General features: G+C 63.7%; 55 protein-coding genes and 5 tRNA genes (1 of these 60 cut by a window edge). 34 read left to right on the top strand and 26 right to left on the bottom strand.

Annotated elements, in window-relative coordinates; genetic code table 11:
• Together OKC41_RS17780 and OKC41_RS17775 are read right to left on the bottom strand one after the other, a co-directional pair.
• Positions 1-8, bottom strand: the 5' portion of a protein-coding gene (locus OKC41_RS17780; protein WP_042878927.1) for a lytic transglycosylase domain-containing protein. Its footprint begins 955 nt before the window's first position; only the first 8 of its 963 coding nucleotides appear in the window; the start codon lies at positions 6-8; its stop codon lies beyond the left edge, outside the window.
• A complete protein-coding gene (locus OKC41_RS17775) occupies positions 5-283 on the bottom strand; it encodes a YcgL domain-containing protein (RefSeq protein ID WP_039039102.1) in 279 nt (92 codons plus the stop codon). The genes OKC41_RS17780 and OKC41_RS17775 overlap by 4 nt, the downstream gene beginning before the upstream one ends.
• Positions 284-389: 106 nt before the next feature.
• Between OKC41_RS17775 and minC the strand changes: the two genes are divergently transcribed.
• The 6 genes from minC (at position 390) to OKC41_RS17745 (ending at position 4,094) form a co-directional block, all read left to right on the top strand.
• Positions 390-1,115, top strand: coding sequence for a septum site-determining protein MinC (minC, locus tag OKC41_RS17770; protein ID WP_039039101.1), 726 nt, complete (start codon positions 390-392; stop codon positions 1,113-1,115).
• An 18-nt stretch (positions 1,116-1,133) separates the two neighbouring features.
• Positions 1,134-1,946, top strand: a complete 813-nt coding sequence (gene minD, locus OKC41_RS17765) for a septum site-determining protein MinD (RefSeq protein WP_010674647.1) — start codon at positions 1,134-1,136, stop codon at positions 1,944-1,946.
• Between the two features lie 2 nt (positions 1,947-1,948).
• Positions 1,949-2,218, top strand: a complete 270-nt coding sequence (gene minE / locus OKC41_RS17760; protein WP_010674646.1) for a cell division topological specificity factor MinE — start codon at positions 1,949-1,951, stop codon at positions 2,216-2,218.
• Positions 2,219-2,398: 180 nt separating this feature from the next.
• Complete coding sequence (locus tag OKC41_RS17755; protein ID WP_029314491.1) at positions 2,399-2,725, top strand: HI1450 family dsDNA-mimic protein; 327 nt, start codon at positions 2,399-2,401, stop codon at positions 2,723-2,725.
• A 53-nt stretch (positions 2,726-2,778) separates the two neighbouring features.
• Entirely contained in the window at positions 2,779-3,486 is a 708-nt protein-coding gene (gene mtgA / locus OKC41_RS17750; protein WP_080767838.1) for a monofunctional biosynthetic peptidoglycan transglycosylase, read from the top strand.
• Positions 3,487-3,770: 284 nt separating this feature from the next.
• Entirely contained in the window at positions 3,771-4,094 is a 324-nt protein-coding gene (locus tag OKC41_RS17745; RefSeq protein WP_010674643.1) for an HI1450 family dsDNA-mimic protein, read from the top strand.
• Between the two features lie 45 nt (positions 4,095-4,139).
• Here the strand turns inward: OKC41_RS17745 and OKC41_RS17740 are convergent, their stop codons facing one another.
• Both OKC41_RS17740 and OKC41_RS17735 read right to left on the bottom strand, forming a co-directional pair.
• On the bottom strand, positions 4,140-4,451 hold the full coding sequence (locus tag OKC41_RS17740; protein WP_039039099.1) for a DUF1289 domain-containing protein: 312 nt from the start codon (positions 4,449-4,451) through the stop codon (positions 4,140-4,142).
• 1 nt (position 4,452) lies between these two features.
• The gene (locus OKC41_RS17735) at positions 4,453-5,322 is read right to left on the bottom strand and encodes a S1 RNA-binding domain-containing protein (RefSeq protein WP_042014378.1); all 870 of its coding nucleotides are present in this window, start codon (positions 5,320-5,322) and stop codon (positions 4,453-4,455) included.
• Between the two features lie 271 nt (positions 5,323-5,593).
• On the opposite strand from OKC41_RS17735, the gene OKC41_RS17730 reads away from it, so the two are divergent.
• The 4 genes from OKC41_RS17730 (at position 5,594) to OKC41_RS17715 (ending at position 7,973) form a co-directional block, all read left to right on the top strand.
• Positions 5,594-6,826, top strand: a complete 1,233-nt coding sequence (locus tag OKC41_RS17730; protein ID WP_201894045.1) for a UPF0149 family protein — start codon at positions 5,594-5,596, stop codon at positions 6,824-6,826.
• Positions 6,827-6,976: 150 nt separating this feature from the next.
• On the top strand, positions 6,977-7,447 hold the full coding sequence (locus OKC41_RS17725; protein ID WP_010674639.1) for a MarR family winged helix-turn-helix transcriptional regulator: 471 nt from the start codon (positions 6,977-6,979) through the stop codon (positions 7,445-7,447).
• A complete protein-coding gene (locus tag OKC41_RS17720) occupies positions 7,444-7,632 on the top strand; it encodes a DUF4250 domain-containing protein (protein ID WP_043155974.1) in 189 nt (62 codons plus the stop codon). Before OKC41_RS17725 ends, OKC41_RS17720 begins: the two co-directional genes overlap by 4 nt.
• Before the next feature lie 161 nt (positions 7,633-7,793).
• Positions 7,794-7,973: a hypothetical protein gene (locus OKC41_RS17715; RefSeq protein ID WP_010674636.1), complete on the top strand. Its 180-nt coding sequence runs from the start codon at positions 7,794-7,796 to the stop codon at positions 7,971-7,973.
• Between the two features lie 91 nt (positions 7,974-8,064).
• On the opposite strand, the gene OKC41_RS17710 is transcribed toward OKC41_RS17715, so the two are convergent.
• Positions 8,065-8,652, bottom strand: a complete 588-nt coding sequence (locus tag OKC41_RS17710; RefSeq protein WP_010674635.1) for an FMN-dependent NADH-azoreductase — start codon at positions 8,650-8,652, stop codon at positions 8,065-8,067.
• A 226-nt stretch (positions 8,653-8,878) separates the two neighbouring features.
• Here OKC41_RS17710 and OKC41_RS17705 point away from each other — a divergent pair, with 226 nt between their 5' ends.
• The 4 genes from OKC41_RS17705 (at position 8,879) to OKC41_RS17690 (ending at position 12,149) form a co-directional block, all read left to right on the top strand.
• Positions 8,879-9,769, top strand: coding sequence for a DMT family transporter (locus OKC41_RS17705; protein ID WP_041211382.1), 891 nt, complete (start codon positions 8,879-8,881; stop codon positions 9,767-9,769).
• 73 nt (positions 9,770-9,842) lie between these two features.
• Positions 9,843-11,021 carry a formate-dependent phosphoribosylglycinamide formyltransferase gene (gene purT / locus OKC41_RS17700; RefSeq protein ID WP_270672232.1) on the top strand — a complete coding sequence of 393 codons (1,179 nt, stop codon included), beginning with the start codon at positions 9,843-9,845 and terminating at the stop codon, positions 11,019-11,021.
• Positions 11,022-11,149: 128 nt separating this feature from the next.
• Positions 11,150-11,809 (top strand): hexitol phosphatase HxpB, encoded by a 660-nt coding sequence (hxpB, locus tag OKC41_RS17695; protein WP_201894055.1) that lies wholly within the window; start codon positions 11,150-11,152, stop codon positions 11,807-11,809.
• A 136-nt stretch (positions 11,810-11,945) separates the two neighbouring features.
• The gene (locus OKC41_RS17690) at positions 11,946-12,149 is read left to right on the top strand and encodes a CPXCG motif-containing cysteine-rich protein (protein WP_005336871.1); all 204 of its coding nucleotides are present in this window, start codon (positions 11,946-11,948) and stop codon (positions 12,147-12,149) included.
• A 78-nt stretch (positions 12,150-12,227) separates the two neighbouring features.
• Here OKC41_RS17690 and OKC41_RS17685 read toward each other — a convergent pair whose 3' ends face one another.
• Positions 12,228-12,518 (bottom strand): YciI family protein, encoded by a 291-nt coding sequence (locus tag OKC41_RS17685; protein WP_234922222.1) that lies wholly within the window; start codon positions 12,516-12,518, stop codon positions 12,228-12,230.
• A gap of 102 nt (positions 12,519-12,620) precedes the next feature.
• A complete protein-coding gene (locus tag OKC41_RS17680) occupies positions 12,621-13,232 on the bottom strand; it encodes a riboflavin synthase subunit alpha (protein ID WP_183148461.1) in 612 nt (203 codons plus the stop codon).
• Between the two features lie 133 nt (positions 13,233-13,365).
• Between OKC41_RS17680 and OKC41_RS17675 the strand changes: the two genes are divergently transcribed.
• From OKC41_RS17675 to OKC41_RS17645, 7 genes are all read left to right on the top strand, one after another.
• Positions 13,366-13,572 carry a YaeP family protein gene (locus OKC41_RS17675; protein ID WP_201894057.1) on the top strand — a complete coding sequence of 69 codons (207 nt, stop codon included), beginning with the start codon at positions 13,366-13,368 and terminating at the stop codon, positions 13,570-13,572.
• 151 nt (positions 13,573-13,723) lie between these two features.
• Positions 13,724-15,103 carry an MATE family efflux transporter gene (locus tag OKC41_RS17670; RefSeq protein WP_201894058.1) on the top strand — a complete coding sequence of 460 codons (1,380 nt, stop codon included), beginning with the start codon at positions 13,724-13,726 and terminating at the stop codon, positions 15,101-15,103.
• A gap of 194 nt (positions 15,104-15,297) precedes the next feature.
• Positions 15,298-15,374, top strand: a tRNA-Val gene (locus OKC41_RS17665).
• An 11-nt stretch (positions 15,375-15,385) separates the two neighbouring features.
• Positions 15,386-15,462 (top strand) — tRNA-Val (locus OKC41_RS17660).
• A gap of 17 nt (positions 15,463-15,479) precedes the next feature.
• Positions 15,480-15,556, top strand: a tRNA-Val gene (locus tag OKC41_RS17655).
• A 121-nt stretch (positions 15,557-15,677) separates the two neighbouring features.
• Positions 15,678-15,754 (top strand) — tRNA-Val (locus OKC41_RS17650).
• Between the two features lie 39 nt (positions 15,755-15,793).
• Positions 15,794-15,870 (top strand) — tRNA-Val (locus OKC41_RS17645).
• 133 nt (positions 15,871-16,003) lie between these two features.
• Here OKC41_RS17645 and OKC41_RS17640 read toward each other — a convergent pair.
• Complete coding sequence (locus tag OKC41_RS17640) at positions 16,004-18,406, bottom strand: DNA polymerase II (protein WP_124244738.1); 2,403 nt, start codon at positions 18,404-18,406, stop codon at positions 16,004-16,006.
• Positions 18,407-18,649: 243 nt separating this feature from the next.
• Between OKC41_RS17640 and OKC41_RS17635 the strand changes: the two genes are divergently transcribed.
• A complete protein-coding gene (locus OKC41_RS17635) occupies positions 18,650-19,528 on the top strand; it encodes a pirin family protein (protein WP_201894059.1) in 879 nt (292 codons plus the stop codon).
• 59 nt (positions 19,529-19,587) lie between these two features.
• On the opposite strand, the gene OKC41_RS17630 is transcribed toward OKC41_RS17635, so the two are convergent.
• The 4 genes from OKC41_RS17630 to OKC41_RS17615 form a co-directional block, all read right to left on the bottom strand.
• Positions 19,588-20,448 carry a PA4780 family RIO1-like protein kinase gene (locus OKC41_RS17630; RefSeq protein ID WP_029314478.1) on the bottom strand — a complete coding sequence of 287 codons (861 nt, stop codon included), beginning with the start codon at positions 20,446-20,448 and terminating at the stop codon, positions 19,588-19,590.
• Between the two features lie 94 nt (positions 20,449-20,542).
• A complete protein-coding gene (locus OKC41_RS17625) occupies positions 20,543-21,538 on the bottom strand; it encodes a lipid A biosynthesis acyltransferase (RefSeq protein WP_041215911.1) in 996 nt (331 codons plus the stop codon).
• Positions 21,539-21,692: 154 nt separating this feature from the next.
• Positions 21,693-22,682 carry a lipid A biosynthesis (KDO)2-(lauroyl)-lipid IVA acyltransferase gene (locus OKC41_RS17620; protein ID WP_045524804.1) on the bottom strand — a complete coding sequence of 330 codons (990 nt, stop codon included), beginning with the start codon at positions 22,680-22,682 and terminating at the stop codon, positions 21,693-21,695.
• A gap of 220 nt (positions 22,683-22,902) precedes the next feature.
• Positions 22,903-23,883: a TDT family transporter gene (locus OKC41_RS17615; RefSeq protein ID WP_042017687.1), complete on the bottom strand. Its 981-nt coding sequence runs from the start codon at positions 23,881-23,883 to the stop codon at positions 22,903-22,905.
• Positions 23,884-23,986: 103 nt separating this feature from the next.
• On the opposite strand from OKC41_RS17615, the gene OKC41_RS17610 reads away from it, so the two are divergent.
• Positions 23,987-24,871 (top strand): LysR substrate-binding domain-containing protein, encoded by an 885-nt coding sequence (locus OKC41_RS17610; RefSeq protein ID WP_039039086.1) that lies wholly within the window; start codon positions 23,987-23,989, stop codon positions 24,869-24,871.
• 78 nt (positions 24,872-24,949) lie between these two features.
• Here OKC41_RS17610 and OKC41_RS17605 read toward each other — a convergent pair whose 3' ends face one another.
• The 4 genes from OKC41_RS17605 to OKC41_RS17590 all read right to left on the bottom strand — a co-directional run bounded on the left by OKC41_RS17605 (position 24,950) and on the right by OKC41_RS17590 (position 30,341).
• Entirely contained in the window at positions 24,950-25,927 is a 978-nt protein-coding gene (locus OKC41_RS17605) for a Gfo/Idh/MocA family oxidoreductase (RefSeq protein ID WP_270672231.1), read from the bottom strand.
• Positions 25,928-25,962: 35 nt separating this feature from the next.
• Positions 25,963-26,820, bottom strand: coding sequence for a deoxyribonuclease IV (gene nfo, locus OKC41_RS17600; protein WP_201894061.1), 858 nt, complete (start codon positions 26,818-26,820; stop codon positions 25,963-25,965).
• Between the two features lie 180 nt (positions 26,821-27,000).
• Positions 27,001-28,050 (bottom strand): sensor domain-containing diguanylate cyclase, encoded by a 1,050-nt coding sequence (locus tag OKC41_RS17595; protein ID WP_081999408.1) that lies wholly within the window; start codon positions 28,048-28,050, stop codon positions 27,001-27,003.
• 254 nt (positions 28,051-28,304) lie between these two features.
• A complete protein-coding gene (locus OKC41_RS17590; protein ID WP_201894063.1) occupies positions 28,305-30,341 on the bottom strand; it encodes a glycoside hydrolase family 3 protein in 2,037 nt (678 codons plus the stop codon).
• A 231-nt stretch (positions 30,342-30,572) separates the two neighbouring features.
• Between OKC41_RS17590 and OKC41_RS17585 the strand changes: the two genes are divergently transcribed.
• Positions 30,573-31,583, top strand: coding sequence for an AraC family transcriptional regulator (locus OKC41_RS17585; RefSeq protein ID WP_201894064.1), 1,011 nt, complete (start codon positions 30,573-30,575; stop codon positions 31,581-31,583).
• On the opposite strand, the gene OKC41_RS17580 is transcribed toward OKC41_RS17585, so the two are convergent.
• On the bottom strand, positions 31,563-32,498 hold the full coding sequence (locus OKC41_RS17580; RefSeq protein ID WP_201894065.1) for a LysR family transcriptional regulator: 936 nt from the start codon (positions 32,496-32,498) through the stop codon (positions 31,563-31,565). The genes OKC41_RS17585 and OKC41_RS17580 overlap by 21 nt on opposite strands.
• A 130-nt stretch (positions 32,499-32,628) precedes the next feature.
• On the opposite strand from OKC41_RS17580, the gene OKC41_RS17575 reads away from it, so the two are divergent.
• Entirely contained in the window at positions 32,629-33,387 is a 759-nt protein-coding gene (locus tag OKC41_RS17575) for an SDR family NAD(P)-dependent oxidoreductase (protein WP_010674615.1), read from the top strand.
• 95 nt (positions 33,388-33,482) lie between these two features.
• Here the strand turns inward: OKC41_RS17575 and OKC41_RS17570 are convergent, their stop codons facing one another.
• On the bottom strand, positions 33,483-34,916 hold the full coding sequence (locus OKC41_RS17570) for a glycoside hydrolase family 1 protein (protein ID WP_039039079.1): 1,434 nt from the start codon (positions 34,914-34,916) through the stop codon (positions 33,483-33,485).
• Positions 34,917-35,079: 163 nt separating this feature from the next.
• Here OKC41_RS17570 and OKC41_RS17565 point away from each other — a divergent pair, with 163 nt between their 5' ends.
• Positions 35,080-35,997 carry a LysR family transcriptional regulator gene (locus OKC41_RS17565; RefSeq protein WP_010674613.1) on the top strand — a complete coding sequence of 306 codons (918 nt, stop codon included), beginning with the start codon at positions 35,080-35,082 and terminating at the stop codon, positions 35,995-35,997.
• A gap of 101 nt (positions 35,998-36,098) precedes the next feature.
• Positions 36,099-37,673, top strand: coding sequence for a sensor domain-containing diguanylate cyclase (locus tag OKC41_RS17560; RefSeq protein ID WP_270672230.1), 1,575 nt, complete (start codon positions 36,099-36,101; stop codon positions 37,671-37,673).
• A gap of 82 nt (positions 37,674-37,755) precedes the next feature.
• Here OKC41_RS17560 and OKC41_RS17555 read toward each other — a convergent pair whose 3' ends face one another.
• Together OKC41_RS17555 and fdhD are read right to left on the bottom strand one after the other, a co-directional pair.
• The gene (locus tag OKC41_RS17555; RefSeq protein WP_270672229.1) at positions 37,756-40,053 is read right to left on the bottom strand and encodes an FdhF/YdeP family oxidoreductase; all 2,298 of its coding nucleotides are present in this window, start codon (positions 40,051-40,053) and stop codon (positions 37,756-37,758) included.
• Positions 40,037-40,822, bottom strand: coding sequence for a formate dehydrogenase accessory sulfurtransferase FdhD (gene fdhD / locus OKC41_RS17550; RefSeq protein ID WP_201894073.1), 786 nt, complete (start codon positions 40,820-40,822; stop codon positions 40,037-40,039). The genes OKC41_RS17555 and fdhD overlap by 17 nt, the downstream gene beginning before the upstream one ends.
• Positions 40,823-40,983: 161 nt before the next feature.
• Here fdhD and OKC41_RS17545 point away from each other — a divergent pair, with 161 nt between their 5' ends.
• Entirely contained in the window at positions 40,984-41,862 is an 879-nt protein-coding gene (locus OKC41_RS17545; protein ID WP_048208684.1) for a LysR family transcriptional regulator, read from the top strand.
• Positions 41,863-41,925: 63 nt separating this feature from the next.
• Here the strand turns inward: OKC41_RS17545 and OKC41_RS17540 are convergent, their stop codons facing one another.
• On the bottom strand, positions 41,926-42,777 hold the full coding sequence (locus OKC41_RS17540) for a type 1 glutamine amidotransferase domain-containing protein (RefSeq protein WP_214004853.1): 852 nt from the start codon (positions 42,775-42,777) through the stop codon (positions 41,926-41,928).
• Positions 42,778-42,894: 117 nt separating this feature from the next.
• On the opposite strand from OKC41_RS17540, the gene OKC41_RS17535 reads away from it, so the two are divergent.
• The 5 genes from OKC41_RS17535 (at position 42,895) to yjfF (ending at position 48,722) form a co-directional block, all read left to right on the top strand.
• Positions 42,895-43,860 carry a LysR family transcriptional regulator gene (locus OKC41_RS17535; protein ID WP_234916744.1) on the top strand — a complete coding sequence of 322 codons (966 nt, stop codon included), beginning with the start codon at positions 42,895-42,897 and terminating at the stop codon, positions 43,858-43,860.
• 283 nt (positions 43,861-44,143) lie between these two features.
• Positions 44,144-45,103 (top strand): galactofuranose ABC transporter, galactofuranose-binding protein YtfQ, encoded by a 960-nt coding sequence (ytfQ, locus tag OKC41_RS17530; RefSeq protein WP_270672228.1) that lies wholly within the window; start codon positions 44,144-44,146, stop codon positions 45,101-45,103.
• Between the two features lie 89 nt (positions 45,104-45,192).
• Positions 45,193-46,701, top strand: coding sequence for a galactofuranose ABC transporter, ATP-binding protein YtfR (gene ytfR, locus OKC41_RS17525; RefSeq protein WP_270672227.1), 1,509 nt, complete (start codon positions 45,193-45,195; stop codon positions 46,699-46,701).
• A 1-nt stretch (position 46,702) separates the two neighbouring features.
• Positions 46,703-47,722, top strand: a complete 1,020-nt coding sequence (gene ytfT, locus OKC41_RS17520; protein ID WP_039039072.1) for a galactofuranose ABC transporter, ATP-binding protein YtfT — start codon at positions 46,703-46,705, stop codon at positions 47,720-47,722.
• On the top strand, positions 47,715-48,722 hold the full coding sequence (yjfF, locus tag OKC41_RS17515) for a galactofuranose ABC transporter, permease protein YjfF (protein ID WP_010674604.1): 1,008 nt from the start codon (positions 47,715-47,717) through the stop codon (positions 48,720-48,722). The genes ytfT and yjfF overlap by 8 nt, the downstream gene beginning before the upstream one ends.
• Positions 48,723-48,905: 183 nt before the next feature.
• Here the strand turns inward: yjfF and OKC41_RS17510 are convergent, their stop codons facing one another.
• The 5 genes from OKC41_RS17510 to OKC41_RS17490 all read right to left on the bottom strand — a co-directional run bounded on the left by OKC41_RS17510 (position 48,906) and on the right by OKC41_RS17490 (position 53,515).
• Positions 48,906-49,934: an MBL fold metallo-hydrolase gene (locus tag OKC41_RS17510; protein ID WP_270672226.1), complete on the bottom strand. Its 1,029-nt coding sequence runs from the start codon at positions 49,932-49,934 to the stop codon at positions 48,906-48,908.
• A gap of 348 nt (positions 49,935-50,282) precedes the next feature.
• Positions 50,283-50,918 carry a flavodoxin gene (locus OKC41_RS17505; RefSeq protein WP_201894079.1) on the bottom strand — a complete coding sequence of 212 codons (636 nt, stop codon included), beginning with the start codon at positions 50,916-50,918 and terminating at the stop codon, positions 50,283-50,285.
• A 13-nt stretch (positions 50,919-50,931) separates the two neighbouring features.
• The gene (locus tag OKC41_RS17500; RefSeq protein WP_201894081.1) at positions 50,932-51,570 is read right to left on the bottom strand and encodes an SDR family oxidoreductase; all 639 of its coding nucleotides are present in this window, start codon (positions 51,568-51,570) and stop codon (positions 50,932-50,934) included.
• A 48-nt stretch (positions 51,571-51,618) separates the two neighbouring features.
• Positions 51,619-52,548: an alpha/beta hydrolase gene (locus OKC41_RS17495; RefSeq protein ID WP_201894083.1), complete on the bottom strand. Its 930-nt coding sequence runs from the start codon at positions 52,546-52,548 to the stop codon at positions 51,619-51,621.
• A gap of 49 nt (positions 52,549-52,597) precedes the next feature.
• Positions 52,598-53,515 (bottom strand): alpha/beta hydrolase, encoded by a 918-nt coding sequence (locus OKC41_RS17490; RefSeq protein ID WP_201894085.1) that lies wholly within the window; start codon positions 53,513-53,515, stop codon positions 52,598-52,600.
• A gap of 123 nt (positions 53,516-53,638) precedes the next feature.
• Between OKC41_RS17490 and OKC41_RS17485 the strand changes: the two genes are divergently transcribed.
• The gene (locus tag OKC41_RS17485; protein WP_201894087.1) at positions 53,639-54,559 is read left to right on the top strand and encodes a LysR family transcriptional regulator; all 921 of its coding nucleotides are present in this window, start codon (positions 53,639-53,641) and stop codon (positions 54,557-54,559) included.
• The last annotated feature ends 306 nt before the right edge of the window (positions 54,560-54,865 follow it).

The raw sequence follows: 54,865 nt of genomic DNA, 5'->3' as shown, positions 1-54,865 counted from the left end.
GCCCTCATCGTGCGTCCTTTAATTGCGCCTTGTGCTGCTCCAGCAGGTTTTCCGGTGGCGGTGGCACCTGCAGATAAAAGCCCTGGCTCTTCAGGGCGGCCATCACCCGCTCCGTGGAGGCCAGCCCCAGGGGCTTGGCCGGGTCCAGTTTGGTCATCAGGACCAGTTCGGGACGCCCGAAGGTACTCATCAGCACCTCGGGAACGCGGGAAAAGTCCTCTCTTCGTTCAATAAAGAGATAGGTCTCGGCTTTTTTGCGACTTTTATAGACTGCACACAACATGGAAATTGATATAATCCGACGGGTTTATTGCCTCTGGTGGTGGCAAACTATAACATCAGGAATTGAATAACAATAACGTATTACCGTCTCGGTTCGGGGAAGATTCATGGTTGAACGCGATAACGAATTGAAAGGGACCACCTTCACTATTTCTGTGTTGCATCTCAGCGATGGCAATCCGGCCCGGATCCGACAACTGCTGGAGGCCAAGGTCGCGCAGGCCCCCCAGTTTTTTAATTGTGCCCCCCTCGTCCTCAATGTGGAACGCCTCGAGGCGATCCCCGATTTCGAACAGCTCAGGGAGCTGGTCGAGTCGGAAGACTTCGTGCTGGTCGGGATCACGGGGGCGCGGGACGAGGCGATGAAGACGGCCGCCAAGGCGGCAGGCCTCGCCGTCATGGTGTCAGGCAAGAGCCGCAAGGCAGAGCCTGAACCGACGCCGCCAGTGCCTGAGCCCAAGCCAGTGGAGGCCGCACCGGTTCCTCCGGTGCCAGCGCCCGTGGAGGCAAGCAAGGTCCACGTGGGCCCGGTGCGCTCCGGTCAGCAGATCTATGCAGCCGGCACCTCGCTGGTGGTGCTGGGCTCGGTGAGCCCTGGCGCCGAAGTCATCGCCGATGACAGCATCCATGTTTATGGTGCCCTGCGTGGCCGAGCCATCGCAGGGGCCAAGGGCAATCCCAAGGCCCGCATTTATTGCCAGCAATTGCAGGCCGAGCTGCTCTCCATCGCGGGCACCTTCCAGCTCAGCGATGCATTGCCTGCAGGCGTGATACAAGAGCCGGTCCATATCCGGCTCGACAATGAACAACTTCGTATAGACCGAATCAAATAGAGTTACAAGGAAGCGAGAATGGCGCGAATCATAGTCGTTACATCGGGCAAGGGTGGCGTTGGCAAGACGACAACCAGCGCGGCACTGAGCACCGGTCTGGCCCAGCGTGGCCACAAGACCGTGGTCATCGATTTTGACATTGGTCTGAGAAACCTGGACCTCATCATGGGTTGCGAGCGGCGCGTGGTCTATGACTTCGTCAACGTCATCAACGGGGAAGCCAACCTCAACCAGGCCCTCATCAAGGACAAGCGTTGCGAAAACCTGTTCATCCTGCCCGCCTCCCAGACCCGGGACAAGGATGCCCTGACCCGTGAAGGGGTGGAGAAGATCCTGGATCAGCTGGCAGAGATGCAGTTTGACTACATCGTCTGCGACTCCCCCGCCGGTATCGAATCCGGCGCCCTGATGGCGCTCTATTTCGCCGACGAGGCCATCGTCACCACCAACCCGGAAGTCTCTTCCGTGCGTGACTCGGATCGCATCCTCGGTATCTTGGCCTCCAAGTCCCGCCGTGCCGAGCGCGGTGAGGATCCCATCAAGGAGCACCTGCTGCTGACCCGCTACTGCCCGACCCGCGTCAACCGCGGCGACATGCTGAGCGTGCAGGACGTACAGGAGATCCTGGCCATCAAACTGCTCGGGGTGATCCCGGAGTCCCAGGCGGTGCTGCGCGCCTCCAACTCCGGCGAGCCGGTCATTCTGGACAAGGAGTCCGATGCCGGTCAGGCCTACGAGGACGCCGTCGCCCGTCTGCTGGGTGACACCAAGGATTTCCGTTTTCTGGAAGAAGAGAAGAAGGGCTTCTTTAGCCGACTGTTCGGGAGTTAAGCATGTCATTATTGGATTATTTTCGTTCCAACAAGAAACAGAACACCGCACAACTGGCCAAAGAGCGGTTGCAGATCATCGTGGCTCACGAGCGTTCATCCAGAGGGGGGCCGGATTACCTGCCCCAGCTCAAGCAGGACATCCTCGACGTGATCCGCAAATACGTGCAGATCGACCCGGACAAGATCACCGTCCAGCTTGATCAGAAGAGTGACGAGTTGTCGGTGCTGGAGCTCAACATCACCTTCGCCGACGACCAGAAGAAGGGATGAGCTGACGCACCATGCGCGACCCCTTCCCCCAATGAAGACCGGATCCTTTCCCAGGATCCGGTTTTTTAATGCCTGGCGTCCCGGCATCTCGCCAAGGGCATCAGGGCCAGCTAGAATACCGCGCACCCCGAGGCGCTGCCGACGGACTTTCCCTCTCCCCTTATCTGGAACACGGCTTTTATGTCTTTGAATGACGAAATGCACAGCGTCGAGGAACTGCTCGACACCGCCCTCGAACTCTTCATGGAGCTGGCCTCCGACAACCTGCCCGAGCAGGAGATCGTCCGCTTCAATCAGGAGTTCAACGACCGCGGCCTGCTGGCGGAGACCGATCCCGCCGACGACTGGGCGGCTGACGTGGGGTTTGAGGTGAGCGACGCCGACTATGCCGAGATCTGGGTCGGTCTTGGCAACGAACAAGAAGAGTACGAGCACCTGTTTGCCCGCATGCTGCTCTCCCGCCGCGTTGACGAGAAGTTCTGCCACATCGAATGGCTGCCCCAATAATTCCGGATCCCGATGATCCTGGCCACTATGACTGGGACGGCGGGCCCGCGCCCGTGAGGCCTTCACGCAGACGGCGACTGCTGGGCTGGCTCGGCAAGCTGCTGCTGGCCGCCTTTGCGAGCACCATCGTCTCGGTCGCGCTGCTGCGCTTCATCGACCCCCCCATGTGGACCTGGCGCCTCGAACGCGCCCTGTTTCCCCCTGCCAAGGTGGCCGAGGTGAAGCACGACTGGGTGCCGCTTGAGCAGATTTCCCGGGAGCTGCAACTGGCGGTGATCGCCGCCGAGGATCAGCGCTTTGCCGAACATCACGGTTTTGACATGGATGCCATCAGCTCGGCCCTCAGGCACAACCAGCAAAGCGGGCGGGTGCGCGGTGCCAGCACCCTCAGCCAGCAGACCGCCAAGAACCTCTTCATGTGGAGCGATCGCAGCTTCCTGCGCAAGGGGATAGAGGCCTGGTTCACCCTGTTGATGGAGCTGGGCTGGGACAAGTCCCGCATTCTCGAGGTGTATCTCAACATCGTGGAGTTCGGACCCGGCATCTATGGCGCCGAGGCGGCCGCCAGGCACTACTTCGGCAAACCGGCGATACGCCTCACCCGCTACGAGGCCTCCCTGCTCGCCGCCGCCCTGCCCAATCCCTGGCGTTATCGGGTCAAGCCCCCCTCACCCTATGTGCAGCAGCGCTCGGCCTGGATCCGTCGTCAGATGGGTCAACTCGGGCAAGTCACCCTGAACCGGGTCCACGGCACAGAGTAGCGCCATCCTGCGGATCAGAGGCGGGCCCCAGATGGCCGCCGACGGTTTCCCGATGAAGGGGCAGATAGTGCCACCACCAGGTTTCGCGCCGCCGCTTGATCTGCCTTCTGTACTGTCGTCGCTTCATCTTGCCAGGCCGCCCCGTCACGCCGCCCCTGCTGGCGGCTCTGTTAACCTTATCCCCTGATCCCGCCATTTGACAGCACGGCGTCACCGCCCCCGGGCTGGCTGCCCATCCCAATACTTGTTAAAGTGGCGAACCTGGACGTATCTGGAGTGATTTCATGGAACAACGTAGCCCGGATCAGCTGGTCGAGTGGGCCTATGATCAGTTTCTGGAGCAGGCCGCCGACATGCTGGCCCCCGAACAAATCGTCGACATCACCCTCGAGTTCGAGCAACGTGGCGCGGTGGAGGCAACCCTGCCCAATGCCGACTGGTCAACCGAACTCGGCGAGCCGGTTGACATGGCACGTTGGGCCGAGGTCTGGGTCGGCTTGCTGGATCATCAGGACGAGTTCGAGGTGATCTACGCCACCTTCCTGCTCCCCCGGGATCAGAGCGAGCACGACGTGCATATCCGCTGGCACCGCCAGCAACAGGCATAAGAAAAGGCGCCCCAGGCGCCTTTTTCGTTTTTTGCGCTGCCCGAGTCAGGGGCGTGCCGCGATGGCCTTGGCCAGACAGCGGCGACACCAGCAGGCGCTGGCATCGCTCATGGGCAAGGCGGGAAGCTGGTTGCACCAACAGCGCTCGATGGGTTCCCCCGCCGACACGGCGCAGAACGCCGGCTCGCCGCAGCCCGGGCAGGCATGGGTGCTCTTAGAGCCATCGAGCTCGGCCATGCGGGCCAGTTGGGCCTCGCTGTCCATGGTGGACCACTGGCCTATCTCGGTCAGGGTGCGGCCACAACCGAGGCAGAGCCCCTCTTTGGCCCGGCAGTCACCGATGCAGGGACTCGGCAACTTATTCGTCCCCTGCTGGCGTGTCGGAGCCCACGAGGCGGATGCTGTGCTCCTCGATGACGATCTTGCCCTGCTTGTAGAGGCCGCCGATCGCTTTCTTGAAGGTGCCCTTGCTCATGCTGAACATCTTGTAGATGACGTCAGGATCGCTTTTGTCTCCCACAGCAAGGCTGCCCCCCTGCTTTTGCAGGCGCAGCAGGATGCGCGCACCGGCGTCATCCATCCGGGCCAGTCCCGGCTTTTGCAGGGTCAGGTCCAGCTTGCCATCTTCGCGCACCTGCTTGACCCAGGCGGTCAGCGGTCGGCCCGTCATCACGCGGCCGAACACCTCGTTCTTGAACAGCATGCCGGCGTACTGGCCATTGACCACGGCCTTGATGCCAAGGGGGGTGTGTTCCCCCGGCAGCACCGTCACCTCGTCACCGCTCTTGAAAGGAGGGTCGATGCGCAGGAAGCGCTCCAGACGGCTGGTGCCGACCATGCGCCCTTCGTTGTCCAGCATCAGATGCACCAGATAGACATGGCCCACCTGCATCGGCTTGTTCTGCTCGCGGCTTGGTACGAAGAGATCTTTCTTCATGCCCCAGTCGAGGAAGGCACCAATCTTGTTGGCGTTGACCACCTTGAGACCGACGATGTCCCCCACCATGGCGAAGGGCTTGTCGGTGGTGATCACCGGCTCGCAATCCGCATCCAGATAGAGGAAGACGGACACCTCGCTCTCCTCGGCGACGCCTTCCGGCAACTGGCGCCTGGGCAGCAGCAGCTCGCCGTATTCCCCCGCCGCCAGCCAGGCGCCGCGCTCCTCGATCTCGACGACGGTCAGGGTGTTCATCTTGCCAATCTGTAACATGGTGATCTCTTCTTTCAATATCCGGATGGGCCCATCTCATGGAAGACCCGTCATATAGAGGTGCATCGCCGCCGTCGGATGAGAGAGGACGGGGCCGATTTATGTCATGCAGGCGCGCATGTTACCCCAGAGCGGCAGCAGGACCTAGCCCCTCCCCCCTGTGTCTGACCTCTTTTCCCGCTCCCGGGTGGCCAGATTGACGATATTAGCAGCATTCAGTTCCCCCTTTGCTGCAAATAACCCCACTTTTAGGTAGACTTCGCGGCCGTCAAATCCAGAGGAAGCGTCGATGAACCCAGCCACTCGTACCCGTCATCTCAATCAATGGATCCAGACCCACAGCCAGCAGGAGATGAGTTACCCCGCCCTGCACGGCTTCCTGTGCGCCCGTCTGACGGGGCCCGTTGCCCCCGACTGGCAAGATCCGCTGGCCGGCCTGCTGCCTCATGATGCCGCGCTGGACGAGAAGAGTGCCGAGGCGCTGCATCACCTGATCGCCGAGCTGGAAGCTCAGGCCGACGACGCGCAGCTGGCCCTGCCGAGCCAGTGTCGCCTCTCTACCGACAACCCGGAGCAGGTGTTTGACAAGCGCCATCCTCTGGGCCAATGGAGCTATGGCTTCAGTCAGGGGGTGGCCTGCTGGCCGGCGCCGACCGACCTGAACGATCCGGCGACCCGCCATCGCTTCAGCCTGGTGGCCGAGCTCTGCCTGTTTCGCGACAAGCCCATGGCCATGATGCTGCACCAGGCTGCGGCCAGCGAGCTCCCCTTCCTCGATTTTTGCAAGCGTCAACGCCAGCAGATGAAGACGGCCCTCAACCTACTGCTCGGCCAGGATCACTACGAGGCCGAGCCTGAAGAGAGCCCGTCCCTGGACAACGAGCAGACTCGCCAGTGGCAGCAGTGGTTCGAGCTGGCGGCAGAGAGCCGCGATCCCCTCCCTCGCCTTGGCTGGTTCGAGCGCATCATTGCCGATGCCAACCTCCTGTTCGATGAGGCATTCTGGCAAGCCCACGCGGGCCATGGCTGGCAGGTCCCCGAGGCACGCCCTCTGATCGCGGCCAGGGCCGGTCGAGCCGATTGCCTGCTGCGACTTGGGCAGCTTGGGCAGGCTCGGGATGAGTACCTGGCCCTGCTCGCACTCTGCCGCGCCGACGAGCCCGCTTGCCGCCACCCCCTCTCCACCCTCTATGCCTGGCAAGGAGAGTGGGATGCCCTGCAACAACTGCTGGTGCGCTTTGATGAAGCCTCCTGCTGGCTGCTCTACAACAAGGCCTTGATGAGCTTTGTCTGCGAAGGGGAAACGGCGGCGCGCCCTCATCTGGCGGCGGCAATGAGGGTCAATCCCCATGTGCCCGCCACTTTGCTGGGCCAGCGCCGCTTGCCCAAGCAGGAGCCTCGCCGCTGGCAGGGAGGCAGCCGTGACGAGGCGGCGCTCTACGCCTTGCAGAGTCGCGAGGCCTGGCTGACCCACAACGCCTTGATATGGCTGCGAAAGAGTGTGGGCAAGCAGGCCAGTTGAGACCCCAATTGCCGATTCGATGACAGAACACGTGCGCAAACGCACATTTTTCTGGTGACTGGTCAGACAAATGCCCCTGTGTTACGTATCATCAAGGCCAAAGTATCAAGAGAAACTGCACCCGATGCAGCCGCCACAGCAGGATGTCATATGTCGAAGATCATTGAGCTGCTCGCGCACTACCCTCCTTATCAGCTGGTTCACGCCGCTGAGATGGTGCGCGATACCTTTGAACAGTTTTATCAGCAGCGGTACCAACTCACCGTGCCCCAGTGGCGCCTGATGATGGTGCTCGGCCCCCACTACCCCATCAGCCAGAAGGAGCTGGTGGAGGCGAGCGGCATGGACAAGGTACGGATCTCCCGCGAGATCCATCGTCTGGTGGAGAAAGGCATCCTGTTCACCGAGAACAGCGTGCAGGACAAGCGCATCAGCCTGGTCTCCTTCACCCCGGCGGGGCTCACCCTGTTCCAGCAGCTCAAGACGGAGGCGGGAAGCTGGCAGCACACCCTCACCGACTATCTGCCGGCCGAGGCGCGTCAGAGCATTCGCCTGCACCTGCAGAGCGTCAGCGATGCCATCGAACAACTTCACCTGCTGGACAACGAGCAACCCTCATGAAGCTGAACAACTTTGCCACCATGGATGTCAACATGCTGCTGAGCCTGGTCAACATGCAGCTGCGTGATCACTACGAGGATCTCGATGATCTTTGCCGGGCGCAGGATCTCGACAAGGAGGCCCTGGTCGCCAGGCTGGCCAGCGGCGATTTCCACTATCAGGAAGATCAGAAGCAGTTCAGATAGGGATCCGGATCACAACCCGACCCATGCCGCTGGCTCCGTCGGCAAAAGCTGCTAAGGTGGTGGCTACCCGGTCCGTTGATGTTCGCAAGAGGTATGGATACATCTTGTTGTCACAGACCGCGGTTAGCCTCTCGTTCACCACCCGCAGCCAAGGATGACCCATGATGCGCCTCATTCGACCAACCAGCCTGATCACCCTCTGCACATTGCTGGTGATCAGCCTCTTCCTCCCCCAGGTCCCCAACAGCGCCGAGCAGTGGCTCACCACCCTGCTGCTGGCCTCCCTGGTGGCGGTCTTTCTGATGGTCGGCAGCGGCTGCCGCCACTTCCTGCGCGAATAACGACGCCAGAGCGCGATGACTGCCCAAAAACAACAACGCAGCCCGAGGGCTGCGTTGTTGTTTCAGGATACTGGGGAGGCCCCGAGTCGCATCAGTAAGCCAGAGTTTCCAGCTGCTCCTTGGCCTGCTCGATCCCCTTGGCTTGCGCCTCCGGACCCATGCCCATGCCTTCGGCATAGATGAAGTCCACTTCGGTGATGCCGATGAAGCCCAGCACGGTACGCATGTAGGGGGTCACCAGGTCGGTGGCATTGCCCACGTGCATGCCGCCACGGGGGCTGACCACCAGGGCGCGGGTGTTCTCCACCAGGCCGACCGGACCGGTCTCGGTGTAACGGAAGGTCACGCCGGCACGGGCCACCAGATCGATCCAGTTTTTCAGCTGGGTCGGGATGTTGAAGTTGTACATGGGGGCCGCGATGATCACCAGATCGCTCGCCTTGAGCTCGGCGACCAGCTCGTCGGACTGGGCCAGCACCGCTTGCTGACGCTCGTTCAGGTTCTCGCCACCACGCAGGCCCATGGCCAGCTCGCCGTCCAGCACCGGCAGGTTCAGGGTCGCCAGATCGCGTACCTGGATGGTGTCACCCTGGCGCTCGGCCAGGTAGCCGTCGATCAGGGCGTTGGATTGGGAATACTGGCCCAGGATGCTGGACTTCAGAACGAGGATATTGGCCATGGTGAAACTCCATTTGATTGTCAATTGAACAGCCAGGCTGTCGATGGAGGTCACTATAAAGACTGGCATTAAAGCCTGATAGCGAAAATAGATGCTCAAGTCATTCAAAAAATTTGATGCCTGTGCGTTTCCTCGGCAGAGAGGGGCTCATCGAACTCCACACCCTTGGCATGACAAACGATTGCCGTTATGATCCGCCGCACTTTTTGTACGTGATCCGGATCTCATGACCTCCTCCCGCAGGCACTCCCCCTTTGCCGGCGCCGTCTGGATGATGGTGGCAGGCCTCTGCTTCGCCGCCGTCAACAGCCTGAGCCAGTATGTCAGCTTCACGCTCGGCCTCCCCTCGACCCAGGTCGCCTTTCACCAATATCTGATCGCCCTGGTCTGCCTGCTGCCCTGGCTGGTGCGCCACGGTCTGCGCCAGTCCCTGATGACGAACCAGCTGCGCCTGCACCTGCTGCGGGTCGCCCTGGCGGTGACCGGCATCCAGTTCTGGCTCTGGGCCCTGGCGGTCCCCGTCCCCATCTGGCAGGGGATCGCGCTCTTGATGACCTCCCCCCTGTTTGCCACCCTGGGATCAGCCCTCTTTCTCAAAGAGCAGGTGAGCCGGGCCCGCATCCTGGCCACCCTGGCGGGGTTTGTGGGCGCCATGCTGATCCTGGCACCCTGGACAGACGACTTCACCCTGGCCTCCCTGCTGCCGGTGGCGGCCGCCCTCTTCTGGGCAGGCTACTCCTTGCTGGTGCGCTATCAGGCGGCCAGCGAGTCGTCCCACACTATCGTCGTCTACCTGCTCGTCTTCAGCACCCCGTTCAACGCCATGCTGGCAATCCCTGAATGGCAGTGGCCGAGCGAAACCCAGTGGCTGCTGGTGGCCGCCTCGGGCGTACTGTCGGCACTGGCCCAGATGTCCATCGCCCGCGCCTACAGCGTGGCGGAGGCCTCCTTCGTGCAACCTTTTGATTTTGCCAAGCTGCCCATGAACGTGCTGGCCGGCTGGCTGGTATTTGGCTGGGCCCCCCCCGGTCGCTTGTGGCTGGGGGCGGCCATCATCATCGGCGCCATCACCCTGCTCACCCATCTGGAGCAGCGCGCCCACCCACCCACTTCCTGAGGTACGCCATGCGTGCCTCTTTTTTTGCTCACCCGGATCAGCCCTGCTGACCACCGACCTCAGGAGAGATCAGATGTTTGGAACCGCCACCCGCCCCACTGCGACCCGCGCCCTGCTGCTGGGATCAGGCGAACTCGGCAAGGAGGTCGCCATCGAGCTGCAGCGGCTCGGTATCGAGGTGATCGCCGCCGACCGCTATGCCAACGCCCCCGCCATGCAGGTGGCCCACCAGGCCCGCGTGCTGGACATGCTGGATGGCGCCGCCCTGCGCGCCCTGGTGGCCGAGGTCAAGCCCGACCTCATCATCCCCGAGATTGAAGCCATCGCCACCGACACCCTGGCCGCCCTCGAGCAGGAAGGGGTCAAGGTGGTGCCCAATGCCCGCGCCACCCAGCTCACCATGAACCGGGAGGGGATCCGTCGCCTCGCCGCCGAAACCCTGGGGCTGCCCACCTCTGCCTACCGCTTTGCCCAGAGCAAGGAGGAGTTTGTGGCAGCCGTCGAGGCCATCGGCCTCCCCTGCGTGGTCAAACCGGTGATGAGCTCCTCCGGCAAGGGGCAGAGCCTGCTGCGCGATCTCGCCAGGCTGGATGAAAGCTGGACCTATGCCCAGGAGGGGGGCCGTGCCGGTCGTGGCAAGGTGATTGTCGAAGGCTTCGTTCCTTTCGAGTACGAGATCACCCTGCTCACGGTGCGCGCCGTCGATGGCATCCACTTCTGCGAGCCTATCGGCCATCGTCAGGAGGATGGCGACTACCGCGAATCCTGGCAGCCCCAGGCCATGAGCGAGCTGGCCCTGGCCCGCGCCAAGGAGGTGGCGGCCAAGGTGGTCGAAGCCCTTGGCGGCTACGGTCTGTTCGGGGTCGAGCTCTTCATCAGGGGTGACGAGGTGTGGTTCAGCGAAGTCTCCCCCCGCCCCCACGACACCGGCATGGTGACCCTGATCTCCCAGGATCTCTCCGAGTTCGCCCTGCACGTGCGCGCCATCCTGGGGCTGCCCGTCGGCACCATCACCCAGTACGGCCCGAGCGCCTCTGCCGTGCTGCTGCGGGAAGGCCACAGCCAGGATATCCGCTATCAAGGGATTGGCGAGGCACTGGCCCTGGTGCCCGGTGCCCAGCTGCGTCTCTTTGGCAAGCCGGAGATCGCAGGTCGTCGTCGCCTCGGGGTGGCGCTCGCCCGTGGGCAGGATTGCCAGGAAGCCGTGGAGCAGGCCAAAACGGTGGCAGCCCGGGTCGAGGTACTCTTCTAGGCAATCCGCTTTACCACGTAAAAACAAACGTTTATCTGCGTGATCCGGCGCAAGGGGCAGGTGACTGCCCCTTTCCCATTGAAGCACCGGGCTTATAATCCCCCCTTCACCTATGTCAGGAGTACAAGATGTTAACTGCCGTGATCTTCGATATGGATGGTGTTCTGATCGACTCGGAACCCTTCTGGCAACGGGCACAGATGGCCGTCTTCGCCGAACTGGGCCACTTCCACACCGAGGAGGACTGCAACTCCACCATAGGGGTGCGCATCGATCAGCTGGTGGCCCACTGGTACCGGATCCGCCCCTGGAGCAGCCCCAGCCAGGAAGAGGTGGTACAGCGCATTCTGGATCAGGTGATCGCGCTCATCCTGCAAGAGGGACAACCCAAGGCCGGGGTGCTGGAAGCGCTCGACCTCATCGAGGCCCAAGGGCTCAAGATCGGGCTCGCCACCTCCTCCCCGTTTGCCATGGTCGAGGCGGTGCTCGGCAAACTCGGCATCCAGGACCGTTTCATGGCGGTCCACTCCGCCGAGGTGGAGCGCTTTGGCAAACCCCACCCGGATGTCTATATCCACGCCGCCGAGAAGCTCGGCGTCGAGCCTGTGCACTGTCTCGCCATCGAGGACAGCTTCACCGGCCTGCTGGCGGCCAAGGCAGCCTCCATGACGGCGCTGATCGTGCCGGACCCGGCGCTGGTCGGCGATCCCCGTCTGGCCATCGCCAACCACGAGCTGCGCTCTCTTGTCGAGCTGAACGCAGAGATGCTGGCCGGCTGGGTCAAGTAGGCAACACCCTGGCGGACTGACCTCCTGCCTCCCTTGAGCCCGCTCATAAACGTGCGCTTGCTCGCGGTTGCGCCGCCTTGTGGCGACTAGAATCAGCAGGAGCACAGAGACGGCCCACGGGCCCGAGGAGGTCACCATGATCGAGTACACCAGCAAGCGTATCGTCTGCCCCCACTGCGGCCACCACACCCGGGTCGAGCTGGATGCCAGCCAGGGGGATCAGGAGTTCTACGAAGATTGCATGGCCTGCTGCAACCCCATTCACCTGCGGCTGCACCGGGATGAAGCTCGCGACTGCCTGCAACTCTTCGTGGATGCCGACGACGAGCAGCTGTTTTGAATCCCCCTGTCCAGGCACAGACAAAAACAAACGGGACCCTGTGGGTCCCGTTTGTTCTGGTGCCATCGTCAGGCTGGATCACGCCTCCCTCAAGCACGCCGCCTTCGCCGACGTCATGGTCGGAACAAACTCCACTACCTGATAATCGGCCACCTCTGCCTGCTTGAAGGGATCCTCTGCCAGCATCGCCTCCAGGGCGTCTCGGCTCACGCCCTGCGCCAGTATGACGCCCCCGGCTCGGGGTACCCGACGCCCGGATGCCAGAAAATGGCCTGCGGCATACTGCCGCTCCAGCCACGCAATGTGGGTCGGGATCAGGGCATCGATCTCCGCCAGCAGTTTCACATAAGTCAATGTCACGACAAACATAGGGAAGTCTCCAAGGCTCTGGGGCGGCGCCTCTTCCACAAGAGGGCGCCTTTCCCGTGATGCCGCCCTCCTCTTCGTACCCTGGAGGCAGCGCTCAGGTGGTTACTGGCGCGCCGCCAGCACCCGCTCCACCGTGTCGACGATGGCCTGGGTCTGGGGATCAATCTCGATGTTGGTCTGCCAGCCGGCCTTGACCCAGCCCAGGTTGGTGCGGGCCAGGGTCTCGGGGATCAGGTTGACGCAGAACTCCCTGGCGCGCACCTCGCCCACGGTGAGGCTGATGCCGTCGATGCCGATGTAGCCCTTGGTCAGCACGTACTTCATGAGCGCAGGATCGAGGCGATACCACACCTGGCGGTTGTTGGGGGTGTCGATGACCGAGGTCACCTCGGCCGTCCCCATGATGTGGCCGGACATGGCATGGCCGCCAATCTCGTCCCCAAAGCGGGCGGCCCGCTCCACGTTGACCTTGTCACCCAACACCAGTTGCCCAAGGTTGGTGAGGCGCAGGGTCTCCTGCATCAGATCGAAGCTGACCAGATCCCCCTCCACTCGGGTGACGGTCAGGCAGCAGCCGTTGTGGGCCACCGAGGCCCCCAGGGCCAGCCCCTCGCCCCAGGCCGGGCTCGGCATGCGGATCACGTGGGTGCGAAAATTGGGCAGTGAATCGATGGCCACCAGTTCGGCGGTCCCTTGTACGATGCCGGTGAACATGAGTCTCTCCAGGCTGTGAAAATTGTCGGCAGGTTACCCCCGGCCACCTTGCAAGACAAGGGTGCCGGCTGACAAGGAGAGGCGCGATCGCTATAGTGACCCCAATCAATCCAGACTGAACGAGGAAACAAAAATGCAGGTATATCAATGCTGTGAAGCCATTCGCATCGCCTACAACCAGATTGGCTCCGGTGAGCAGGGTTATGTGCCCCAGGCCATTGCCGCCAGCATACGGGCGCTCAACGCCGTGGCCTCCGACGAGCAGGTACCGGCGGATCTGCGCGAGCAGGCGGCCTATGCCGCGGCCAATCTGCTGATCAGCGATCACGAAGACGCCTGATCCCGGCTACAAATCTGCCGCCGACCTTCCCCGTTGGCGGTTTTTCAGGCTAGAATGACACCCCCGCATTTTGTCTCCTCAGGACGAGGAGGCAAAAGCCCATCTCTCTTGCCCGCTCTTTCTCTTTTATCTGATCCACTCGGAGGTGTCAGTGCAACGTTATTGGTCCGAGGCGAAGCAGCTCGTTCGTCTAGCCAGCCCCATTCTGGTCGCCCAGGTGGCCCAGATCGCCATGAACTTCGTCGATACCGTGATGGCGGGACAGGTGAGCGCCGTGGATCTTGCCGCCGTGTCGGTGGCGTCCAGCTTCTGGTTGCCGATCATCTTGCTGGTGCAGGGCATCATCATGGCCCTCACTCCCATCGTTTCCCAGCTCAACGGCGCCCGCAAGCAGGACGAGGTGCGCCCCGCCGTGCACCAGGGCTTCTGGCTCGCCCTCATCGTCACGCCCATCGCCATGGTGGCACTCTATTTCAGCCCCCTGGCACTGCAATTCATGGACGTGGATCCCGTCATGGCGGCCAAGACTGCCGGCTACCTGCACGCCATCCTTTGGGGCCTGCCCGCCTTCGTGATGTTCCAGGTGCTGCGCAACTTCAGTGAGGGGCTCTCCCACACCATGCCGACCATGGTGATCGGTTTCGTGGGGCTCGCGGTCAACATCCCCGCCAACTACATCTTCATTCACGGCCACTTCGGCATGCCGAAACTCGGCGGCGTCGGCTGCGGCGTGGCCACTGCCATCGTGCTCTGGGCCATGCTGCTGGCGATGATCGTCTATGTGAAGTGCTCTGCCCACTTCAAGCGCATCAACCTGTTCGCCCAGCTGGCACGCCCCAACGGCAGCCGGATCTGGCGCCTGTTCCGCCTGGGGTTCCCCATCGCCATGGCCATCTTCTGCGAGGTGACCCTGTTTACCGTGGTGGCCCTGATGCTGGCCCCCTTCGGCGCGGAGACGGTGGCGAGTCACCAGATTGCGCTCAACTTCTCCAGCCTGGTCTTCATGCTGCCCCTGTCCATCGGTGTCGGCGTGACCATCCGGGTCGGTCACAACATAGGGGAAGGTCAACCGGATCAGGCCAGGGTCGCCGCCCGCACCGGCCTGATGCTGGGCATGGGAGTCGCCGCCGCGACCGCCGCCCTCACCGTGCTGCTGCGCGACCCCATCGCGGGGATCTACACCGACGACCTGCAGGTAATCGGCCTCGCCGCCACCCTGCTCTTCTTCGCCGCCATCTACCAGATCTCCGATTCTGTACAGGTGGTGGCCGCGGCGGCCCTGCGCGGTTACAAGGATACCCAGGCCATCTTCTACGTCACCATCGTCGCCTATTGGGGCATGGGGCTCCCCACCGGCATGATCCTGGGGCTGACCGACTGGGTGGTACCGCGCATGGGCCCGCAGGGATTCTGGATAGGCTTCATCGTCGGTCTCACCTCCGCCGCCCTGATGCTGGGCGCACGGCTGCGCGTCATCTACGGCCGCTTCGCCAGCCCCGCGGCCTGCACCGCCCTCTCCCGGGCGCAATAGGGCGCGGCCAGGGGCACGGGGAGCCGCACTTTTGGGACGGCTCGCCTGTAAAATCAACAGGCTGCACAAGAACTGGGCAAACAGTCTCCTTTGTGCATGTCCCTTGTTGACAGCCTTGGGGGCCATGGGTAGTATGCCGACCACGCCAGCAGTGCTGGCGGGATAAAACGGGTTTTCAGCCCGGTTTATGAAGTGGGTTTATAGCTCAGTTGGTTAGAGCACTACCTTGACATGGTAGGGGTCGTTGGTTCGAATCCAATTAAACCCACCACTTTTCGTGATGCGTCCTTAGCTCAGCTGGTTAGAGCACCACCTTGACATGGTGGGGGTCGGTGGTTCGAATCCACTAGGACGCACCATCACGAAACCCTGTTATGCGTCCTTAGCTCAGCTGGTTAGAGCATCACCTTGACATGGTGGGGGTCGGTGGTTCGAATCCACTAGGACGCACCATAACAGCTTGAATAAATTGCAGATATGAATTTGATGTGGGTTTAAAGCTCAGTCGGTTAGAACAGTACTTTGACATGGCGTAGGCAATGTCGTTGGTTCGAATCCGGTTGAACACAGATGTGGGTTTATAGCTCAGTTGGTTAGAGCACTACCTTGACATGGTAGGGGTCGTTGGTTCGAATCCAATTAAACCCACCACTCCCCTGCAATGACACACAAAGTCGCCTTGCGCACCCTGCGTCCTTAGCTCAGCTGGTTAGAGCATCACCTTGACATGGTGGGGGTCGGTGGTTCGAATCCACTAGGACGCACCAGATTTGAAAAGCCCGCTTGATAGCGGGCTTTTTGCATTGCCCGGCTCTGACCCCCGCTCTCCCCCGTCATCTGCCTCCTCTGGCCCACGGGCCGCCATTGTCGTGCCATGGCGGCCGCGTTTACCTCGCTTCGTCAGAAGAGATCGAGCTGCTGGCCGCAGATCCGCTCGAACGACTCCCCCACAAAGGGAAGGATGGCGTCGGCGATGGGCCTGAGCTGCTTGTCGATGTAGTGCTCGTAGTCGACGGCGCTGCGCCGGTACTCCAAAGGCTCGGGGCCGTTCAGGGTCATCAGGTAGGCGATAGTGCCCCTGTGCTGATAGCGCTGGGGCAGGCCGCGGCGCAGATTCTCCTCGTCCGCCAGGCGCGCCGCCCGCACATGGGGTGGCACGTTCTTCTGATACTCCTCGAGTTTCTGGCGCAGCCGCTTGCGGTAGATGAGCAGATCGTCGTGACGGCCCGCCCGGGTCTCGTCCACCATGGTGCGCACATAGCTGCTGGGATCCTGGTCGTGGAACACCATTTCGTAGAGCCGGGTCTGGAATGCCTTGGCAAGGGGGGTCCAGTCGGTGCGCACCGTCTCCAGCCCCTTGAACACCAGGTGCTCCCCTTCCCCTTCGCCCACCAGTCCCGCATAGCGTTTCTTGCTCCCCTTCTCCAGCCCGCGAATGGTGGGCATCAGGAAACGGCGGTAGTGGGTCTCGTACTGGATCTCCAGATGGCTCGGCAGGTCGAACTCCCGCCTGATCAGCGCGGCCCAGTTGTCGTTGATCATCTTCGCCAGTCGCTGGCCAATCTCGTCCGCCTGTTCGAGACGGATATCGCTCCCCAGGTGCACGAAGGTGGAATCGGTGTCCCCATAGATCACCTCGAACCCTTCTGCCTCTATCCACTCCCGGGTCTGCTGCATGATGCCGTGGCCCCGCAAGGTGATGGAGGAGGCGAGCCTCGGGTCGTAGAAGCGGCAGCCCCCCGACCCCAGCACCCCGTAGAAGGAGTTCATGATGATCTTGATGGCCTGGGAGAGGGCCTTGTTACTGGCGGCCTTGGCCCGATCCCGCGCCGCCCAGAGGGTGGCGATGAGATCCGGCAGGAAGTGACGGGTTCGGGAGAACAGGGCGCCGCGAAAGCCTGGAATGGCGTTATCCGGGTGTTTGAGCCCCTCCACCAGCCCCATGGGGTCGATGCAGAAGGTGCGGATGATGCTGGGATAGAGGCTCTTGAAGTCGAGCACCAGCACGTGGCGATAGAGCCCCGGCTTGGAGTCCATCACATAGCCGCCGGGGCTGGCGAGCCCGCCGTCTGCCGGCAGGTTGGGCGCCACATAGCCACCACGGTGCAGCCGTGGCAGATAGAGGTTGGTGAACGCCGCCACCGACCCCCCAACCCGGTCGAGCTCAAGACCGGTGAGGGAAGCGCGCTCGATGGCGAAGGGGATGAGGTGGCAGAAATCGAAGATCTCCCACACCAGCCTGCAATCTTCCAGGTTGTAGCGGGCCAGCGCCTCCTTGTCGGAGTGGAACAGCTCGGTGATCTTCTCTCCCCGGTTGGCCACGTCCTCGATGTCCTTGCCCCGCCCGAGCAGCTCGCTCGCCACCGCATCCAGGCTGTAGCTCGGGAACTGCCAGGTGGCGCTCTTGAGGGTATCGATGCCGTCCAGCACCATGCGCCCCGGGATGATGACGTTGCCGCTCTGGGGATCGTTTCGGGACGAGCGCCAGAAGCAGAGCTCCCGCCCACGCCCGAGCCGCAGCCGCCGCTTGTGGAGTTCGGCGCGGCGCAGCAGCAGGCGAAAGTCGAAATTCACCACGTTCCAGCCGATGACGAGATCGGGATCGTGCAGGCTGAACCAGCCCTCCAGGGCAGCGAGCAGGGCGGGCTCGTCCGCCACCCACTCGACGGGGGTCTCCCAGTCCTGCGAGTCCGGCTCCGGGGCACCAATCATGATGACCCGCGCGTCCTCTTCGCTATGGAGCCCCACCGAGAAGAGGGTGCCATCCATGGCGCACTCCACGTCCAGGGAGACCCAGGAGAGGGTCGGCGTCACCGCCTGCGGCGCACAGCGCGCCTCGTTTACCTCCCAGTAACCCTGCCTGCCCCCCTTGCGCCTCGCCTTGCCGTCAAAGCGCATCCCGGCGGTGATGAAGCGCTCCATGAGAAAGCGCTCGGGCAGGCGGATATCCGCCTCAAAGTGCTCCAATCCGCGGATGAGCAGCAGCTCGATGGCGCGGTGAAAGGCGCTCAGGGTGGCAAAGTAGCAGCCCACCACCCGGCTCCCCTCGAAGGTGTGCATGGGGAGGCGGCGAAAACGCCCCCTCACCCCGGCCCCCTTGAAGAGCTCTGCCGCCTCCTCCAGGTGGCGTTCCGGCAGGAAGAAGACCGGCTCCTGCCCCGGCACCACCACCCGTACCGGTCCCTGTGCGCTCCAGAGCCACATCACGATCTCGGTACGCCCCTGCACATCCCGACCATGGCGGGTCAGGATGAAGCCGTCGAGCGGCGGGGTCACGGGAGGGAGTGGCTGGATGTCGGTCATGCAGGTGGTCGGGCTCAAGAGTGGGATGGGACCATTGTACGTTCATACAGTACCCGGCTGCAATTGCCGGGCGGGGCCCTCAGGGCAGGCGCTGTGCCCCGTCTTTGCCATCCGGCGCCGGATTGGGGCATAGTAACCTCGGTATCACTCACCGGCACCGGGCGAGACGGCATGCCCAACTCCCGGCAGACGCTGCGACCTGCGCGCGCGTGCGCCAACCCTTTCCTCGACAAGGAGCACCCCATGACACAACAGTGGCAACGCATTGCCTCCCGCCTCACCGATGTGGGCGGCATCCCGGTGGCTCGCGCCATCCCGGTCAAGGAGCGGCGCACCATCGGGCCCTGGTGTTTTCTCGATCATATCGGCCCGACCCGCTTTGCCCCCGGCGCCCCCGGCATGGATGTGGGGCCCCACCCCCACATCGCCCTGCAGACCTTCACCTGGATGCTGGAGGGGGAGATCCTCCACCGGGACAGCCTGGGCAGCAAGCAGGTGATCCGTCCGGGCCAGGTGAACCTGATGACCGCAGGACGGGGCATCGCCCACACCGAGGAGTCGGTCCCGAACCAGCCCGATCTGCACGCCGCCCAGCTCTGGATAGCCCTGCCCGAGGCGGATCAGCATACCCCGCCCCGCTTCGATCACTACCCGACGCTCCCCCGCTGGCAGCAAGGGGAGATCACCCTCACCCTGCTCATCGGCGAGCACGGCGGCCGGCGCGCCCCCACCCTGCACTTCTCCCCCATTCTGGGGCTGGATCTGCACGCCCCCGAGGGAGGCGAGATCACCCTCCCCCTGGATCCCGCCTTCGAGCACGGCCTCTTTCCCCTCGCGGGGGAGACCATCGTCGCAGGGGAGGTCCTGGCCCCGGAGCAGCTGCTCTACCTGCCCCCCGGCAACCGGGAGGTGGCGCTGACCCTGCGCCCGGGCGCCCGGCTACTGCTCATCGGCGGCGAGCCCCTGCCCAGACCGCTGCAGATCTGGTGGAACTTCGTGAGCGTCGACAAGGAGGCCATTCGCACCGCCGCCGCCGACTGGGAGAGCGGTCATCCGCGCTTTGGCGAGGTGACGGGTTACCAGGGGCCCCGTCTCAAGGCGCCGCCCCTGACCGGGCTCTGAGCCAGGGTCCAAAACAAAAGAGCGCCCATGGCGCTCTTGTTGATTGGAATGAAGGCCCGTCAGGACTCCTCTTCCTGCTCCGCCTGCAACCTGGCCCGGCGGGCCATGGCCTCCTCCTGGGCACTTTCTATCTCGTGCAGCACGCCATCCAGATCGATGGCCTCCCGGCTCTCTTCGAACAGGCCGGTGAGCTCGGTCTCGGGGCCCAGCTTGCCATCCTCGAACAAGGACCACATCTCCCGGGCATAACGGGTCTTGAGCAGTTCGGGGGCATACATGCCGTAGTAGTTGCGCATGTTGTCGACATCCCGCTCCAGCATGGCCCTGGCCTGGTTGTTGGCGGCGGCATCCACCACCTGGGGCAGGTCGATGATGACGGGCCCCTCTTCGTCCACCAGCACGTTGAACTCCGAGAGATCCCCGTGAATGAGGCCAGCGCAGAGCATGCGCACCACGTAGCGGATCACCTTGCCATGATCCACCAGAGCCTGCTCACGGGTCAGGGCCACGTCGTTGAGACGGGGAGCGACGTTGCCGTCGGCGTCGGTGATGAGCTCCATCAGCAGCACGCCATCGAGGCAGACATAGGGCCTGGGCACCCGCACCCCGGCCGCCGCCAGCTTGAACAGGGCATCCACCTCGGTGTTCTGCCACACCTCTTCGTGCTGCTTGCGACCGTACTTGGAGCCCTTCTCCATGGCGCGGGCATCGCGGCTGCTGCGCACTCGCCGCCCTTCCTGATAGACCACGGCCTGCTTGAAGCTGCGCTTTGACGCCTCTTTGTAGACCTTGGCGCAGCGGATCTCGTCGCCGCAGCGCACCACATAGACGTCGGCCTCTTTGCCGCTCATCAGCCGGCTGATGACATCGTCCACCAGGCCGTCATCAACCAGAGGTTGGATTCGATTTGGAATTTTCATGACCGCCCTTTTACCCTATTTGCACCTTGTTTGCACCTGTTTGCTGGTGGCCTGCCACCCCTGTCAGAAACGGCCCGCAAGGGGGCCGTGTCGATCAAGGTTCCGGTGGCAGCCCCTGGCGGATGCGGCGGATCCCCGCCTCGTAGAGACCGTCCTCGCCCTGATCGTGCTCCTGGGTTTCGAAGATCTTGAGAAACCACATGTACTGCTCGGGGAAGCGGCCAAGCTGCTGCTCCACCATGCGGTTCATCTGGTTGACGTCCGCCACCAGATCCGCGGTGGGATAAGGGTCGAACGGCGCCTCGATCTCCAGCCGGTAGCACCCCTGATCCTCGTCGTAGCAGGCCAGAATGGGCACGGCGCGGGCACCGGTCAGCTTCACCAGCTTGGGCAGGGCCGGCAGGGTCGCCTTGGGGTGGTTGAAGAAGGGCACGAAGAGGCTCGCCTCCCGGCCGTGATCCTGATCCGGCAGATAGAAGAAGCTGTCGCCGCTGCGCAGGGCCTTGATGGCGGGCTTGATGCCGACGCTGCGCTCGTAGATACGCCCGCCCTTGCTGCGCTCGCGGTTGATATACCAGTCGAACACCGCATCCTTGGGGCTTTTCATCATGGTGCACATCTTGATCCCCTGGAGGGGGAAGTAGCGGCCAATCATGTCCACCGCCCAGGTGTGGGGCACCACGAAGATCATGGGGCGACCGGCTGCCCGCTCCGCCTCCACGTGCTCCCAGCCGCTCACCTTGACGCGCCCCTTGAGGAAGTCGGGGCTGCGCCAGGTCAGCTCGCCAAAGCCCAGGAAGGTCTTGAGCCCCACCCGGATGGATTTCAGCAGCAGGGCCTGACGGCCCGCCTCGTCGAGATGGGGGAAGCAGATCTTGAGGTTGGTGTCAGCGATGTAGGCCTGCTTCCTGGAGACGCGCAGCAGCAGGGGGGCCAGGTAGTCGGCCAGCTTGTCCCGTGCCCTTGCCGGCACCCAGGCCAGCAGGGAGAGCAGGGCGACGGCCAGCCAGCTGCCCCACAGACGGGGGTGCAGCAGGCGCGGATGAAAAGAGGTATCAAACACCGGATCTTGTGCGGACATGGTCGCCATCGAATCATCAAAACAGACCGTCATTTTAGTGATCCTGACAACTTTTTCTACCCTGCCCTGCACAGCGCCCTCGCGCCAAGTCACTGATCAGACAAGTTAGAAATAAAAAGTGGCCCGCTTGGGGCCACATTTTTGCACCGGGTGAGCGCAAGGCTCAGGGGTGAGGAGCAAGGCCCCGGCGGATGCGCCGGATCCCCTCTTCGTAGAGGCCATCCGGCCCCACCTGATCCTCACGGGTGTCGAAGATCTTGAGGAACCACATGTACTGGCCCGGGTGGCGGCAGAGCTGGCGCTCCACGCTGTCGTTCATGCGGCAGGTATCCGCCATCAGATCCGCGCTCGGGTAGTCGGCGTAGGGAGCCTCGACCTCCAGCCGGTAGCCGTGCGCCTGCTCGTCATAGCAGGCCAGCACCGGCAGGGCCCGGGCACCGGTCAGCTTCACCAGCCGTGGCAGGGCCGGCAACGTCGCCTTGGGGTGGTTGAAGAAGGGGGCGAACAGGCTCGCCTCCCGGCCGTGATCCTGATCCGGCAGATAGAAGAAGCTCAGACCGGATTTCACCGCCTTGATCACCGGCTTGATGCCGGCGCTGCGCTCATAGACGCGGCAGCCGTGCCGGGCCCGCGCGCCGTTGATGTGCCAGTCGAACACCGGGTTGCGGGCGCTCTTCATCATGGTGCACATGGGCAGGCCCCGCTGGGCGAAGTAGTAGCCCGCCGCGTCGATGGGCCAGCTGTGGGGCACCACCAGGATCACCGGTCGGCCAGCGGCCTGCTCCGCCTCGATATGTTCCCAGCCGCTGACCTGGATCCGCCCCATCACGTGGGCGGGGCTGCGCCAGGTGAACTCGCCAAAGCCCAGCAGGCTCTTGAGGCCGACCCGGATGGAGGTCATCAGGATGGCCTCCCGCTCGGCCTCGCTCTTCTCCTTGAAGCAGATGGCGAGGTTGGTCCTGGCGATGTAGATCTGCTTCTTCGAGATGGCGCATACCAGGGGCGTCAGAGCATCGGCCAGGCGATCCCGCCAGCGCGGAGGAACGAAGGCGAGCACACCGATGGCGCCGAGGGCGAGCCAGCTCAACCAGTAACGGGGGTGCAGCAGACGAGGCTGGAATCGGGCGTCAAACACGGGATCAGATGAGGACATGGGGCACGACAAAACAGTGGGAAGATAAAGTGGCGCGCATCGTGACAGGTATTACCAGTTAACGCCAACTGAATGTCGCCTGTATGGGCAACTATTTAAGCCACTTCACGGATTGACAAAATTAATCTGCTTCATTTGATTCCTCTCTGTGTCACTGCATCACGAACGGCAGACCCCGCACGGGCGGGGTCGATGACGAGGGGGGATGAAAACCTTGTGCCTAGCGGCGTGCGGGCTGCCCCGGCAGGTCATCCTGCACGGCCGGCAGGAAGAACATCAGGTAACGCAGGGCCACGTAACCCACCACCAGGGTGGCCACCCCCAGCTCCAGATAGGCCAGCTGATGGAGCTGCTCGGCATAGCGGGCCGCCTGTGGCCACTGCGACAGCAGGTGACTCACCTTGAACAGGGCGGTGGCCCCGATCACCAGGGGGAAGGTGAAAGCGGCGTAACCCGGCGAGAACGGCAGGCGCAGCAGCTTGATGAAGGCCAGGTAGATGATGCCGGTCATCAGCACGGCGATCCCGAGCAGCACCGCCACCAGCAGCAGGGAGGGATCCTGGCTCACGGTGAGGTAGCCGGCCAGCGACAGGCTCGCCGGGGCGGCCAGGATGGCGATGGTGGGCTTGGCGGCATCCGGCACCTCGTGGCTGAAGATGAGGCGATAGAGCATCAGCGGCAGCATCAGGCCGTAGCAGGCCATGCCGAACCAGAGCAGGCCGGTGGCCAGGGATGCGAAGGGACCGCCCGGGTAGGCCACGTCAGCCACGATGATCCCCACCGGCGGCACAAACCAGCTCGGCACCATGTGATGGATTTCAAACGCTTTGGCCCTGTGCCAGACGAAGGTCGCGAGGAAGACGAGGTGGATGATGACCGCAAACAGCCAGAGCCCCTGCCCCAGGGTCGGGGCGAGCAGGCCGACCGCCTTGGAGACCACCATGGTCCCCATGGCGTAGGTGGGCACCACGCTGCCCACCACGGGATGGGCGAGATCCTGCCACAACAGGCGCGGGTGGATCAGAAACTTGAAGGTCAGGACGAGGAGCAGCACGGCAGCGATGGCGGCCCCCAGCAGTTGCAGACGGCCATCGAACTGACCGGCATTTTCCCAGCACCAGCCGAGGCTGGCGATCCCCAGAGCCAGACCGGCCATGGGGGTCGGGGCGGCGGCCAGGGAGCGGCGGGTTCTTGCGATCATGGCGAATACCCTCTTGATGATGACGATGGGCATAGGATAAAGGGGGTCTATCGTTTACGATATCTAAATGAATTGAACTTAGCGTTTAGGAAAATCAAACGATATGAAGCTCACCCTGCAACAGCTCAAGGTGTTTGCCACCATCGCCCGCCACGGCAACCTGGGGGGCGCCGCCAATGAACTCTGCCTGAGCAAGGGGGCCGTTTCCCAGTCGCTGCAGGAGCTGGAGCGCCAGCTCGCCACGCCCCTGTTCGACCGGGTGCACCCGAGGCTCCAGCTCAACAGCGAGGGGCGCCTGCTGCAACCGGCCGCCGAGGAGCTGCTGACCCGGATGCAGGAGATAGAACAGCTCTTCAGCCCCGATGCCGAGCCAAGCGGCCAGCTGCACCTCGGGGCCAGCCAGACCATCGGCAACTACCTGCTGCCCGCCCTGCTGGCGGAGGGGGCCCAGGAGCTGGGGGCCGCCCCCAGGGTCACCATCGCCAACACCCACCTCCTGTGCCATGCCCTCGCCCACTTCGAACTGGATCTCGCCCTCATCGAGGGGGAGAACCACCACCCGGACCTGGTGAGCGAACCCTGGCTGGAGGACGAGATGCTCATCATCGCCGCCCCCGGTCACCCCCTGGCGGATCAGCTCGAGCTGCCCCTGCGCCGGCTTGCCGGGGAAACCTGGGTGCTGCGCGAGGCGCAATCCGGCAGCCGCGAGCAGTTCGAGCAGCAGCTCCAGCCCCACCTGCCCCGCTGGCAGGCGGGGATAGAGCTCAATACCCTGGAGGCGGTGATGCTGGCGGTGGAGAAGGGGCTCGGCATCTCCTTCATCTCCCGCCTCGCGGTGGCGGATCGGCTGGCACAGGGGCGCCTGGTTGCCCTCACCCCGAGTCGCCGCTTCCCCCGCCAGCTCTCCCTCGTCTGGCACAAGCAGAAGTTCCACTCCGCCGCCCTGCGCCGCTTCCTGGCCTTCTGCCGCGCCCAGACCCTGGCGTGAGAAGCCCTTCGGATACGACAAGGGCGCCATTGGCGCCCTTGTCGTTCAGCCGATACTCCCCTCGGCCCTTCCCCGGCCTCAGCCGGCGAGTCCCCCTTCAATCCAGCCGAGCACCTGCCGGGTCACGGCCTGGGGCACCCAGGGGGAGTCCAGCAGCCGGTGGCGCAGGCAATCGGCGAAGTGATCCGCCTCGTGCTGCATGCCGCCCCCCTCCACCGGCAGGTAGATGTCCGCCGGCCAGATGACGGGAGCAGGCCCCCCTTGCCAGCGAATGTGCTGGGGATTCCACCACTTGCCCTCGATGACCAGGCGCCACCCCTCCCCGGACAAGGACGCTTCCCGCTCGAGATCCTCGATGATGGAGGCCCCGAGTTCGGCCCGAAACGGCTCATCGAACGTGAAGCTGGCGGCGAGATCCACCTCCCCCGGAGCCCGCGTCAGCGTCACCTCGGGGGCGGGGCAGCCCAGCCCCAGCCGATGGCAGAGGGCGGCATGGAGCCAGAGGGGATAGACCCCCACGTCCCAGGCAGCGCCGCCATCCAGCGCCGGATCGAACAGCTTGCCCACCTTCGGCTGGGCCGAACCGAACGCCGCCCGCAGCTCGCGCGGCGGCGGCAGCAGGGGCAGGCGCTGCAACAGGGCGCGCATGGCGGGGAAGCACATTACCTTCATGGCCTCGAGCAGCAGCAGGCCCCGTGCGTGGGCGAGCGCCACCAGGGCGTCCCAGTCCGCTACCCGGGTCACCGCCGGTTTCTCCACCAGTACGTGCTTGCCCGCCAGCAGCATCTGCCTCACCAGGCCCGCGTGCTCCGGGTGGATCACCGCCACATAGACGGCCTCCACCTCGGGGCTGGCGGCCAGGGCCTCATAGCTGCCATAGGCGTGGGGCAGCCCCAGATCCCGGGCGAACTCGTCCGCCCGTCCCTGGTCCCGGGCGGCGATGACCACCACCTCGGCTCCCCTGGCGTGCCCGTTCACATCGCGGCAAAAACGCCGGGCGATGGCCCCCGCCCCGGCAATGCCAAAGCGCAGGGGCGCCCTTGTCTCGTCGTGCATCGTCTCTCCTTGCTACCCAATGGTGGACCCCGGCATCACGCCGGGCGCGGGCTCCCGGCCAGGCTGCGCAGCCAGCTTATCTCCTCGCCCCAGATGGACTCGTCGATGGTCTCGAGGATAAGCGGGATGCCGTCGAAACGGTCGTCGTTCATGATGTGGTGGAACACCGCCTCGCCGAGGTTGCCCTCCCGCAGGCTGTGGTGACGGTCGACCCGACTACCGAAGGTACACTTGGCGCCGTTGATATGCATCCCCTTGAGGTACTGGAACCCCACGATGCGGTCGAAGTCGGCAAACACCGCCTCGCACCCCTCGGGGGTACGCAGATCGTAACCGGCGGCGAAGGCGTGGCAGGTGTCAAAGCAGACGCCGACCCGACTCTTGTCCTCTACCCCGTCGATGAGGGCGGCCAGATGCTCGAACGACCAGCCGAGGTTGGTACCCTGGCCTGCGGTATTCTCGATCACCGCCGTCACCCCTTCGCTGCGCTCCAGCGCCCAGTTGATGGACTCGCTCACGAGCTTGAGGCTCACCGCCTCGGGGATCTGCTTGAGATGGCTGCCCGGGTGGAAGTTCAGGTAGCACAGCCCCAGTTGCTCGCAGCGCTTCATCTCGTCCAGAAACGCATCCCGGGACTTGGCGAGGGCATCGGGGTCGGGATGACCCAGGTTGATGAGGTAGCTGTCGTGGGGCAGGATCTGCTCGGGACGAAAGCCCTCCTTCTCGCAGGCGGCCTTGAAGGCGCGAATGCTGGCCTCGGAGAGGGGCGCCGCCTGCCATTGGCGCTGGTTTTTGGTAAACAGGGCGAAGGCGTTGGCCCCGATGGCTTTGGCCCGGGCGATGGTGTTTTCCACCCCGCCCGCCGCACTGACGTGGGCTCCGATAAATTTCATCTCATCTCCTGTGCACTGTGACCGGGTGCCTGCCGCGCTGGCCACCGCACCCGTTGCCGGGGCGCCATTATGCCCAAGCCAACCCCTTGCGCCAAACCGGGATTGTCGATGGGGGCAATGGAAAAGGCGCCCGCAGGCGCCCAGGGACACTCTCTTCCCTGCCCTCGCCGGGCCTTCGCACTAGCCGGGAGTGAATTCCACCCGGTTGCGGCCTCGCCGTTTCGCGGCGTAGAGGGCATCATCCGCCCGCTTGAGAAGGGTGCTGAGGGCGCCGTCTTCAGGTGACGAGGATGAATACCCGATGCTCGCGGTCAGCCTGATGGACTCGCCCTCGTACTCGATCACCTGGGCCTCGATGAGGGCGCGAAGGCGGTCGAGCACGGAAAACGGGGGCTCGCTGTCACCCCCCGTCATGATCATGGCAAATTCCTCTCCCCCGATGCGGGCGAAGATATCCTCCTGCCTCATGTTGCCCTTGACGAGGCTGGCCACCGCCTTCAATGCATGATCCCCGGCGACATGACCATATCGGTCATTGAGACGTTTGAAATGGTCCAGATCCAGAATGGCGATGATAAAAGGGGTGCCCGTCAGCCTGGACAATATCAGCCGCCGTTCTCCCTCATTCATGAAGGCCCGGCGATTGGCGGTCTCCGTCAGATAATCCGTGCAGGCCTGCTGCTCCATGTCGGCGATTTGAAGGTGCAGCTGGATATTGAGGGCCAGCCAGTTCGCCAGACATTGCAATACCATGGCGTGGTCGGCGGTGTAATAGCCCTTCTCGTGGTGGGCGACATTCAGGGTACCGATACTGACCGTCCCCTGAATCATGGGGGCATCCATGCAGCAGCCCATGCCGTGCCGGGAGAGCATCTCGCAATCGAGATCTGCGGACTGGGCCAGGTCGTCGCATATTCTCAGCATGCCGGTCGAAAATACCCGGCCCACCATGGTCCCTTGAATGGGCACCAGAAAATCCATGGGAATGGCATTGTTGCCCATCACCGAATAGAGCGTCAGGGAGTCTTCATTTTCCTTGATGGTGATGCTGACCCGTTCGGCAGAAAAAAGATGGAATATCCACTTCGCCATCACGTTCAATACATCCTGAAGGGACGCGGCCCTGGTCAGGTCCTGAATAAAGGTGACCGGGATGGTAATTGTCTTGCCGGGCCCCAGGCTGGACAAAAAATCTGGATCAAATATTTTTTCGTTATTGTGATGGTGCATAGCTACCTCGCCCATTTTTATTATTGCCACCCACGCTGTCCTATATGCCGGCCGCCAGGTGTCCAGATATTATTTGCCAGTGCCCCTCTCATAGGTGCCCCAGAGTATAACAACCGGGCTGGTTCTGAAATGCTCCTCATCTGGACCACATACTCTCCCACCAGCAGCGCTGGCCAACAGGCGTGGCCATCACCACCTCCCCATGAAGAAGGCGCCCGCAGGCGCCTTGATGAGAGACAGAACATCCCTGTCCGTCAATAGGCCAGACCGGCCCCGTAGGGATAGAGCGGGCTTTGTGAGTCTTTGGCCACGTCCGGGGACTGGGCCAGCACTGCCTGCCAGCTGGAGGGCAGCTCGAAGGGGAGCTTGCCGCGTGCCTTCTGGGTGCCGCTCATGACATCGAACAGGGCCTGATCCAGGGCACCGAAGTTGGCGAGCAGCACCCGGGCCGCCGGGGCGACCTCGGTCAGGATGGCGGGCCTGTCCAGATAGACGGAGAGCACCATGGGCACCCCGGCCTGCTCGATGGCCTGGATGGCGGCATAGTCATCCGCGCCGCGGTAGACCCCTTCGTGGGCCGTCTCCTGCACCACCTGATCATTGCTGGCAAAGCCGAGCTGACCGAAGTGGATGCTGCCAAACGGGAAACGGGGATCCTGCTCGCCCGGTGCGTTGACCCGCACGATGGCAAGCTCCGCGTCGGCCAGGTTTGTCACCACCGTATAGCCGTTGGCCCTGGCCACCTCGGCGTTGACATTGTGCAGATAGACCCGCTTGCCGTCCGCCTTCAGCGGCAGCAGGGCCCCCTCGTTCTTCAGCAGCACGTGGGACGCGGCCTGGGCGGCCTGGGCCTCTTGCTGGAACTCGGTCTTGCCCACCAGGGCCACCGCGGCCTCGGCATCCACATAGGGATTCTCGAAGAGCCCGAGGGCAAACTTCTGGGCCAGGATCCGCTCGGCCGAGGTGGTGATGGCCGCCTCGGTCACCAGACCGCTCTGCACCGCCGCCAGCAAGGGAGCTGGGTCTTCCACGCCACCGAACTGATCCACCCCGGCGTCGATGGCCTTGGCATAACGCTCGGCCTTGGTGAGCTTCTCCACGCCCCAGGACATGCCAAAGGGCACGGTCCAGGGGCTCACCCCGGCATTGACCTCATCCTGGGTCAACCCCTGCTCGCAGCGGCTGTCACAGTCATTGACGATGCCCCAGTCGCTCAGCACCACGCCGTCAAACTTGAAGTGGCCCCGCAACAGATCCGTGATGATCTGGCGGTTGAAGCCAAACCCCACCTCCTCGACGGGCTGCCCATCCTGGGTCAGTCCCAGGGGCATGGCGTAATAGGGCATCACAGCGGCTACCCTGGCCTCGAAGGCGCCCTCGAAGGGCACCAGGTGGTAGGCAAACTGACCGCCGGGGTAGATCTGCTCCTTGCCCCAGGGGTTGTGGGCATCCAGCCCGTCCTTCTGGGGACCGGCCCCGGCGAAGTGCTTGACCACGGTGACCACGCTCTCCTTGCCTATCCCCTCGCTCCCCTGCTGGAAGCCCTCGATGTAGGCCTTGACCAGAGACTTGGCGAGCAGGTTGTCTTCCCCGAAGGTGCCGTTGATGCGCCCCCAGCGCGGCTCGGTCGCGAGATCCGCCTGGGGCGAGAGGGCCTCGTGGATGCCGACGGCCCGGTACTCCTGACGGGCGATGTCGCCAAAGCGCTGCACCAGGGCGGCATCGCCGATGGCGGCCAGCCCCAGGGTTTCGGGCCACTGGGAGAAGGCCCCGGCACCGATACTGGTGGCGTTGGGATCATGGGTGAAGTGGTTGCGGGGATCCGTGCTCACCGTCATGGGGATGCCGAATCCCACTCCTTCCAGCAGGGCCTGCAGGGTGTTGTTGTCCGCGGCGATGGCCGCCGGATCACCGGCCATGCGGGTGATGAAGGTGTTGACCCCGTCCTCGCGCAGCATCTTGTCCATGGCCGCGAGGTTCACCCGCCCCGCCCCGTCCAGCACCAGGGTGCCGTGCATCATCAGCCCTGCCTTCTGGGCCAGGGTGAGCCTGCCCACCAGATCCCGGGCCCGCTCGGCGGCGCCGAGGCGCCAGTCCTCGTAGGGGGTCAGGGTGCCGCTGCCATCGAGATCCTTGAATTGCAGGCCGTCCTGCTCGATGAGGGTGACGGTGCGGTGGCCCAGAACCGGCTGCTCGGGCTTGGGGGTGGAGTCGTTGTCGTTGCACCCTGCCAGCAGCAGGGCCCCGATGGCGAGGGCGACACGGGTTCGGGAGAGCGAGTGGTGTTTCATTGTTGTTATCTTCCTTGTGTGTGTAGGAGTCGCCACTCTATGCAAAAGCGGCCCCTCTCACTTGCCCGTCGGGTGCAGGAAGTTGCCGGTTGGGAGCAGGATTGAAAAGTGTGAAAAGGGTTGCAGGGTTACCCTTGGTTACAAATCTGAAACATGAAAGCGGCGCTGGCTCACGGCAATCCGCCGCCGTTGGCCGATGATGGTGGGCCACCGCTGACAAGGATTTTTGCCGTGAAGACCGTCTCCAACCGGATTGCCCTGCACTGCCTCAACCACTGGCAGGCCCGCGGGCGGGATCCTGCTGCCCTCCTGCACCCCTGCGGCATCGCTCACGAAGAGCTGCTGATCCCTCAGGGGCGGCTCGACACCGGGCGCCACTTCCGGCTGCTGGCCGGGGCAGCCCCCCACGTGGATCTGGCCCTCAACTGGACGCCCCCCGCCCTCCCCGGCCTCTTTGCCGACTTCATGTCGCTGGCGAGCCTGTGCTGCAACGCCGCCACCCTTCGCCAGGCCCTGCACTTCTTCCTCGCCTACCGCCCCCTTATCGGCGAGAGCGACGAGATCCGCCTGCAAGAAGAAGAGGGACAGGCCAGGATCAGCTACCACTCGGAGTCCGATCACCCGGACGTCATCGCCCTGAGCAGCCTGGCCAACCTCTGCCACCTCTATGCCCTGCTCCAGTTCTACCACCCGGGCCAGGGGCTGCTGGTGCTGCCCACCCCGGTACGCCCCAGGCTGTGGCGTGAGCTGGCAGGCTGGCTGGAAGGGCGGTTGCAACAGGGGGCGGCCTTCGAGCTGCGCTTTCCCGCCGCCTTGCTCGATCTCGCCCACGGGCAGTGCAACCTGCCCCTGCAACCCCTGCTGCTTGGGGAGCTCGACCGACAGATGGCCCAGCTTCGCCCCAGCAGCCGCTACCGGGACAGGGTGATGACACTCATCCGCCAGCAGCTGTGGCAAGAGAGCGCCGAGGCCTCCTCTCTGCTCGATGGGGTGTGCGAGCACCTCAAGCTGACCCGCTGGACCCTCAACCGCCATCTGCGGGAGGAAGGGTGCCACTTCTCGGGTCTGCTGGAGCGGGTGCGCCGGGAGGAGGCCTGCCGCCTGTTGCAGGATCCCGCCCTCCCCCTGCAGACAGTGGGGGAGCGCCTGGGTTTTGCCCGCCAGAGCAGCTTTACCCGCTTCTTTCGCGAGGCGTTTGCCCTCTCGCCCCGCGAGTTTCGCTCAAGGCGCAGCCGCCTCTGAGGCGCCCCCGAGATGGGCCGCGAGCAACCCCGCCAGCCAGTGGATGAAGAGCTGGACCCTGGGGGCCAGTTGGCGGCGATGGGCATAGAGGGCGTGGATGGGGAGCGGCGGCGGCTGCCACTGGGGCAGGATGCTCACCAGCTCGCCCCCCGCGATCAGGGATTCGACCCCCACCCGCGGCATCTGGATGATGCCGAGCCCCGCCAGCGCCGCCGCCAGGTAGGTCTCGCTGTCATTGACCATGAGGGCCCCCGCCATGGGCAGCAGGGCGCGGCGGCCATCTTCCGCCAGGTATTCAAAGCCGGGCTCGCTGCGCCCCTGCCCGGCACCAAACCCGGGACCATAGTGCACCAGCCGGTGGCCCGCCAAATCCCCAAGGGTGCGGGGCACCCCGTGGCGAGCCAGGTAGCCTGCGCTGGCACAGTTGATCTGGCGATAGTGACCAAGGGGCCTGGCCACCAGGCTGGAGGGCTCAAGCGCCCCGACCCGCACCACGCAGTCAAACCCCTCGCGCACCAGATCCACCCGCCTGTCCGTGCTGCTCAGCATCAGTTGCAGGGCGGGATGCTGCGCCAGAAAGTCCGGCAGGGCCGGGATCACCAGGTGGCGGGCCATCCGGCTTGGCATGTCGACCCGCAGTTGTCCCGAGATCTGCCCCCCCTGGCGAAACAGGCCGTCAAACTCCTCCATGTCCGCCAAAAGCTCCCGGCATCTGGCATAGCAGAGCTGGCCGTCCGTGGTGAGCTGCACCCGCCGCGTGGTACGCAGCAGGAGCCGGGTCCCCATGCGCTCCTCCAGCCGGCGGATGGCGGCAGAGAGGGTCGCCTTGGGGATGCCCGTCTGCTCGGCGCAGCGGGTAAAACTCTCCAGCTCGGCAACCCGCACGAAGGCTCTCATCGCATCCAGTTGATCCATGGTCTGATTGTCTCAATAAACGGAACAGTGATTCTATTATCACGCTATTTATCCAGTTTAAAAGGAACAATACAGTGATCCGGTCGGCTCGTATCGAGCCTGTGTCCGCCACCCTGACAGGAGTCATACCATGACCAGACCCATCGCCCTCATCACCGGGGCCAGCCGCGGCCTTGGCAAGCACGGGGCCCTGGCCCTCGCCGCCAAAGGCGTCGACCTCATCATCACCTATCGCAGCCAGGCCGCAGAGGCGGAGGCGGTGGTGACCCAGGCTCGCGCCCTCGGCGTCCGGGCCCACGCCCTGGCTCTGGACGTGGGCGAGAGCGCCACCTTCGCGGCCTTCGCAGAGGAGGTGACGCAACTGCTCGCCCGGGAGTGGCAGCGCACCCATTTCAACTTCCTGGTCAACAACGCCGGGATCGGCATTCATGCCAGCTTCGAGCAGACCACGGAGCAGCAGTTCGACACCCTGCTCAACATCCACCTCAAGGGGACCTTCTTCCTGACCCAGGCGCTCCTGCCCCTCCTGGCAGACGGCGGTCGCATCCTCAACCTCTCCACCGGCCTCACCCGCTTCGCCATGCCGGGTTATGCCGCCTACGCCGCCATGAAGGGGGGCGTCGAGGTGCTCACCCAGTATCTGGCCAAGGAGCTGGGCCCCAGGGGCATCGCGGTCAACGTGCTGGCCCCCGGCGCCATCGAGACCGATTTTGGCGGCGGCGTGGTGCGCGACAACAAGGGGGTCAACGACTTTCTCGCGAGCCAGACCGCCCTTGGCCGGGTGGGTCAGCCCGACGACATCGGTGGCGCCATCGCCGCCCTGCTCTCCGATGACTGCCGCTGGATCACCGCCCAGCGCATCGAAGCCTCGGGCGGCATGTTTATCTAGGCGGTCATGATTTCCTGCTGCACAAACAAGGAAGGCCCCCTCCGACGAGGGGGCCTTCCGGCATTGGGCAGACGAGGTGCGGCGCACCGGGCCCGTTACAGGGTCTTGCCACCGCTTGCAATGACCTGGCTGTACCAGTGGAAGCTCTCTTTCTTGATGCGACGAAGAGACCCTCCCTGCTCGTCCCTGTCCACGTAGACAAAGCCGTAGCGCTTCTGGTAGCCGTTGAGCCAACTCAGGATGTCGGTGAAGGACCAGGCGCAGTAGCCCAGGAGCTCAACCCCGTCCTGCATCGCCTCCTGGCACGCCTTGAGGTGGCTGTGCAGATAGGCGATACGGTAGTCGTCGTTCACCTTGTCCCCGGCTTCCAGCTTGTCGAACTCCCCCAGGCCGTTCTCGGTGATCATCAGCGGCAAGGCGTAGCGGGAGGAGAGCCGGCGCAGGGCGATGCGCATCCCGGTGGGATCGATGGCCCAGTCCCAGTTGCTGGTCTCAAGGTGCGGATTGGGGGCCGTCTTGTAGAGGCCGGGAATGCCGCTGGAGGGCGTAGTGCCCTTCTTGCCCGTGGTGTTGATGCGCTGCATCGTCTGGCCGCCGAGGGGGTTGTCGGTGAAGGTCAGGGTGTAGTAGTAGTTGACCCCGATGTAGTCGGGGGTGCCTTCGCGCAAGAGCTCGAGATCGCCCGGCAGGATCTCCGGCGCCTCGCCGGTCTCCCGCAGATAGGCGAGTGCCGCCTGGGGGTAACGGCCGAAGCAGTAGGCATCCAGCCACCAGAGGTTGGTGAACTCCTCGGCATTCTCGAACGCCAGCATGTCGCTCGGGGCGCAGGAGGCAGGATAGGCGGGGGAGTACGCAAAGCTCGGCCCAATCAGGCCGTTTGGCACGTGCTGGCGAAACGCCTTGATGACACGGGCATTGGCGAGAAACGCGATGTGGTTGGCGGCGAAGAAACGCTTTCTGTCCTGCACGGCGGGAGGATGGGTGCCCAGCTGGTAGGCGTTGGTCAGGTTGTAGTTCTGCTCGTTGAGCGACACCCAGTACTTCACCTTGCCGGCGAAGCGCTGATAGAGGGTCACGCAATAGCGCTCGAAGTCGTCGATGATCCGCCTGTCTTCCCAGCCGCCGTACTCATCCTGCAGGGCCTGGGGGAGATCCCAGTGATAGAGGGTCAGCACCGGCTCGATGCCGTGGGCCAGCAGGGCGTCGATGAGCCTGTCATAGAAGGCGAGCCCCGCCTCGTTCACCTCGCCACGCCCCGTCGGGTAGATGCGCGGCCAGCTCACCGAGAAGCGATAGGCCTTGAGCCCCATCTCGGCCATCAGCGCCACGTCCTCTTCCACCCTGTGGTAGTGATCCACCGCCACGTCTCCGTTGCTCCCTTCAAAGGTCTTGCCCGGCAGCTTGGTGAAGCTGTCCCATACCGAGGGGCCCTTGCCCTCCTCGTTCCAGGCCCCTTCCACCTGATAGGCGGCGGAGGCGGCGCCCCAGAGGAAACCGTTCGGGAAGTCGTTGAACTTGTGATGATGCATCTGGTGTTGCTCCTTCTGCGCGGATGGCGGGGGCCATCCCGTGATACGTCGACCCCGTACAGGGGCCCGAAATGAGTTGGCACCAGCATCCAACACTTCTAGAATTCCGTCCAATGACAAATATGGCCACCTATCATTCCTATCTGGAATCAAGCGAGGCACCATGGAGTTGAGAGACCTGAAAGCCTTCGTCACCCTGGGGGAGGTATTGCACTTTGGTCAGGCGGCGGCGCGCCAGCACGTCACCCAGTCGGCCCTGAGCAAGCAGATCCGCCGGCTGGAGGCGGACCTTGGCGGCGAGCTGTTCGAGCGCAACGCCGGCAGCACCCGGCTGACGGTGCTCGGGCGCGCCCTTTACGCCGACGCCTGCACCCTGGTGGCCCAGAGCGAACAGCTCGCCCGCAGCGCCCGCGACGTGCTGGCGGGCCACGCGGGTACCCTGCGCATCGGCTTCGGGGTCGCCACCAAGCTGCTGGTGCCCGCCGCCATCGCCCGCTTTCGGGCCAGCCGCCCCGGGGTCGCCATCGAGCTCAACGATCTCTCCACCCATCACCAGTTGCTGGCGCTGGCGGAGGGCCGCCTGGATCTCGGCTTCTGCCGCCTGCCCGCCCCCAAGGGCTGGCCGGTGCTGCCCGTGGTGCGCGCCCATTTCGTCGCCGTGCTGCCCGCAGGCTATCAGGGAGTGGCGGGGCTCGCCGATCTGCAGGAGAAGCCGCTCGCCATCCTGCGCCGGGACAAGGCCCCCTCTTTTTACGATCAGTTCATCCATTACCTCGCCCAGAGCGGCCTGCGCTTTCAGGACATCCAGTACGTGAACGACTTCGCCGCCGGCATCGCCACCGCGGCAGCCGGCATCGCCTGGACCCTGGTCCCCTCCTCCACCACCATTGAGCATCCCGATGTGCTGACCCTGCCCCTCGGGGAGGCCGACGCGAGCTGGATCATCGGGCTCATTCGCCCGCCGGGCAACGACAATCCCCTCGTCGCCCCCTTCTGGCAGACGGTGGCGGAGCTGGCGGATCCGGCCCTCACCGGCCTCATGACGACAGGGGACGGGGCTCCCACCTGGGACACCCCATGAAAGGGAATCATTCGAAAATCACATTAACGATGGCATTAGGCAGTCCGCCCCCCTTATAATGCCCTCCTAACCCGACACCATGACAAGGATCCGTTTCGTTCATGCACTCTCACTGGCTGCTGAGGTTTGATCTGCATCGCCTCATCCTTGCGCTGGCCGTCATAGGTGTGCTGGCTACCTTTGGCAACAGCTTTTACGCCATCTATCAGGCACAACGGCAACTGCTCATCGACAACACGCTAGAGGCGAACCGGGTCTATGCCGCCAAGCTCGCCGCCTCCGCCGAGACCATGCTGCACTCAGCCCAGGAACAACTGGCTTACAGCGCTAGCCAACTTGCCCCCTTGCTGCAGGGCAACGACCTCCATGGACTCGAGGAGGTGGCGGGCCAGTTGCGCCAGCAGACCAACACCTTCAACTCGGTGGCCATCGTGAACACCGATTCCGTCATCGTCGCCGTCTCTCCCGAGGCATTGCATGTGAAAGGGGTCAAGCTCACCTCGGCCAATGCGAGCCGGACCCTGGCCAGCCAGCAGCCCCTCATCGCGGATCCCTTGGTCTCCCTCACTGGCAACTACCTCATCAGCCTCTCCCACCCCATCTTCTCGGCAGACAGGCGCTACCTCGGCTATGTCGCCGGCACCATCTATCTGGAGTCCGCCAGCGTGCTCTCCAGCCTGCTGGGGCAGCACTACTACCAGGATGGTTCTTATCTTTATGTGGTGGACCGCCAGCGCACCCTCATCTACCACCCGAACCCGGAGCGCATCGGCCAGAAGATTGGCAAGAACCGGGTGGTGGATGCGGTGCTCAAGGGACAGGATGGCGCGCAAAGCGTGCTCAACTCCCGGGGCAGCGAGATGCTGGCAGGCTTTGCCCCGGTGGCGGACGCAGGCTGGGGGATAGTGGCCCAGCGCCCCCGCAGCGCCACCCTGGCCGGTCTGGATGAACAGATGCTGGAGATCCTCAAGGGGATGATCCCGGTCACCCTCTTCATTCTTTTCGTCATCTGGCTCTCGGCCACCATCATTGCCAGACCCCTGCGACAACTGGCCAACCGGGCCGGGCTCATGGATCAGCAGGGGGCCGCCACCAGCATCTCGGGGATCCGCGCCTGGTATTTCGAAGCGGCCCAGTTGAAGCAGGCCATCCTCAAGGGGCTGGGGCTGCTCAACACCAAGATCGACAAGCTGCACACCGACAGCCACACCGACCCCATGACGGGCCTGTTCAACCGCCGAGCCATGCAGCAGATGCTGGACGAGTACGAGGTCGAGCGTCAGCCCCTGACGGTGATTGCCCTGGACATCGATCACTTCAAGGCCATCAACGACCGCTTCGGTCACGACGTGGGGGATGCCGTCATCGTCTCCCTCGCCACCCTGATGCAGCAGGATCTGCGTTCCGATGCCGCCTTGTGTCGAAGCGGCGGCGAGGAGTTCCTGCTGCTGCTGCCCGGGGTCTCCCTTGCACAGGCGCAGAAGATCGCCGAGCGCCTGCGTACCCGGGTGGCGAGCCACGACATGGAGGTGGCAGGCCATATCACCATCTCCCTCGGCGTCGCCCACTGGGGGGCGGATGCCACCAGCATCGCCGCCGTGCTCAAGGAGGCGGACAAGGCGCTCTATGATGCCAAGAGCCAGGGCCGAAACTGCGTGGTGGTGGCCCTGGGTTGATCGGCCCAGGCTTTGCCGGACACCGTTCGGCCATAAAAAACCCCTGCCATGGCAGGGGTCGGACGGTATCCATGTCAGGGGATCAGAGCGTGACGGCCAGGCTCTCGACCGAGGCGGCGCTTGGGGTCACCAGCACGGGCACCGATTTGGAGGTGGGGGTGAAGGAGCCCTCCCCTATGCTCTCGATGGCCACCAGGGGGTTGGTCTCGGGGTAGTAGGCGGCGATGTTGCCTTTCGGGATCTCGTAGAAGATGACGCTAAAGCCCCGCACCACCCGCTCGCGCCCGTCGTTGCACACCGCACTCATGTCCACCCGCTGCTCCTCGGCGAGCCCCAGCCTCCTGGCATCCTCCTCGTTCATGAAGACCACGTTGCGTCGCCCCTTGATGCCGCGATAGCGATCATCCATGCCATAGATGGTGGTGTTGTACTGATCGTGGGAGCGCAGGCTCTGAAGCAGCAGCACGGGCTGGTCCACCATCTGCTCCGCGTGGCTGGTGCACTCGGGCAGGATGGAGTCCGGCAAACGGCTCGCCCTGAATTCGGCGCGCCCGCTCGCGGTGTTCCAGCGCAGCAGGGCGGCGCTGTTCTCCAGATGGAAGCCGCAGGGCTCCTCGATGCGGCGGTTGAAGTCGCCAAAGCCCGCGATGGTCTCCTCGATGAGATCCCGCAGCAACCCGTAGTCATCCCGCAGCGCCAGCCAGTCCACCCGCTCGCTGCCGAGCGTTGCCTCGGCCATGCGGGCCACGATGTCTATCTCGGAGAGACAGAGCGGCGAGACCGGCTCGTTCATCCCGGTGGAGGCGTGCACCATGCTGAAGGTGTCCTCCACGGTGATCTTCTGCACCCCGGTGCGCTGCTGATCGAGCTCGGTACGGCCCAGGCAGGGGAGGATCAGGGCATCTTTTGACACCATGAGGTGGCTGCGGTTGAGCTTGGTGCTGATCTGCACGTTGAGCTCGCTCCTTCGCATCGCTTCATAGGTGAACTCGGTATCCGGCGCGGCGGCTGCCAGGTTGCCCCCAAGGCAGATGAGCACCTTGCTCTTGCCGCCATGAAGGGCTTTGAGGGCCTCGTATACGTTGTGCCCCGGCGTGCGCTTGAAGCCCACCGGGAAGCGGCGCTCCAGGCGATCGAGGAAGGCGGCATTGGGTTTCTCGTTGATCCCCATGGTGCGGTTGCCCTGCACGTTGCTGTGACCGCGCACCGGACAGAGTCCGGCCCCCGGCTTGCCAATCTGGCCGCACATCAGGTGCAGGTTGACGATTTCGCGAATGGTGTCGACCGAATGCTTGTGCTGGGTGATCCCCATGGCCCAGCAGCTGATCACGCTCTCGCTGCTTGCGAAGATCTGCGCCGCCCGTGTGATCGCCTCCCGACCGAGGTCGGATTGCGCCTCGATTTGCGTCCACTCCGTGGCCTTCACCTGAGCCAGGTAGTCGTCAAAGTGCGCGGTGTGCTGCTCGATAAAGGCGAGATCGATGCGCCCCCCCTCCTCTTCCAGGATGTATTTCGCCATGCCGCGAATGGCCGCCATGTCACCGCCTAGCTTTGGCGTGAGGTACTGGTGGCTGATGGTGGTGGCCGCCGGGGTCAGTAGCTCCGCCGGGCTCTGGGGGCTCGCGAAGCGCTCGAGGGCCACCTCTTTGAGGTTGTTGAAGGTGACGATCTGGCACCCCTGGCGCGCCGCCTTGCGCAGGGCGTTCATCATGCGCGGGTGGTTGGTGCCCGGGTTCTGGCCAAAGACGAAGATGGCTTTGGCGGCGTCGAAATCATCGAGCACCACGGTGCCCTTGCCTACCCCGACGGACTGGATGAGCCCCACCCCGCTCGCCTCGTGGCACATGTTGGAACAGTCGGGGAAGTTGTTGGTGCCATAGAGGCGGCCAAATAGCTGATAGAGGTAGGAGGCTTCGTTGCTGGCGCGTCCCGAGGTGTAGAACTCCACCTCGTCGGGGCTGGTCAGGCTCTTGAGTTTGTCGGCGATGAGGGCAAACGCCTGATCCCAGCTCACCGGCTCGTAGTGATCGGTGGCCGGGTTGTAGCGCAGGGGCTCCGTCAGTCGCCCCTGGTATTCGAGCCAGTAGTCGCTCTGGGTGGCGAGGCGACGCACCGAATGCTCGGCGAAGAAATCGGCACCCACCGTCTTGCCGGTAGATTCCCAGGCCACCGCCTTGGCGCCGTTCTCGCAAAACTGGAAGGCCCCCTGCTTGTTGTCACCCCAGGCGCAGCCGGGACAGTCAAAGCCGTCGGTCTGGTTGACCCGCAGCAGGTTCTTGATGTTCTGGCGGGTCTTCTGGCTGCGCAGCACCTGCTTGAAGGTGGACTGCAGGGAGGAAAAGCCGCCGGCCTTGGCCGGTTTCTCAATATGACTGGACATGGGAATCTCCAACGTGATCTTGGGCGCGGGGGCTGGCATAGCAGACCGGGGCATCGGATCGGGGCACATGGATCAGGGTCAGGTTGTACTTCAGGGCCAGTCGCACCGCGAGCTGGCTGGGTGAAGCAAGGCTGATGAGGTGAGCGGCGCCAAATTGCACCGCCTTGTGAATGAGTTCGCTGCCGCAGCGGCTGGTGATGACCAGGGTGGCGGCCTGCACCGGCTGGCGCAGCTGCATGCCGATGAGCTTGTCCAGGGCGTTGTGCCGCCCTATGTCCTCCCGGCAGGCCAGGATCTCGCCGCGATCATCCAGCGCCAGGGCGGCATGAAGGGCGCCGCTCTGGCGGGCCTTGCTCTGCCAGGGGGCGATGCGCTCCCGCAGATCCTGCAAAGTGGCGGTGTCGAAGGGGGCGCCCGGGGTCAGCGGGGTGAGCACGGGCAACGCATGTTGGATGGCCTCCACGCCGCAGATGCCACAGCCGCTGGCACCGGCCAAGCGGCGCTTGCGCTGGCCAAGCACTGCCAGACAGCGGTTGGCGATGGTGACATCGAGCACGATGCCGTGCTCGGACGGGGTGCTCTGGATATCGTGTACATCGTGGTTGCCCCCGATGATCCCCTCGCCAAACAGAAAACCGATGGCGAAATCGTCGAGATCGTCCGGGGTGGCCATCATGACGGCATGGTTGATACCGTTGATGTTGACGGACACGGCCACCTCCTCCACCAGCTCATCCAGACTGGGCAACCGTGAATTGAAAGGGATCATGCGAGACGCTTATAAGCTGTATTCGGGCCTCAAGTTTAGATAAGCCGCCGCGCCAAAACCAATGAAACAAATCTATTCACCAATAGATAACTTCTATTGCCATCGGGATGTCGATTGATTAAATTTGTCGCTCATTGCCTTTACCTGCTGCCATTACCACGATGAATATCAAGCAGTTGCACTATTTCTACGAGCTGGCCCAGCACCGTCACTTCGCCAAGGCGGCCAAGGCTTGCTTCATCACCCAGCCGACCCTGTCCGCCAGCATCACCGCCCTGGAGAAGTCACTTGGCACCGAACTGGTGGTGCGCAACAGCCAGTTCGTGGCCCTGACCCAGGCGGGGGAAGTGGTGCTGCACCACGCCGAGCGGATGCTGCAGGAGCAGGATGCCATGCGCCAGGAGCTCAGCCTCTTTCGGGGCGGGCTGTCGGGTGCGCTGCGCATCGGCGTCGTGCCCCAGTCGAGCATCGACATCATGCCGCTGCTCAAGGGGTTCAATGACGCCTACCCCAAGGTGGGCCTGCACCTCTGCGTGATGACCCATGCCACCCTGATGGAGCAGCTGGATCTGCATCGCATCGACATCGGGCTCGGCTTTGACGAGTTGCTCACCGAGCATCAGCGCCGGGCCCTCGACGTCCAGCTTCGCCACCCCAACCCCATGGCCCTGCTGGGCCCCCTGCCTGCCCACTGCGCCCCGACCGGGCCGCTGACCCTGGCGGACTTGCAAGATCTCCCCCTGATCCTGCCAAGCACCACTATGCAGTTTCGCCGCTACCTGGACGAGGCCGCCGCCCGCCAGCAGATCAGCCTGCGGGTGGTGCTGGAGACAGACTCCCTGTTCCACCTGGTCAACGGGGTGAGCCACGGCCTGGGCTGCGCCGTGGTCAGCGCCGGCATCGCCGCCACCGCCCAGCAGCTCTTCAAACTGCCCTGCCATCCCTTGAGCGATGCAAGCGCAGGCACCATCGCCTTCATCACCCGAAAACACAGTGTCACCCCCGCCATGAAGGCGTTTCTCGCCAAGGCAGGGGCATGAAAAAGGCAGCCCATTGGGGCTGCCTGCACTGATCAAGCGGGGGAGCTTGCCCCTCTCCTCGCGTCAGCCTGCCCCTTGCTGTCTGTCCAGCGCCGCGATGAAGGCGCTCGCCAGAGCGTGATCGGAGAAGGGATTCTGGCCTGTGATGAGCTCGCGATCGATCACAACGCCAGGCTGCCAGGGTGCCACGAACTGCATGCTGCCACCGGCCTGGGCCATGGCCTTCGCCGGGTAGTAGCGCAGCGTGTCACCCCCAAGGGAGCCTTCAAACACCGCCTCTTCCTTGTCGGAGAAGATGGTCATCCTGTAACCGTCGTAGATCCACTCTCTGGCGCCGTCCGCCTTGCCCGCAATGACCGACTGCTCGAACCCGGCCGGATCCGCCTGCGCCGCCAGCAGCGCGATGGGGCCGTGGCAGATGGCGGCCGTGGGTTTGTGGTTGTCATGGAAGTGGCGAAGCAGGGTCCCCACCTCGGGATCCTTGGCAAGATCGATGAGGGGCGCATGGCCGCCGGGAATGAAGAGGCCGGCATAGCGCTCGGGACCGGATGCCAGCACCTCCCTCAGGGAGAGCACCTTGCCGGCGCCAAGCAGCCCCTCCACGACGGCGCCGATTCGCACCATCTCCTGCGGGTTGCCGCCAAAGTACTGGGGATCGACGGAGTGTTTGTCGACAACGGGCCGGTTCCCTCTCGGGGTCACCGGGGTCAGGGTATAACCGGCCTCCAGCAGGGCGGCGGCAGGCACCCCCAGTTCATTCTGGTAGAAGCCGGTGGTCAGGCTCTTGCCCCCTTGCAGCGGCAGTTCGGTCTCGCTCGAGAGCAGCACCAGGATCTCGCCTTTCGGGGCGGCGCTGGCCGCAGCGGAGGTCGCCAGCAGCAGTGAGGCCAGCACGGCCTTGAGGGTGTTCTTCATCGTGATCTTCCTTTTGATGGCAGTGATCGATCGGGCGGCCACAGGGCCGCCCGCGATGAGCAATTTACTGATTACCCAAGGATGAATAAACTCACACCATTGAACTTGATTATTTACATGGATGAACATATGTCCCGTGCCTTCGACCCCGTCCAGCTCGGCACCATAGAGCTCTTTTGCAAGGCAGCCGAACTTGGCAGCTTTACCGCTACGGCTCAGGTACTGGGGGTAACGCCCGCCTCGGTGAGCCGCTCCATCCAGCGTCTCGAGGCCAGGCTCGGCGTCAAACTCTTCCATCGCACCACCCGCAGCGTGCGCCTCACCCATGACGGGGAGCTCTATCGGGAGCAGTGCCAGCAGGCGCTCGAGCAGATCGCCGAGGCCGAGCGGGCCATCACCGGCCGCCAGCGCCACCCCAGAGGAGTGCTGCGCATCAGCGTGGGCACCGTCTATGCCCACCACCGTCTGGTGCCCCTGCTGCCGGGCTTCATGGCGGCCTATCCCGAGGTCGAGCTGGAGCTCAATGTCTCCAACAGGAACATCGACTTCGTGGAGGATGGTTACGATCTGGCCATCCGGCTGGGGGAGCCGCGCGATGGGCGGATCATCGCCCGCAAGCTGGAGGATGCCAGCCTCGGGGTCTTCTGCGCCCCCGATTATGCCGCCCGCCGCCCCGCGCCAACCTCCCTGGAGATGCTGTCGCAACATGATCTGATCCAGTTCATCACCCCGAGCACGGGTCGCCCCTTCCCCTGGCAGTTCGTGAACGAGCAGGGGGACCCTGTCGACCTTCATGTTCAGAGCAGACAGCGGGTGCTTGACGATGTACTGGCGGGCCTGGGCTGGGCGGTGGCTGGGGGCGGTCTGTTCCAGATCTACCATTTCGTGGCGGCCGAGGCGCTGTTGCAAGGCAAGCTGATCGAGGTGATGACCCCCTTTGCGGGGCGATCCCGCCCCTTCTACGCCCTCTATCCACAGCACCGTCACCTCTCGGCCCGGGTCCGGGCCTTCGTGGATTACCTGCTGGCAGCGGTGCACCCAGAGGGGTCGCCTGTGCCAGGGGAATATCCCCCTCTTCGCTGACGAGGGCCCCTCATCTGCGTGACTGCGCCCCCGATACCGGGGGCAAAAAGCAGATGGCACTCTGGACACAATGGTTGCCTAATTAAATAAATATGCATAAAAATCAATACAGGCAGGGCTCGATATATGAACTCTTCTGCTGTTTGTATGAAGCATCGTGCTGCTGAAAATTTTCTGTGAGCCACCTCCCGCCGTTTAATTCAAGAGCCTATAACCTTGACCCGTACAATAAAAACCTGACGTGTTCCGGTTTATTTCACCATGCATCACAAAGGAGTGTCATATGTATAAAAAAGTGAAACTGGCGAGCATTATCAGCACCCTTATTCTCTCGGCCACTGCATATTCTGCAGAGATGACCGTGGGCTTCTCGCAAATTGGTTCTGAATCCGGGTGGCGAGCTGCAGAAACATCGGTCGCCAAGAGCGAAGCCCAAAAACGCGGCATCATTCTGAAAATTGCCGATGCCCAGCAGAAACAGGAGAACCAGATCAAGGCCATTCGCTCCTTCATTGCTCAGGGAGTGGATGCCATCTTTATTGCCCCCGTGGTGCAGACCGGCTGGGATCCGGTATTGCAGGAGGCGAAAGAGGCAGAGATCCCGGTGTTCCTGCTGGATCGCAACATCACGGTGAAAGATGACGCCCTCTTTATGACCGGGGTCGCCGCAGACAGCGTCCACGAAGGGGCAGTAGCGGCCCAGTGGCTCATCAAGCAGCAGGATGGCAAGGCCTGCAACGTGGTCGAACTGCAAGGCACAGTGGGAGCCAGCGTGGCGCTGGATCGCAAGAAGGGCTTCCTCGACACTGTCGCGGCCGTGCCCACCATCAAGATCATCCGCACCCAGTCCGGCGACTTCACCCGCAGCAAGGGCAAGGAGGTGATGGAGAGCTTCATCAAGGCGGAAAATAACGGCAAGAATATTTGCGCCGTCTACGCTCACAACGACGACATGGCCATCGGCGCCATCCAGGCCATTAAAGAGGCCGGGCTGAAACCGGGCAAGGATATCAAGATCATCTCCATCGATGGGGTGCCGGATATTTTCAAGGCGATGATGGCCGGTGAAGCCAATGCCTCGGTGGAATTGACGCCAAATATGGCAGGCCCCGCCTTCGATGCCCTGCTGGCCTATAAAAAGGATGGCGCCCTGCCCCCCAAACATATCAAGACGGAGTCTATTCTGTTCGAGCCTGAGAGTGCAGAGGCCCAGCTCGAGCTGAAAAAAGACATGGGTTATTAATGCCGCTCGCCCGCTGAGCCAGCCAGTCAAATAACACGCCATATCGGCTGGGTTGCGATATGGCGTGTTATATCGGAGAGCCCCTATTCATGTCAGAAAACACTCAGGATGTCCTATTGAACGCCCGCGGGATCTGCAAGGCCTTTCCCGGGGTACGAGCCCTGCATCAGGTGGACTTCTCCCTGCGAAGGGGGGAAATCATGGCGCTGCTCGGCGAGAACGGGGCCGGCAAGTCCACGTTGATCAAGACCCTCACCGGTGTCTATCAGCGAGACGCCGGCCGTATCGAACTCGATGGCGTCCCTATCTCCCCGACGGACACCGCCCATGCCCAGCGTCTGGGGATAGGCACCGTCTATCAGGAGGTCAACCTGCTGCCGAACATGTCGGTGGCAGACAACCTCTTCATCGGCCATGAGCCCCGCCGTTTCGGCTTCATCGACCGGGGCGCCATGACCCGGCAGGCCAGCGCCATCATGGCCAGCCACGGCTTCGAGATGGATGTCACCCTGCCCCTCGACCACTACTCGGTCGCCATGCAGCAGATCGTGGCCATCGCCCGGGCGGTGTCACTCTCCGCCAGGATCCTGATCCTGGACGAGCCCACCGCGAGCCTGGATGCCAGCGAAGTCCAGATGCTCTTCTCCCTGATGACGCGCCTGCGGGATCAGGGGGTAAGCCTCATCTTCATCACCCATTTTCTCGATCAGGTCTACGCCATCAGCGATCGCATCACAGTGCTGCGCAACGGCGAGCTGGTCGGCACCCGCGACACCCAGGCACTGCCACAACTGGAGCTGGTCAAGATGATGCTGGGACGCGAACTGGACGACAATGCCCTCAAGCGGGCGGGCAAGACACTGCGCAGCAACCAGCCCATGGTGTCGTTCAGGGACTATGGCAAGCGGGGAGTTATCGCCCCCTTCAGTCTCGACGTCATGCCCGGGGAGATAGTGGGCCTCGCCGGCCTGCTCGGGTCCGGTCGTACCGAGACCGCCGAGCTGATGTTCGGCATAGTGCCGAGCGACAGCGGCGAGTGCCGGGTGCGGGACAAGCCGGTGACCATCCGCTCTGCACGCCAGGCGGCCGCCAACGGCTTTGGTTTCTGCCCGGAGGATCGCAAGAGCGCCGGCATCATCGCCTCGGCCTCGGTGCGGGAGAACATGGTGCTGGCCCTGCAAGCCCAGCGGGGCTGGTTGCATCCCCTGTCTCGCAAGGAACAGGACGAGATCACCGCCCGCCTCATCGAGCAGTTGGCCATCAAGACCCCGGGACCAGAGCAGCCCATCCAGTTTCTCTCCGGGGGCAACCAGCAAAAGGTGCTGCTCGCCCGCTGGCTGCTCACCAAACCCCAGTTCCTGATCCTGGACGAGCCTACCCGGGGCATCGACGTGGGGGCCCACGCCGAGATCATCCGCCTCATCGAATCCCTCTGCGCCAACGGGCTGGCCCTGCTGGTCATCTCCTCCGAGCTCGAGGAGCTGGTGGGCTATGCCGATCGGGTGATCGTCCTTCGTGACAGAAAACAGGTGGCAGAGCTTGCGACGGACGCCCTGAGCGTCCCTGCCATCATGAACGCCATTGCATGTGAGGCCTGATATGACGTCATCCATTCTCCCCCTCGCCAAGGGGTCGCGCGCCCGCAGGGAGTGGCCCACGGGCTCGGCCCAGTGCGCCGCCCTGGTGTGCGTGCTGCTCATCAATGCCCTGGTCGCCGACAACTTCTTCGCCATCCACATCCAGGATGGGCGGCTGTTTGGCAGCCTCATCGACATCCTCAACCGCTGTGCCCCGGTGGCCCTGCTCTCCCTCGGCATGACGCTGGTGATCGCCACCGGCGGCATCGACCTGTCGGTGGGCGCCGTCATGGCCATCAGCGGGGCCACCATGGCCAGCCTGGCCACCGGCGGTCACAGCCTGCCGGTCATCTTCGCCGCCGTCATCGGGGTGGGCCTTCTGTGCGGCCTGTGGAACGGCCTGCTGGTGGCGGTGTTCAAGATCCAGCCCATCGTCGCCACCCTGATCCTCATGGTGGCGGGCCGGGGCATCGCCCAGCTCATCACCGAGGGGCAGATCATCACCTTCAACAACGACGCCCTCGCCTGGATCGGCAGCGGCTCCCTCTTCTATCTGCCCACCCCGGTCATCATCACCCTGGGCATGGCGCTGCTGCTCTGGCTGCTGACCAAGCGCACCGCCCTCGGCCTCTTCATCGAAGCGGTGGGGATCAACATCAAGGCCGCCAAGAACGCCGGGCTCAACACCCCCATGGTGGTGATCGCCACCTACCTGCTGAGCGGCATGATGGCCGCCGTCGCCGGCATGATAGTCGCCGCCGACATCCGGGGTGCCGATGCCAACAACGCCGGGCTCTGGCTCGAGATGGACGCCATTCTGGCGGTGGTGATAGGAGGCACCTCCCTGATGGGGGGGCGCTTCAACCTCGCCCTCTCCCTGATCGGCATACTGATCATCCAGGGGGTGAACACCGGGATCCTGCTCTCCGGCTACCAGCCCCAGTGGAACCAGATCGTCAAAGCCCTGGTGGTGCTGGCGGTGCTGGTCATGCAGTCACCGGCCCTCAACCACCTCTTCCAGCGAAGGACTCGCCATGTTTAAACGCAACCTCCCCCTGATGGTGACCATCATGGTCTTCGTGCTGGGCTATCTGCTCTGCCTGGCCTCCTTCCCTGCCTTCATGTCCACCCGCATCATCTGCAACATCCTGACGGACAACGCGTTTCTGGGAATAGTGGCGGTGGGCATGACCTTCGTCATCCTCTCGGGGGGCATCGATCTGTCGGTGGGGGCCGTCATCGCCTTCACCGGCGTGCTGCTGGCAACCCTCATCGGGAAGCTGGGGGTCAGCCCCGTGCTGGCCATCCCTCTGGTACTGGTGCTCGGAGCAGGCTTTGGCGCCCTCATGGGCTGGCTCATCGACACCCTGAAGATCCCCGCCTTCATCATCACCCTGGCGGGCATGTTCTTCCTGCGGGGGGCAAGTTTTCTCATCTCCGAGCAGTCCCTGCCCATCGATCACCCCACCTTCACCTACCTGTCGAGCCTGTCGTGGAAGATACCGGGGGGCGGTCGCCTGAGCCTGCTGGCCCTCATCATGCTGGCGGTGGTGGTCTTCGGCATCCTGCTCGCCAACCGCACTCGCTTTGGCAACAACGTTTACGCCATCGGCGGCAACGCCACCTCGGCAGCCCTGATGGGGATCTCGGTGCGCCACACCACCATTCGCATCTACCTGCTCTCCACCACCCTGGCGACCCTCGCAGGCATCGTGTTCGCGCTCTATACCTCGGCGGGCTATCCGCTCGCCGCCGTCGGGGTGGAGCTCGATGCCATCGCCGCCGTGGTCATCGGCGGCACTCTGCTGAGCGGCGGGGTGGGCACCGTCTTCGGTTCCCTGTTCGGGGTGCTGATCCAGGGGCTGATCCAGACCTACATCAACTTCGACGGCACCCTCAGCTCCTGGTGGACCAAGATCATCATCGGCCTGCTGCTGTTCAGCTTCATCGCCCTGCAGCGCCTGCTGATCCTGGTTTCGGAGCACCGCAAGGCCAACAAGCCAGGTCCTTTCAAGCGCCAGGTTGCCGCCCAGCCCGAGTGAGGTATCAGCAAGACTCTGGTGGCAGAAGATAACGGGGGCAAGGCACTCTCGTGCGCCCTCCCCGCCTGGCCGTCACGGGTCCGGCGCAGAGGATGGGGAGGCAGCGGGGGCCCTCACAGGGCCCGGCCCTAGCCTCCCGCACGCCCCTTTGAGGGGTGATACCGTCTTTGGAGGGCACTCAGGTCAATCGCACCACCAGGGGTTGCCCTCATGGGGGCTCAGCACCTCCAGAGGCTCCCCCATGACAGGCGTGGTCAGGGGGATCTGTTGCTCGGCAGCCAAGCGGGCAATCTGCTCAAGCGGATCGTTCCAGCGGTGCATGGCCAGATCGAAGGTGCCGTTGTGCACCGGATAGAGCCATTTCCCCCCAAGATCGTGAAACGCCTGCGCCGTCTGCGCCGGGAGCATGTGCACCAGCTCCCAGCGCTTGTCGTAGGCCCCGGTCTCGAGGAAGGTCACGTCGAACGGACCGTAGCGCCTGCCAATCTCCTTGAAACCGTCGAAGTAGCCGCTGTCACCGCTGAAGAAGAGGTTGACCCCCTCGCCGCGAATGACCCAGGAGGCCCAGAGGGTCTGGTTGCCGTCCCCGAGGCCACGGCCGGAGAAATGCTGGGCCGGGGTCGCTACCAGGGTGACACCGCCCACTCGGGTCTGCTGCCACCAGTCCAGTTCGCGGATCTTCTCCTTCGCAATCCCCCAGGCCATGAGGCGCGCCCCCACCCCGAGGGGCGTGATGAAGTGGTCGACCTTCTCCTGCAGCGCCAGTATGGCCCCGTGATCGAGATGGTCGTAGTGATCGTGGGAGAGGATCACCCCCTCGATGGGGGGCAGCGCCTCCAGGGTGATGGGCGGTTGATGCCAGCGCTTGGGGCCGAACCACTGCACCGGCGAGGCCCGCTCGCTGAACACGGGATCCGTCAGCCAGAACGTGCCCTGCAACTTGAGCAGCAGAGTGGAGTGGCCGAGGCGCCACACGCTGTTGTCCGGCGCCGCGATGAGCCCCTCCCGGGTCATGACCTGTACCGGAATGGCGCGATCCGGCACCGTGCCCTCAGGCTTGGCGAACAGGAAGTCCCACCAGAGCCTGGCCCCTTCCCAGAGGCTTCGCGCCTGGGGTGTCACGGCATTGTTGAACCGGCCCCCCTGATATTGCGAGGAGTCCGGGTGTTCGGGCAGGCCCGGTTTGAGTAGAGATGCGATCATGCCAATCATCAGGGCTCCTTTGAGCAACCACAGAAAACGGCGCCCCTCAGGGGCGCGAAAAGAGGCTGACGGGGTCTGCATTCATACCACGCCTGTCAGCCTGGTCTCTGGTGAGTCGAGAGCAGCCCCTGCACGGGGCCGCACCATCCATAAAACAGAACGGGAGAGTCGCACGGTATGAAACCGGTTCCCGGCGTCTCCGGTAACGGCAAGATAGCCTGCCCGGGCTCCCGCCACCAGAGGGGGTCGCGTTGCCGCATGGCCCCGGCATGGTGTCGCATCAAGCGCATGGCCTCACCTGCTCTGCCGGCGCCAACAAAAGGAGGCGCCGGATGGCGTACAGCCAGGGCGGCGGCGCTATCTCGCCTCCCAACGATCAATTTCATCGAGCATCTGCTCAGGGGTCAGCTGGCGGGTCATCCGCCCTCGCAGCACATGGCGATGGCTGAAGGATTTTGCGCCACGGGCCATCACCCTGGCCTTGAGCGCCGCGATGTGCTCTTCGCCGAAATGGCTGTTGTAGGTGTTGAACAACACCACCTCCTTGCCATCGAAACGGTTGTGCTCGACGAAGGCCCAGATAGGCGGCGCCGGGCTGTAGAGCCAGACCGGGGAGCCGAGCCACACAGTATCGAACGGAGTCAGATCGAGGGTGCGCGGCACGATATCGGGCAGTGCCTCTGGTGCACGCTTCAATGCGTTCGCATCGCCGAGGGCCTGCACCAATCCCCCGGGGCCGAGCCGATAGGCGGGGGCATCCAGCGCAAAGAGCCGGGCCCCGAGCCGATTTGCCAGGTGGCGGGCGGCCAGCGCCGTATTGCCCGAGCGGGAGAAATAGACCACCGCCGTGCGGGGGCTCGCCACCTGCGGGCTCTCTGCCTCCAGCCCGGCCAGCTCATAAGCCTGCCGACGCTCGATAAAGGAGACCGCCAGCAACACGACTACCACGGCGGCGGCCAGCGCGCCAAGGGCGATAAAGGCCCAGTTCATCATCCTTGACCTCACGTTACATAAAGTACGGTTTGTCGCCGTCGCTGCCGGGTTGGTGGATGCCAAGGTTCTCCCCCAGATGCAGTTCGGGCGAGACCAGGATCCGGGTGATGAGATCCCCCACGCTCCTGCGCGACACCACGGTGCCCTGGAAGGGCTGGCCCTTGGCGGTCAGCTCGTAATCCACTTCATCCTCATCGGTCAGCCAGGCCGGGCGCAAGATGGTGTAATCCAGCCCCGATGCCTCGATGGCGTCTGCCGCACGGCGGTAGGGTTTAAGCTCCTCGCCGATGATGCCGCGATTCCACTGACCGAACTTGCCGGGCACCTCGTCGTAGATCCCAAGGGACAGCACGAAGACCAGGCGCTTCACCCCGGCGGCCTGCATGGCAGCGATGATCGCCTGGGCCTGCTTGTCCAGGTTGTCGCCACTGAGGTTGGCGTAGACGATCTCTTGTCCTGCCATCGCCTCCTTGAGCAGCGGCTTGTCCAGCACGCTACCGATCACCACTTTGGCGTTGGCCGGCTCACGGCCGCTCAACTTTTTGGGGTCGCGCAGCAGCAGGGTCTGGCGGAGGTCGCCCTGCCCGGCGAGCCCCTTGACCACCCACCGGGCTATCTGGCCGCTGGCGCCGAGGATCAGTACGTTTCGCATATCGGTTTACCTTGTCGCTTGAATGGGTGGGGATGCCCCACCGCGGGATCACAGGGTGCGCTGGAAGAAGGGCACCACGCTTGCCATGGCGATGGCCACCGGCTCGGCTTTGTCGTAGAGGTCGTAATGGGACCAGCCTTCGGCCACGACTATGTGCTTGTCGGTGGAGGCGGCGCGGCCGTAGATCTCCCAGCCATCCCGATAGGCGCCAAAGCCCCCCGCCTTGTCGCCGATGACCACCATCAGCGGCTGGGTCAGCAGCACCTCGGCATGGAGGAAGGCATCCCATCCCATGGCGGCGCCGGTGAAGGACATCAGCTGGCGGGTCGCGCCGTGAGGCTGCTGACCGCGCGCCGTCTTGTAGTACTCGGTGGCCTCCAGCACGTCGATGTCGGTGATGCCTGCCGCGGTGGCCGCCGCCACGGACGCCGGCAGCAGTTCGGCGGGCTCCATGGCGCTCCCTTGTGCCTGCGCCGTGCGCATCCGGGCGATACCCTGGGCCAGCTCAAGAGGCTTGAACTGGGCGAAGCCTTCGCGGATCAGGCGGCCATAGTTGACCCCTGTGATGGAGACCAGCGCCTTGAGGCGGTGATCCGTGATGCCCGCATGGATGGTGTAGGCGCCGCCGCCGCACACGCCGATGGCGCCGATGCGATCGCTGTCCACATAAGAGAGGGATTGCAGGTAGTCCACCGCGAAGCGGATGTCGGAGACCCGAATCGCCGGATCCTCGATAAAGCGCGGCTCACCGCCGCTGGCGCCCTGGAAGCTGGCGTCGGGCACCAGTACCACGAACCCTGCCGCGGCCAGCCCCTTGGCGTAGACATTGCCGGCGGTCTGCTCCTTGCAGCTGCCGATGGGGTGGGTGCTGACGATGGCCGGGTAGCGCTTTTGCTCGTCGAAATCGGGCGGCAGGTAGAGGTCGGCCGCCGTCTGCCAGCCTAGGTTCTGATAGGTCAGGTTCAATACATGGCTCATGATGATGCTCCTCGATAAGCGAGAGGGGCCTCCCCCTCTCGCGGGCCGATTAGTTCAGGGTTCGCAGGAAGAAGGGGGCCAGCTGGGCGACGGCCTCGTCGACATAGCGGGGCACATCGTAGAGGGACATGTGGTTGGCCCCCTCCACCACATGCAGGGTCTTGTCTGTGCTCGCGGCGCGCGCCAGCAGGTCATCGCTCATCCACTTGCTGCCGGCCACACTGCCAGCCACCGCCAGAATGGGCTGGGTCAGGAAGGCCTCGGCCTTGTGATAGGCGTCATAGGTGATGATCTGGTTCAGGTTGCGGGTCAGCGCAAAGCCAGGCGCGTTGGAGTGCTCGCAGCGCGGAGTGTGGTAGTACTCCCAGGCTTCGCGCAGCTCCTCGTTGGGGGCATCCTCTTCACGCAGGGGCGCCAAGGGGATGGTGGCGTAGCCGCTACCAGCCGCATCCGTGGTGCGCGCCTGGGAGCCGAACGCCAGATAGCCCATGGCATCGGCATCCTTGACGCTGTTGTCCCAGCCATTGCGGAACATCTGGCCGATGTTGACCGCGCTGACCATGCCGAGCGCCTTGATGCGGCGATCCTGGATGGCGGCATTGGCGCTGTAGCCAGCGCCGGCGCAGATGCCCATGGCCCCGATCCGGTTCTCATCGACATAGGGCAGCGTGGTCAGGTAGTCCACCACGGCGCTGACGTCCTCGGTGCTGACGTGGGGATTCTCCAGCTGGCGCGGCTCGCCCGAGCTCTCGCCCTGATAGGAGCGGTCAAAGGCGATGGCGATGAGGCCCTGCTCGGCCAGCTTGCTGGCGTACAGGCCCGCAGTCTGCTCCTTCACCCCGCCGCCGGGGTGGGAAACCACGACCGCCGGGTACTGCTTGCGCTCATCGAAGTGCGGCGGGAAGTGAACGATGGCGGCCAGGGTGATGCTTTGGCCGTTGCGATTGGGGAAGGTAACGTGGGACATGGTCGGGCTCTCCGTTAGGTTCAGGGTCGTCATGCTTGACGCAAGTTCGAGCTAATAGTAGTAAGTCTATTGATCTAGATATACGCACCTATCAAGACATGACTGATTAGCAAGGCTAAACAAATGCCCATAGAACCTTCACTCGTCGCGTCACTGACGTGGTTTGCCCACATCGCCCGCCACCGCAGTTTTACCAAGGCCGCCGCCGAGATGGGGGTGACCCGCGCCGCCCTCTCCCAGCACCTCAAGGGGCTGGAGCAGCAGTTGCAGGTACGGCTGCTCAACCGCACCACCCGCGACATGTCGCTGACCGAGGAGGGGCAGCGCCTGCTGGACGTGCTGCAGCCATCCCTCACGGCCATCGAGCGGGTGGTGAGCGAACTCAATGACTCCCACCTTGAGCCCTCGGGCCTTATTCGCATCAACAGCTCGCGCATCGCCGCCAGGCTGCTGATCGAGCCCCACATGGGAGAGTTTCTGGCGCGCCATCCCAAGCTGCGGCTGGAGCTGGTGATGGCGGACGGGTTTTCCAACATCATCGCCGACGGCATGGATGCCGGCATTCGCCTGGGGGAGAGCCTGGATGAACACGTGGTGGCGGTGCCCATCACCCCGCCTTTGACCATGGCCATTGTCGGCTCACCCGACTATTTCAGGCAGCATGGCACGCCGCAGACCCCGGGCGAGCTCACCCGGCACAACTGCCTGGCCTACCGCTTCACCTCCAGCAACACCATCGACCGCTGGTCGTTTACCTCCCCCGATGAGGAGCAGCACACCCAGATCGTCGATCCCAAGGGCAACGCCGTGTTCAACGACGACGACAGCATGCTGCAGGCGGCCCTGCAGGGGGTGGGGTTGGTCAAACACCTGGATCTGCGGGTGCGCCAGCACCTGAGTGACGGCTCACTGGTGCGGGTGCTCGTCCCCTGGTGCCCCCCCTTCCCGGGGTTTTATCTCTATGTGCCGTCGCGGGCCCAGATGCCGGCCAAGATGCGGGCACTGATGGATTTCCTGATCGAGAAGCGAGCACAGCTGGCCTGATGTCACTGCGCCGGTCGTTGCCCGTCAGGCCAGCAAGTGGTTGACGCACCACCAGTCAAGTGCCTGGGATTGCCGACGGTCTGGTACTTTCTGGGTTTAGGCCTTGGCGCACGGCAAGCTCTTCTCTTTCGAAAAGGGATCGTAATGTGGTGAGAACAAAGAGGATGCAGTGGCAATAGAGGCCACGGGAGGTGGCTGAGGGAAAGCATGATCCCAAGGGGACAGTGCTTGTAGTGGTCTAATCATCCCGGACACCGTTTTAGGTGGTACAGTCGCCACCATTATTTGAGGTGTTCAATGACAAGA

It is taken from the genome of Aeromonas sp. QDB17, assembly GCF_027705305.1.
GTDB classification, from domain to species: Bacteria; Pseudomonadota; Gammaproteobacteria; order Enterobacterales; family Aeromonadaceae; genus Aeromonas; species Aeromonas caviae.
This window is presented reverse-complemented; position numbering and strand designations above follow the sequence as displayed.

What these genes read in the sequence shown, in the direction of transcription:
- OKC41_RS17775 (WP_039039102.1), bottom strand. Translation starts at nt 283, where the DNA reads ATGTTGTGTGCAGTCTATAAAAGTCGCAAAAAAGCCGAGACCTATCTC.
- minC (WP_039039101.1), top strand. Translation starts at nt 390, where the DNA reads ATGGTTGAACGCGATAACGAATTGAAAGGGACCACCTTCACTATTTCT.
- minD (WP_010674647.1), top strand. Translation starts at nt 1,134, where the DNA reads ATGGCGCGAATCATAGTCGTTACATCGGGCAAGGGTGGCGTTGGCAAG.
- minE (WP_010674646.1), top strand. Translation starts at nt 1,949, where the DNA reads ATGTCATTATTGGATTATTTTCGTTCCAACAAGAAACAGAACACCGCA.
- OKC41_RS17755 (WP_029314491.1), top strand. Translation starts at nt 2,399, where the DNA reads ATGTCTTTGAATGACGAAATGCACAGCGTCGAGGAACTGCTCGACACC.
- OKC41_RS17745 (WP_010674643.1), top strand. Translation starts at nt 3,771, where the DNA reads ATGGAACAACGTAGCCCGGATCAGCTGGTCGAGTGGGCCTATGATCAG.
- OKC41_RS17730 (WP_201894045.1), top strand. Translation starts at nt 5,594, where the DNA reads ATGAACCCAGCCACTCGTACCCGTCATCTCAATCAATGGATCCAGACC.
- OKC41_RS17725 (WP_010674639.1), top strand. Translation starts at nt 6,977, where the DNA reads ATGTCGAAGATCATTGAGCTGCTCGCGCACTACCCTCCTTATCAGCTG.
- OKC41_RS17720 (WP_043155974.1), top strand. Translation starts at nt 7,444, where the DNA reads ATGAAGCTGAACAACTTTGCCACCATGGATGTCAACATGCTGCTGAGC.
- OKC41_RS17715 (WP_010674636.1), top strand. Translation starts at nt 7,794, where the DNA reads ATGATGCGCCTCATTCGACCAACCAGCCTGATCACCCTCTGCACATTG.
- OKC41_RS17710 (WP_010674635.1), bottom strand. Translation starts at nt 8,652, where the DNA reads ATGGCCAATATCCTCGTTCTGAAGTCCAGCATCCTGGGCCAGTATTCC.
- OKC41_RS17705 (WP_041211382.1), top strand. Translation starts at nt 8,879, where the DNA reads ATGACCTCCTCCCGCAGGCACTCCCCCTTTGCCGGCGCCGTCTGGATG.
- purT (WP_270672232.1), top strand. Translation starts at nt 9,843, where the DNA reads ATGTTTGGAACCGCCACCCGCCCCACTGCGACCCGCGCCCTGCTGCTG.
- hxpB (WP_201894055.1), top strand. Translation starts at nt 11,150, where the DNA reads ATGTTAACTGCCGTGATCTTCGATATGGATGGTGTTCTGATCGACTCG.
- OKC41_RS17690 (WP_005336871.1), top strand. Translation starts at nt 11,946, where the DNA reads ATGATCGAGTACACCAGCAAGCGTATCGTCTGCCCCCACTGCGGCCAC.
- OKC41_RS17685 (WP_234922222.1), bottom strand. Translation starts at nt 12,518, where the DNA reads ATGTTTGTCGTGACATTGACTTATGTGAAACTGCTGGCGGAGATCGAT.
- OKC41_RS17680 (WP_183148461.1), bottom strand. Translation starts at nt 13,232, where the DNA reads ATGTTCACCGGCATCGTACAAGGGACCGCCGAACTGGTGGCCATCGAT.
- OKC41_RS17675 (WP_201894057.1), top strand. Translation starts at nt 13,366, where the DNA reads ATGCAGGTATATCAATGCTGTGAAGCCATTCGCATCGCCTACAACCAG.
- OKC41_RS17640 (WP_124244738.1), bottom strand. Translation starts at nt 18,406, where the DNA reads ATGACCGACATCCAGCCACTCCCTCCCGTGACCCCGCCGCTCGACGGC.
- OKC41_RS17635 (WP_201894059.1), top strand. Translation starts at nt 18,650, where the DNA reads ATGACACAACAGTGGCAACGCATTGCCTCCCGCCTCACCGATGTGGGC.
- OKC41_RS17630 (WP_029314478.1), bottom strand. Translation starts at nt 20,448, where the DNA reads ATGAAAATTCCAAATCGAATCCAACCTCTGGTTGATGACGGCCTGGTG.
- OKC41_RS17625 (WP_041215911.1), bottom strand. Translation starts at nt 21,538, where the DNA reads ATGGCGACCATGTCCGCACAAGATCCGGTGTTTGATACCTCTTTTCAT.
- OKC41_RS17620 (WP_045524804.1), bottom strand. Translation starts at nt 22,682, where the DNA reads ATGTCCTCATCTGATCCCGTGTTTGACGCCCGATTCCAGCCTCGTCTG.
- OKC41_RS17615 (WP_042017687.1), bottom strand. Translation starts at nt 23,883, where the DNA reads ATGATCGCAAGAACCCGCCGCTCCCTGGCCGCCGCCCCGACCCCCATG.
- OKC41_RS17610 (WP_039039086.1), top strand. Translation starts at nt 23,987, where the DNA reads ATGAAGCTCACCCTGCAACAGCTCAAGGTGTTTGCCACCATCGCCCGC.
- OKC41_RS17605 (WP_270672231.1), bottom strand. Translation starts at nt 25,927, where the DNA reads ATGCACGACGAGACAAGGGCGCCCCTGCGCTTTGGCATTGCCGGGGCG.
- nfo (WP_201894061.1), bottom strand. Translation starts at nt 26,820, where the DNA reads ATGAAATTTATCGGAGCCCACGTCAGTGCGGCGGGCGGGGTGGAAAAC.
- OKC41_RS17595 (WP_081999408.1), bottom strand. Translation starts at nt 28,050, where the DNA reads ATGCACCATCACAATAACGAAAAAATATTTGATCCAGATTTTTTGTCC.
- OKC41_RS17590 (WP_201894063.1), bottom strand. Translation starts at nt 30,341, where the DNA reads ATGAAACACCACTCGCTCTCCCGAACCCGTGTCGCCCTCGCCATCGGG.
- OKC41_RS17580 (WP_201894065.1), bottom strand. Translation starts at nt 32,498, where the DNA reads ATGGATCAACTGGATGCGATGAGAGCCTTCGTGCGGGTTGCCGAGCTG.
- OKC41_RS17575 (WP_010674615.1), top strand. Translation starts at nt 32,629, where the DNA reads ATGACCAGACCCATCGCCCTCATCACCGGGGCCAGCCGCGGCCTTGGC.
- OKC41_RS17570 (WP_039039079.1), bottom strand. Translation starts at nt 34,916, where the DNA reads ATGCATCATCACAAGTTCAACGACTTCCCGAACGGTTTCCTCTGGGGC.
- OKC41_RS17565 (WP_010674613.1), top strand. Translation starts at nt 35,080, where the DNA reads ATGGAGTTGAGAGACCTGAAAGCCTTCGTCACCCTGGGGGAGGTATTG.
- OKC41_RS17560 (WP_270672230.1), top strand. Translation starts at nt 36,099, where the DNA reads ATGCACTCTCACTGGCTGCTGAGGTTTGATCTGCATCGCCTCATCCTT.
- OKC41_RS17555 (WP_270672229.1), bottom strand. Translation starts at nt 40,053, where the DNA reads ATGTCCAGTCATATTGAGAAACCGGCCAAGGCCGGCGGCTTTTCCTCC.
- fdhD (WP_201894073.1), bottom strand. Translation starts at nt 40,822, where the DNA reads ATGATCCCTTTCAATTCACGGTTGCCCAGTCTGGATGAGCTGGTGGAG.
- OKC41_RS17545 (WP_048208684.1), top strand. Translation starts at nt 40,984, where the DNA reads ATGAATATCAAGCAGTTGCACTATTTCTACGAGCTGGCCCAGCACCGT.
- OKC41_RS17540 (WP_214004853.1), bottom strand. Translation starts at nt 42,777, where the DNA reads ATGAAGAACACCCTCAAGGCCGTGCTGGCCTCACTGCTGCTGGCGACC.
- OKC41_RS17535 (WP_234916744.1), top strand. Translation starts at nt 42,895, where the DNA reads ATGGATGAACATATGTCCCGTGCCTTCGACCCCGTCCAGCTCGGCACC.
- ytfQ (WP_270672228.1), top strand. Translation starts at nt 44,144, where the DNA reads ATGTATAAAAAAGTGAAACTGGCGAGCATTATCAGCACCCTTATTCTC.
- ytfR (WP_270672227.1), top strand. Translation starts at nt 45,193, where the DNA reads ATGTCAGAAAACACTCAGGATGTCCTATTGAACGCCCGCGGGATCTGC.
- ytfT (WP_039039072.1), top strand. Translation starts at nt 46,703, where the DNA reads ATGACGTCATCCATTCTCCCCCTCGCCAAGGGGTCGCGCGCCCGCAGG.
- yjfF (WP_010674604.1), top strand. Translation starts at nt 47,715, where the DNA reads ATGTTTAAACGCAACCTCCCCCTGATGGTGACCATCATGGTCTTCGTG.
- OKC41_RS17510 (WP_270672226.1), bottom strand. Translation starts at nt 49,934, where the DNA reads ATGATTGGCATGATCGCATCTCTACTCAAACCGGGCCTGCCCGAACAC.
- OKC41_RS17505 (WP_201894079.1), bottom strand. Translation starts at nt 50,918, where the DNA reads ATGATGAACTGGGCCTTTATCGCCCTTGGCGCGCTGGCCGCCGCCGTG.
- OKC41_RS17500 (WP_201894081.1), bottom strand. Translation starts at nt 51,570, where the DNA reads ATGCGAAACGTACTGATCCTCGGCGCCAGCGGCCAGATAGCCCGGTGG.
- OKC41_RS17495 (WP_201894083.1), bottom strand. Translation starts at nt 52,548, where the DNA reads ATGAGCCATGTATTGAACCTGACCTATCAGAACCTAGGCTGGCAGACG.
- OKC41_RS17490 (WP_201894085.1), bottom strand. Translation starts at nt 53,515, where the DNA reads ATGTCCCACGTTACCTTCCCCAATCGCAACGGCCAAAGCATCACCCTG.
- OKC41_RS17485 (WP_201894087.1), top strand. Translation starts at nt 53,639, where the DNA reads ATGCCCATAGAACCTTCACTCGTCGCGTCACTGACGTGGTTTGCCCAC.